Raw genomic sequence first — 50,673 nt, 5'->3', positions numbered from 1 at the left:
TAGGTTGGAGGTTCGAGCCCTCTTCGCGGAGCCATAAGACAGAAGTTATACTTCTGTCTTTTTTTGTATATAAAAATAAAGTATAATAGATTTTAGATATAATTAAAAGAAAGAGGAGGGCGATACAATGCTTTCAAAAGAAATAGCACAGCAAGTACTTGGTCGTTGTTTAGTAACTGGAGGAGACTTTGCAGAAATTTTTGAAGAAGATACAATAGATAATTCCATAAGTATTTTAAATGGGAAAGTTGAAAATTCCATAGGAGGAAGAGCTTATGGAATAGGAATAAGAATATTTAAAGGGCTAAAAAGCGTTTATGCTTATACCAATAATAATAGCCTTCATTCATTATTACAAACTGCCGAAAAAGCAGCATTAGCATTGGGAGAATTAAAAGAAGATATAAGCATAACTCTATATGAAAAAGAAACTATAAACATACATCCCACAATTTATTTACCATCTGTTGTAGAAGCAGATAAAAAAATAGGTATAATGAAGATAGCTTATGATGCAGCAAAGAATTATCATAGTGAAATTTCACAAGTAAGTGTTGGTTATGGTGATAAGGAACAAAACATATTAATAGCAAATACAGAGGGATTATACACAGAAGATAAGAGAGTAAGAACAAGATTATTTATTAATGCAGTAGCATCTGCTAATGGTGAAAATCAAACAGGAATTGAAGGCCCAGGTAGAAGAGCTGGAATAGAAATGTTCAAATATATAGATCCTGAATATTATGGAAGACAAGCTGCAAAAACAGCACATACTATGCTTCATGCTAAGAATTGCCCTGCAGGAAAGATGACAGTAGCTATTGATAATGGGTTTGGTGGTGTTATATTCCATGAAGCATGCGGACATTCATTAGAAGCTACATCTGTTGCTAAAGGAAATTCTGTATTTACAGGTAAATTAGGAGAACAAATAGCATCTTCTAAGATTACGGCTATTGATGATGGAACAATTCCCAATGCGTGGGGTTCACTAAATATAGACGATGAAGGTACTCCAACACAAAAGAATATCTTAATTGAAAATGGTATTTTAAAATCTTATATGATAGATAAATTAAATGCTAGAAGAATGGGCATGGAAGTTACAGGAAGCGGAAGAAGACAAAGTTATAAATATGCTCCAACTTCAAGAATGACTAATACGTATATAGCTAATGGAGATAATACACCAGAAGAAATCATAGCATCAATAAGTGATGGATTATATGCTAAAAAAATGGGTGGAGGTTCTGTGAATCCTGTTACAGGTGAGTTTAACTTTGCTGTATCAGAAGGATATTTAGTAAAGAATGGAGAAATCCAAGAACCAGTTAGAGGTGCAAGTTTAATAGGAAAAGGTAGCGAAATATTAATGAATATTGATATGCTAGGAAATAATATGACTCAAGGACAAGGAATGTGTGGATCATCTTCAGGAAGCATACCAACTAACGTAGGTCAACCTATGATAAGAGTAAGTGAAATTACTGTAGGTGGAAGATAGGAGGTAATGTAATGGAATTAAAGATATTTGTAAATCAATTATTTAAGGAAGCTAAAGATGTAGGGTTTGCTGAGTGTGAAGTATACTATGTTGATAGAGAAAGCCTTAGTATAAATGTATATAAGGAAGAAGTAGAGAAATATAACTTAAATACTTCTTATGGGCTATCATTTAGAGGAAAGATGGGTGATAGGATAGGATACTCTTATACAGAAATACTAGATGAAGAAGCAATTCATATGCTTGTTAATAAGGCTAAGGAAAATGTATTAGCTATAGAAAGTGAGGATGTTCAATTTATTTATGGTGGAGACAAGGAGTATAAAGAGATATCTACTTATTCAGAAGCTCTTGAAAATATATCACCAGATAAGCTTATACAAATAGCATTAGATATGGAAAAGGAGGCTAAAGCTTTAAATAGCAAAGTAGAAAGTTTTGCAGGGTGTGCTGTAGCTTATAGTTCTGGTAAGTATGGCATAATAAATAGCAAGGGATTAAACTTACACAATAAATCTAATTTATTATCAGCATATGTATGTCCAATAATAAAGGAAGATGAAAAGATGTATGATGGCTTTGGATATGCAATAGCTAAATCTCTTGAAGAAGTTAATCCTAAAAAAATAGCAGAAGATGCTGTAAATGACGCTTTATCTAAAATAGGTGGAAAAGCTATTCCTTCAGGTAATTATCCTATAGTTATAAAAAATGAAGCAATGGTTTCAATGTTATCTACTTTTGCTGGAATATTCAGTTCAGATGCAGCTCAAAAAGGGTTAAGTCTTTTAAAGGGAAAAGAAGGAGAAGAAATAGCATCATCAGTAATTAACTTAGTGGATGATCCGCATTTAAAAGATGGTTTTGCATCAGTAGGATTTGATGATGAAGGAGTGGCAACAGAAAAAACTTATCTTATTAAGAATGGAAGATTAGAAACATTATTATACAACTTAAAGACTGCTAATAAGGCTGGTGTTAAATCAACAGGTAATGGATTTAAGAATTCATATGCATCATCAATATCAGTATCACCTACTAATTTCTACATTGAAAAAGGAAACAAGAATTTTGATGAGTTATTGGCAAATATAGAGAAGGGTCTTATTATAACTGATTTTGCAGGGCTTCATTCAGGAGCAAATGCTATTACAGGAGAGTTTTCTTTAGCAGTTAATGGATTCTATATTGAAAATGGTAGAAAGACATTCCCAGTTGAACAAGTAACTGCTTCAGGTAACTTCTTTAATTTACTTAAGGATATAGAAGAAGTGGGAAATGACTTAAAATTCCCTATGAGTAGTGTAGGAAGCCCATCTATAAAGGTTAAATCACTTGCCATAGCAGGAGAATAGACAGAATTAAAAATTAAGAATTAAGAATGAAAAATTAAGTAGTAATTTAAAACCATAAGTGAATTAACATGAAGGAAGTACTAAACATAAAATTTTTAACTGAGTAATACTATTCTATCTGAAACTAGTTATATTTTTTATAACTAGTTTCAGATATTATGATATTGTATATTTAAATTAAATCAGTTTACTAATTTTTTATTTTACATTTTTAATTAATTGAAGGGGTGTTTTTGTGGAAAAGTATGATTTAGTTGTCATTGGTTCTGGAGCTTCAGGATTGGTTTCTGCTATTATGGCCATGCGAGAAGGGGTAAAGGATGTTCTTATCATAGAAAAGGAAGAAGATTTAGGAGGAAATTTAAATTTATTTATCCATGATGGTTTTGGTAGCTTTTATTTAGGTAAAAAAGTAACTGGTCCTGAGTTTGCAAGTATAATGATAAATGATTATAAGGAGTTAGGTGGAAAATATTTAACTAGTAGTAAAGTTTTAGAGATAGATTCTGATAAAAAAATAACTGTTATTAATCCAGATAAAGGTGTTTATAATATTGAAGCTGGAGCAATAATATTTGCCACAGGATGTAAGGAGAAGTTTACAGGTAATATAATGATTCCAGTGGATAGATATTCAGGCATTTTTACTATAGCATCAGCTCATAGATTGATTAATTTCTATGGATATTTACCAGGAAAAGAAGTTGTAATACAAGAAAGCGGTAAGTGGTCAGCACTTTTAGCTAGGAGACTATTAATAGAAGGAGCTGAAATAAGAGCTTTAGTAACAGCTAAAAAATCATTAGATAAAGAGCAGTTAGATCTGTTTGAAGGTTTTAATATTCCTGTAATATATAATGCCAGAGTTTCAGAAATTGGAGGAGCAGAAAGGGTGGAGTGGGCTGCTGTAATGATTGATGAAAAGGAAGAAGAATTAATAGAGTGTGATTCTTTAATATTATCAGTGGGGTATTATCCAGAAATAGATTTATTAAGAGGCTTAAATGTAGATATAAAAACCATAAATACTGTTGAAGATGGATTTTTTGCTTGTGGCACAGTAAAGCATGGAATTGAAGGCGTATTTTCTAGTGGAGAAGATGGTTATATAATTGGGCATTTAGCTTCACAATATATAAAGAAGTATTTATACTAAATTGGTATAAATACTTCTTTTGCTTTATTGAATAATATATTCTGTTCTTTAGGATTAAAGTGAATATCAGCTCATAAAAATATAAAATCTATCATTATTGAGTGTCCTTAAAATAATTTTGTAAAACATTTTTTACAGATTAAAGTTTTACCACCATCAGCTTTTATGGAAGATGATTTATCAATTATTCCATTACAGATTGAACACTTTTCCACGGATGTAGTAGAACTTTCTTTTACTTTTGTAGTAGGAATGACCTTTTTTAATGATGAATAAATTCTCTTTTCTGAAGGAGTAGCTTTTTCCTTAATTGTATATGTGACTTCAAAGGAACTTTCACCATAAAACTCTAATTCAAAACGAGGATTTTCTTTATCATAATATTCTTCAGTTATTATTCGACGAATCTGTGCATCATTAACTATAAGACCGCTTTTTTCAATACCATCAAAAATACTTTTTGTTATATTGGCAGTATCAGGATGACGTTTTTCACTTTTGTAGTAAACTTTTAAGATGGCAATTAAAGATTCCTCTAATATGATAGTAGGATTTTGGCTTCTAGCATAATAGGCTATTTCTTCTTCATATAAGGCATATTTGTCATGAGCTTTTCCAGTATTATATGGAAGTATCGCTCTACCTTCCTTATTATGTAATTTAAAATTAGATTTGGAAATAGGGGAACCTGGTACCACTACCTTGGCATATGGTTTCATAATCAATTCTCCTTAAAATTCTATAAATTGAAATAAATATTTAATGAATATGTAAGATTTAATTTATATAATTAAAATATCTACTATATTTAGAATATACAATAGACAGAAAAAATTAACAAGGTTTGTTTGATTATAGGGTTTTATTAAGATATAATACTCATTAGATATAAACAGTAATAAGAAGAGGTATAGATAGATATGGAAAAAAAATATATATTAGCTATAGAGTCAAGTTGTGATGAAACTTCAGCAGCTGTTGTTGTTAATGGAAGAGAAGTTTTATCAAATATAATAGCTTCTCAAATAGATACACATAAAAAGTTTGGTGGAGTAGTTCCAGAAGTAGCTTCAAGAATGCATATTGAAGTTGTCAGCGGAGTAGTTCAGGAAGCATTAGAAGAGGCAGGAGTAACTTTACAAGATATTGATGCCATAGGGGTTACCTATGGACCAGGGCTAGTAGGAGCATTATTGGTAGGATTACAATTTGCTAAGGGATTAGCATTTTCAACTAAAAAGCCATTGGTAGGAGTTAATCACATAGAAGGACATATATGTGCAAATTACATACAACATAAAGATTTAAAACCTCCATTTGTTTCATTAGTAGTTTCAGGAGGACATACTTTCATAGTACATGTTAAAGATTATGGTGTATATGAAGTTATAGGACAGACAAGAGATGATGCAGCAGGAGAAGCATATGATAAGGTTGCTAGAGCATTAGGCCTTGGATATCCAGGTGGACCAAAGATAGATAAGTTAGCAAGGGAAGGAAATCCAGATTCTATTGCTTTTCCAAAAGCTAATTTTCATGATAAATCTTTAGACTTTTCGTTTAGTGGTGTTAAATCAGCAGTATTAAATTACTTAAATAAAGCAAAGATGCAAAATGTTGAAGTTAATAAGGCAGATGTGGCGGCTTCTTTCCAAAAAGCTGTAATAGAAGTATTAAAAGATAATGTAATGGAAACATGTAAAAGTAGAAATGTTAAGAAGATAGCCATTGCTGGAGGAGTTGCATCTAACTCAGCCTTAAGAGAAACGATTATGAATGCTGCATCAAAGAAAGGAATAGAAGTATTATTCCCAGCACCAGTATTATGTACAGATAATGCAGCTATGATTGGAAGTGCAGCATATTTTAATTTAGTAAATGGTAAAATAAGTGATTTAAACTTAAATGCAAAACCTAATTTAAAGCTATAATAATATAAAAGGAGATTGAAAAAATGAACTTATTGCCACATTCAAATGGAGTAAGAAGAGTTAATATGAAGAGGCAAAGAACTACTAAAGAAAAATTAAAGTATATAGCTAAGGTTTTATTAGGTATAATAATAGCAGGCTTTATTGTGCAACAAATTACAAACTTTATAGCAGGAGAAACTTTAATAGAAAGAGTAGATTACATTACAGTGGATGATAAAAGAATGGATTTTAGATTAAGTGGAAGTGGAAATTACACTGTAGTATTTGATGGAGTGCTTGGGGGAAATCTAGAAGTTTGGAATACAATTGCCAGTGAGCTGGAGGAAAATGATAATGTAGCAACTTTCTTATATAATAGAAGAGGATATGGCTTTAGTGCATCTGGGTCAGCTAGAACAATTGAAGAGCAGGCTCAGGACTTAAAGATACTATTAAGAAAATCTGGAGCTTTAGAACCATATATATTAGTGGGAGAAGAGTATGGTTCATTAGTATTAACTAGCTTTGCAGAGCAGTTTCCAGATTCAGTTGCCGGAATTGTTTCAGTTAATCCGTTAGTGGAAGAAGATATTAAAAATTCACGAAATAGTTTAAAGAATGTGGCTTTAAGAATAAGAAGAAAAATAGAACAATTAGGCTCATATATTGGATTAACAATGCTTTTGGATAAATTAAATTTAGATGTTAATATTAATGACTTAGAAGATAATTTAGAAGGCGAGGCTTTAGAGGAATTTTCAAGTCATAGAACTAAAGCAAGTTATACCAGTGCAGTGAGCAATGAATTAAGAAATTTATCAAAATATAATTTAGATATTCAGCAAGATGGGGTATTTACAGGAAAGCCTTATTGTTTAATAACTAAAAATGAAGATGATAGGTTAAAGAGCTTAGGAGATGAAGGTTTAACTACATCTATTGTCAGCAATACTGATTCTTGCGTATTATCATTAAGTAAAGCTATTGATATACTTGCAGGAATAAGAGGAGTAATCAAGCAGTGTAATGATCTTAAAAAATAGAAAGTTATTTTATAGCTTTCTATTTTTTATATATAAAAGTAGTAAAAAGTTTATTGTGAAATTAGTATGAATTATAGATTTAAAACCTATTTGTCATATATTTGACACATAAGGTGGTTATATTATAAGTATAGAATAGTTAACGGAAAGGGAGAGTTAGTCATGGATGATAAGAATATTTATGATGTAGTATACAGTAGTGGAGATGATAATAATACTTATAATTTTCAAGAGCCACCTGTTAAAGTTAAAAAGAAAAGAGGATTTAATAAGACAATAGCAGCAGTTATTGTTTGTACATTATGTAGTGGATTCATAGGAAGTGGAGTAACATATTTGGCATTAAAGGATAATTTAAAAGAAACAAAGACAATTAATGTAAATCCATCAAAATTTGATACTAAAAGTGAAGCTTTAAGTGCTACGGAAGCATATAATAAAGTTGCGCCAGCCGCTGTTGTAGTTTCAACTAAATCAGTAACTCAGGGATATTTCATGCAAACTCAGGAAGTTGAAGGAATTGGATCAGGATTTATAATAAATGAAGAAGGTTATATCCTTACAAATTATCATGTTGTAAAGGGAGCACAAGAAATATCAGTTACATTAAGTAATGATGTAACAACTACAGCTCAGATAGTTAATTATGATGAAAATCAAGATGTAGCAATGATTAAGATAACAGATGAAAGTGTTAAAATACCAGCAACAGTAGAACTTGGAGATTCAGATTCATTACAGCCAGGTGAAGAGGTAATAGCAATAGGTACTCCATTATCAACAGAATTATCAAGTACTGTTACTAAAGGAATAATCAGTGCTACTAGTAGAAGTGTTGCTGTTGAATCAGGAGTAACAATGAACTTAATTCAAACAGATGCTGCAATAAATGCTGGTAATAGTGGTGGACCATTAGTAAACACTAAAGGAGAAGTAGTTGGTATAAATTCAAGTAAGATTAGTGGTGAAGCAGTAGAAGGTATTGGATTCTCAATTCCAATAAATGATATAAAGGATAAGATAGAATCATTATCAAAGCCAATATTAAATTTAGGGATTTCAGTTAGAACTATTGATGAAGCACTATCTAAGCAATTAAATATGGAACAAGGATTATATGTAGTTGAAGTAACAGAATTTTCTTCAGCTGAAAAGGCTGGGTTAAAGGCTGGAGATATAATTGTTAAAGCTGATGGAAATAGAATAACAACATTTGATGAATTTAAAGCAGTAAAGAATGGTAAAGAAGAGGGAGATGAAATATCTCTTGAAGTAATAAGAAATGGTGAAAGTAAAACAATAAATGTAAAATTAACAGCTAGTTAATATTTAGGTTAAATAAAAAGGGTTTAGTTATTATGGTAACTAAGCCCTTTTATTTTATATGTCAATTAGTTTTCCCTTAGTATATCAATGTAAGCTGATAGAGTAAGTTTAGCGGTATTACTCCAAGTAAATTTAAGACTGTTTTTATAACCTTTTTCACCATACTCAGCAAGAAGACTTGGTGAATTTAGTACTCTCAACATTGCTTCACTTAAAGCAGATTTATCAAAAGGATCAATAAGAATAGCTGAATTATTAGCCACTTCAGGCATAGAGCTAGTGTTAGATGTTATGACAGGAGTTTGGCAGCTCATTGCTTCTAAAATAGGTAATCCAAATCCTTCATAAGAAGATGGATAGACGAAAAGGTCAGAAGCATTATGGAAGTATGGCAAATCATAATCTACTACAAAATCTGTAAAAATTACTTTATCATCTATAAGAAGCTCTTTAGTAATTTCCTTTAGACGAAGGCCTTCATCTTTAAGGGAGCCACATATTACAAGAGAGTAATTTTTATTTAATGAGGATAGTATATTTTTAAAGGATAAAATAAGTTCATAAACATTTTTACGTTTACTAAAGCCACCTAGATACAAAATAAAAGGAGTAGTGATTTTATACTTTTTATTAAGGTAATCTTTGCAGTTATCTTTAGGAAGAGGTTTATATAAAGTGTTAGCAGCTAATGGAGTAACATATATCTTATCTTCTGGACAGTTAGGAAAAAATCTTAATATATCCTTTTTAGAATAATTAGAAACAGTTAATATACCATGACAGTTTTTTATTATAAAGGGCATATCAGTGAGGAATCTTTCTAAATAACCTTTGCCAACGGTTTCAGGCATAATATAGGGAATTAAATCATGAATAGTGACGATGGAAGGAGTGTTATAGGTGTTTGATAAACCCATACCATTTTGTGGTATATGGTGTAAGTTAATATTATATTCTTGTAGTATGCTAGGATAGTAATAATTTTCAAAGAATAAATTATGTTTTTTAGAAGTTAATATGACCTTGGAGTTTTTACGTTTATATTTTTGAAAATTATCACCAGCCCAAAATATTGTATAGTTATTTTTTTTATCTATATTAAGGAGTTCTAATGTTAAATTTTCAATATAAGTACCTATTCCAGAGCCTTTATATAAATTAATACCACGAGCATCAATAGAAAAGTTCAAAAATAAGCGCCTCCTAAAAAAACCTTATACAATAAAATATTATCATTTTAAATTAATGTGATAGAAACACAATAAAATATGCATATTCATATAATACAGATGAGAGAATGTTTAGGAGACATTAATGGATATAAATGAAATAAAAGATATAGTGGAAGAAAACTATAGTATTAATATTAGGTCAATATTAAAGGTTAAAAATTCATATAATGTGAAAGCTGATGAGGGAGAATATTGTATAAAGAATATAAAGTATGACTTTCCTCATTTTAATTTTATTATAAGTGCCATAGAGCATTTACAAAAAAGACAGTTTAAAACTATACCAGAAATACTGCCTAATAAGCTAGGAAATAAGTATATAAAAATAGATGAAGATTATGCTTATATCACTAAGTGGATACCTTCAAGAGTGAGTAATTTCAATAATCCTGTTGAGCTTCAAGCTATAGCAATAAAACTAGCAGAACTGCATAAATGTAGTAAAGGGTTTAATTTGAATAGGGAAATGAGACCAAGAATTGGATGGTATTCATGGGTTAATGTTTTTAACACAAGATGTAATGAAATATTAGATTTTAGAAAAAGAATATATCAAAAGGCATACAAAAGTGATTTTGATAGGATTTATTTAGAGCATATAGATAATGAAATTGATAGAGGGCAAAGGGCAGTAAAGGGTCTTGAGAGAAATGGATATTTTGTTCTTATGGATAGAGAAGTAAAGAAAAGAGGTTTTTGCCATCATGATTTTGCTCATCATAATATCTTAATTGATAAAGATTATCAGATAAATATAATAGATTTCGATTATTGTATATTAGATACTCATATACATGATTTATCATCCTTGCTTATAAGAGTTATGAAGGATGGTAAATGGAATAATAAAACTGGAGATTTAATTATTAATAATTATCGGGAAGTACTAGAGGTAACAGATGATGAACTAAAGATTATGAAGTATTTTATTATGTTTCCCCAGAGCTTCTGGCAGATAGGGCTTCAATATTATTGGGAGCAGCAGCCATGGAATGAAGAGGTATTTATAAATAAGATAATTAGGTATTTAGAAGATGTTGAATACCGGGAAATATTTTTAGATGAATACTTTAAATAGGAGGATAGTTTCATGGATATTTACGAGTATTTAAGCAGCAGAAGCATTATCATAAGTGATGAAAAATTTAAAGACAATGCTGAAGTAAGTGTTAGTGATCAAATTCAGTTAATATCAGATGCACATAAGAGGCTTCTAGATGGCAAAGAAGCTATTATACCAAGAATTCAAAGTGTAATTGGCAGGGAGTTTGAGGGATATAAAGTTGATATAAAAAAGAATAAAAATTATATAAATAAAATTATTAATAATAAAAGTACTAATTATATTGAAGATTATTTAATAGATGAAGGCTCTCGTATTATAAAAAAGGCTCAAGAAACTCTTAGCTTATTAGATTTGGAAATCTATTTTTCAATAATTAAAAGAAGCATGAAAAGATATGAAATATGTTTAGGGAGAGTTGATGAAAGTAGTTTAAAGAGAGATAAGAATGAAATAATTTATATAAGAAGCAATAAATATATTGTTTATGATTTATTGGAAAGCGATTGTTATAATTATATAAAAAAAATCAAAAGAAGAAAAAAAGGATATGGTATAAACAATATAATAGATGAGTTTGTTAATAAATCAGCATTAGATCAGGGGAGTATTAAGTATTTAAGAATTTTATCAATATATCCTAATGAATCTATGAAAATCTTAAATAAATGTAGAAATGGTAGGATTGATATTACAAATGAGGATGTAGTGAGTAAGTTTAGAAATGCAAAAGAATGTGATGGTATTAAACTTTTATGAGAGGTAATAAAATGAATAAAAATAGATATGTTGAACGAAAGGTTTTATGTGATTATGACTTATGTGAAGGATTATTTGATAAGCTTAATTTAAATGTTCAAGATATGATTCCACTTAGAAAGGTATTCTTATTAGTTACTGATAAGGGAAAGAAAATATTAAAAAGATGTGATATGAAATTTGAAGATGTACAGTTTATTGATGAAGCTTTAAATTATATATATTTATTAGATAAAGATGTAATTAGGTATTGTAGGAATAAAGATAATGAAGTTATAACAACATGGAATGAAAAGAACTATATTCTCCTTGATATGATTGAAGGAAGAGAAGCAGCATTTACTAATCCAGTGGAGATATCATGGTGTACTAAAGCAATAGAAAAGCTTCATATTTCATCAAAGGGAATAGAAAAATACTTAAAGGAGTTAAATATAAAATGCAAATATGGCAGTAATATAATTAATGATTATATTGATGATTTAAAGGATATAGAACAAATGAAGCTTTTGGTGAAAAAGTACAAATATAAAAATGAGTTCGATAGCTTATTTTTAAAGAATGTAGAAGTTATGGAAAAGCAAATGAACAAAGCTATAGAATTATTAATGAAGACTAGCTACGAAAAGATGAAGAAAGATAATAGATACTTTTATTTATGTCATAATGATTTAGCGCATCATAACTTTATAATAGATAATGATAATGTTAATATAATAGATTTTGACTATTGCAATATTGATTTACGAATTAAAGATATATATATATTTATCAATAAGGTTATTAAGAATCTTGTTTATGAAAAAGAGGCTATAGATAGTATTTTAGAAGCTTATGAAAAGCCAAATGATAAAATAGATAGCCAAGAAAGAGAAATATTAAATGCTCTTATATGTTATCCATATGATTTTGTAGAAATTATTAAGTTATATTATTATAAGCAAAAATCATGGGAGCAAGAAGTATTTATAGGTAGGCTTAAAAATAAAATAGAATTAGATGATTTTAGAATTGCATTAGTAAAGAGGATTCTGAAATAAAAAAATGAGCTGCAATAAAAGTTATAATTTTATGCAGCTCATTTTTATTAATTTATTTAGAATTAATAATTTTTTCATAAGCAGAGATAGTGTTTTTAGCAGTTTTTTGCCAGGTATAGTTAGAGCTTGTTATAAGACCCTTTTGAACCATAGTCAGTTTAAGAAGGCTATCACATAATACTTTCTCCATGGCGTAGCTTAGGGCATATACATCATAAGGATTTACCAATAAAGCAGAATTATAGAATAATTCTGGTAGGGAAGTGATATTTGATGTAATAACAGGAGTACCACAAGCCATTGCTTCTAAAGGAGGAAGTCCAAAACCTTCATAAAATGATGGATAAGTTAATAACTCACATGCATTATAAAAAATAGGTAGATCTTCTAAAGGAATAAAATCAGTAAAAATTACTGAAGATGAAATATTAAGCTCTTCAGTTCTTAATTTATATCTATCATATGAAATACCTTTTCTACCAGTTATAACTACTTTAAGATTTTTTCTTAGAGTAGGATTTAAAAGGGAATAACTTTCTAATATGCCTAATATATTTTTACGAGGGCTATATCCACCTACATATAAAATAAAGTCATCACTTATTCCGTATTTTTCTTTAATGATTTTTTTACATGAATTCTTACTTAGAGGGCGATAAATTTCTTCTGCAGCAAGATGTGTAACATAAATTTTTTCTTTAGGAAAGTTAAATTCCTTGGCTATATCTTCCTTTGAAAAGTCAGATACAGTTATTATGCCATCGCAATCTGGTATTATTTTAGGAAGTTCCTCATTAAATATTTTTAAATATCTATCACTGACTGTTTCAGGCAATTTCAATGGGATTATATCATGCAAGGTAATGGCTTTAAGACAATTAATATTTTTTGAAAGTCCTACTCCGTTTTGAGGAACATGATATAAATCCATCTTATTATTTTTTAAGATATTAGGAGTTTTAACATCATCCCAAAAATGATTGTTTGAAGACTCCTTAAGACATTCTATGGTAAAGTTATCTTTTAAAACTAAATCAGTGTTTTGTGGCAAGAGTATCAAGTATTGATTACTTGAATCTACTATACTTAAGTTATTAATTAGCTGATAAGTATAAGTGCCAATGCCTGTTCCTCTATACCATTTAGCAGCTCTTCCATCAATGCCGATCTTCATGATTTAATCCTTTCATAGTTGTTTTAATTTATTATATTAAAGCAAGCAAAAAAATGTTAATAAAAGAAAATAGATATACATATAAATATATAGGGGGTGATAAAAATGATGAGAGAGTTTGAAATAGAGAGGCAGTTTCAAATAAAAATTGATATTATAAAGGCTAATAAAGGTGTATATTACTTAAAAACTAATAAAGGCGAAAGATGTCTAAAGAAAATTAATTATGGACCTCAAAAACTCTTATTTGTTTATGGAGCAAAAGAGCATCTCATAAAGAATGGGTTTGAATCTGTAGATAGATATTTCTTAAATAATGAAGGTGAGCCTTATGCTTTAGTAAATGAGGATTTATACACCCTATCTGAATGGCTAGATGGAAGAGAATGTGACTTTCATAATTTAGAAGAGGTGAAATTAGCAGCTGAAACTTTAGCCAGATTACATGAAGCTTCTAAGGGGTATGATCCTCCAGAGAATTCTAAGCTAAAAACAGATTTAGGTAGATGGACTAGCCTCATGGAAAAGAGAATAAAATCATTAGATAAAATGAGAGATATGATAAGAAAGAGAAATAATAAGACTAATTTCGATATGTTATATCTTAAATCTATGGATTTTTATAAGGAAATTGGTAAAAATGCCTTGATGACATTAAAGGAATCAAATTATATAGAACTTTGTGAAATTGCAGAAAGGAATAAAGGATTCTGCCATCATGACTATACTTATCATAATATAATACTTACTGATGATAATAAGGTAAATATAATTGATTTTGATTATTGCAAGAGGGAAATAAGAGCTTATGATATTTCAAATTTTATGATTAAGGTGCTTAAGAGATGTAACTGGAACTTAGAGTATGCTAAGGAGATAATCAATGCATATAATAGTGTATCTCCTTTAAGAGATGATGAATATAAAGTGCTTTATGCATATCTTCAATTCCCACAGAGATACTGGAGGTTAGCGAATAGATATTATTATAATGAGGTTAATTGGGGACAAAATACTTTTTCTAATAAAATTGAAAGTATAATAAATGAACAAGAGAAGTTTACTAAGTTTTTAGATGATTTTAAAAAGGAATATTCCCTTTAAAAAATAGGGCTGTTTAAAGAAACAGCTCTATTTTTTATCTTGCTAAATAAAAGTAAATATTTCATTAAACAAAGAGTCGATTATTCTCATATTATAAAATAGTAATATGAAATATGGAGATGCATATGAAAATAGGCGATATTGTTGTGAGAAAGTCATATGATAAGGACATAATATTTAGAATTATAGATATAAAGGAAGTAAGGGGAAAAGTATATTGTATTTTGAAGGGATTAAGCATAAGAATAATAGCAGATTCACCTAAAGATGATTTAGAAGTTGTAGATTATGTATATGTGGAAGAAAAGGAAAAGATATTAAATAATAGAGTAAATGAAGCAATGAAAAAAGCAAAAAGCATGCAGAAAAGAATTGGTATGAGAGAACAGATAAATTGTCGTATTAATAAAAATACAAAGGCACAAGCTGTAAATAATGATATGTTCTTTGGTAGACCAGGGAAAATACTTCATATAGATGGTGATGAAGAATACTTAGAAACATGTTTAAAGGTTTATAAGCAACTATCTTTAGATGCAGTAGGAAAAGCAATAGCAGAAAAGGAGCAATGGACTAAAGTAATAGATCTTGTCAAAGAAGTAAAGCCTGATATTGTAGTTCTTACAGGACATGATAGTGTGATAAAGAGTACAGATGATTATTTAGATCTTGAAAATTATAGAAATACTAAATATTATATTGAAGCAGTCAAGGCATTGAGAGATTATAATTCCAGCTATGATGAGCTAGTGATATTTGCAGGAGCTTGCCAATCATGTTATGAATGCCTTTTAGATGCAGGAGCTAATTTTGCTAGTTCACCAAGCAGAGTTCTTATACATTGTCTAGATCCTGTTTTTGTTTGTGAAAAAATAGCCTATACCAAAATAGATGAAGTTGTTTCTATAACAGATTTAGTTGAAGGTACTATTACTGGGATTAAGGGCATTGGTGGATTGCAGACTAGAGGGAAATACCGTGAAGGATATCCAAGGTCAAATTATATATAGTTAGTATATAGCTGAGCTGTATTGAATGATATAGTTCAGCTATATAAGATATAAAAATTAATAAAATTTTAGAGTTACTGTATAAAATTTATAAAATTTGAAACAATAATTAATGGATTGATAATATTATCTAAAAAGTAAAAGTTTACATTGACAAGTGTATATAAAGATGATAAAATATTTTGTTTTATTTGACAAATGGAAAAAAAAGGAGTAAAATTTATATTAGAAAGAGGGTGTTTTCATGGAAAGAAACAGGACTTTAGCAACAATTAGGAATGATATTGAAAGGCATGTAGGTGAAAAAGTAACCTTAAAAGCCAATGGAGGCAGAAAAAAAATTCTAGTCAATGATGGAATAATTGAAAGCGTTCATCCAAGTATTTTCGTTGTTAGATTAGACAATGACACCCAAAGGACCGTGACATATAGCTATTCAGATGTTTTGACAAAAACAGTTATGTTGTATTATGCTGTATAATTAAAGGCTTCGAATAAATATCGAAGTCTTTTTTTATATATAAAAAAAGAAAGATGGCGGGTATCCATCTTTCAACTATGGTATAAAAGGGTATTGAGAATTTATGAGAGGTTATATGGTCAATAACCATATTTATAATACGACATATTTTTAATGTTGTCAACAATATATTAAAAAAATATAAAAAAAACTTAAATTACGTCTTTGATTCGACATGATGTTTATAAAATTATATCTTTCATAAAAGTTTTCTTAGAAAATTATAAAAAGCTATTTGAAAGTGTTAACAAATATCATTTATTAGAATAAATATATAGTTAGGGAAATATATATTATAGTAGTTAAGCTATAGGAGGGATACTATGTCACAAATAGATGTCATTAAAGAAAATGTTCAATATGAACAGCTTTTAAGAGAAAGTACTGGAAGCAATATTTTGAAAGGGGAATACTTAATTAAGGATTCACATCCAGATGTACATGAAATCTTAGGAGTTGATGCAAAGGCTACAGTGACCAATAAAGAAGTTTTAGCTGATAAAGTTATGCTTGAAGGTGTTGTAACCTATACTGTTTTATACTTATCTATTGATGAAAGTGATATAGAGAGAATAAATTCTGTAAATCTATCAGAAAAGTTTGCAGATTATCTAGAACTCACTGGTATAGAACATAAAGTCCTTTGTGATGTTGAATGTGTAGTAGAACATATACAAGCTAATATTATGAATGAGAGAAAAATAGCCATAGAAGGAGTTAGGACTACAAAGTGGCATATTTATGAGATTGATGAATTTGAATTTATTAAGGATTTGGAAGGAAGTTCAGATATTCAAGTTCAAAAGGAAACTGAAGAGATAAATAAGGTAATTGGTGATAAAGAAATAGAACTTATGGGAAAATCAATTTTAAAAGCTACTATGGATAAGCCAGAAATAGAAGATATATTACAATGTTCATTAAATCTTCATAAGAAGGAAACTAAGCTAGGAGAAGATAAGATATATTTTGGCTGTTATTGTAAAGTAGAAGTTTTATATAAGGGAAAAGATACTGATGATATCGTACTTTTAAATGATGATGTATATTTATCTAAAGAGCAAGAGCTTATTGGATGTAATGCTGATATGATGGCGTATAATGAAGTGGATATAGTAAATAGTGACTATATAGTAACTTTAGATGATTTAGGGGAAAATAGAATTATCAATGTTGAGTTCTTAGCTAAAGGCGTAGTTAAAGTCCTATCTAAGGAGAAGATTGATTTAATAAATGATGCATATTGTCCATCACAACCAATAGACTTAATAAAGAATAATCATGATATTGGCTTAATACATGGTATGGTAAATACAGAGGTAATTTTGAAAGATAATATATCTTTAGATGATGATAAAGAAAAGATAGGGTCAATTATAATGACGTCAGGATGCCCTGTTATTACAGATAAAAGCGTTGAAAATGATAAAATAAAATTAGAAGGAGTAGTAAAGGTTTCAGCACTATATAGAACTGCTGATGAGATAAGCAGGATAAATATGTGTACAGGAGAAGTTCCTTTCACTACAGCAATAGACTTGAAGGGTACTAATAAAGATATGGATGTAGTTAGTAAGGTACAAATGGAAACAATAGACTCAATTATTGAAGCTAATACTATAGGAGTAAGAATTACTTTAAGTGTATGGGCTAAGGTTTCTTATAAGGTCAATAAAGAATGGATAGTTGATGTTGTGGAAAGTGAAAATGGACGAGCAGAAAGTGAAGCATCTGTCATAATCTATTCTGTAGATAAAGGAGATACCTTATGGAAGCTTGCTAAAAAATATAATACAACCATTGAAGAATTGGTAAAGATTAATGATATTGAAAATCCAGAAATAATAATCATTGGTCAAAAGCTTATAATACCAGGAAGAGCTATTTTTTAATTAACTTTTTAACCCCAAAAAAGGTAATCGCATTTGCGATTACCTTTTTTTGAATAATGAGTTGATATTATGGATAAAATAACAAACGTACGATTTGAGGTGAGATGATGAGTGAAAAAGTTGTCGGCAATTTAATTATCATTGGAGGGGCAGAAGATAAAGTTGGCGATAAGGAAATATTAAAGAAAGTAGTAAGTTGTATTAATAGGGAAAAGGATATGATTTTAATTGCAACTATAGCTACAGAATATCCAGAAAAAAGCTTTAAAAATTATGAAAAGGCCTTTAAATCCTTAGGTGTAAAGAATATTGAAAAATTAGATATAAAATGTCGAACTGATGCTTATGTAACTGAAAATATAAATTTAGTAAAGAAGTGTAGTGTTTTATTTTTTACAGGTGGAGATCAACTTAGGATAACTAGTATATTAGGGGGGACTCCAATTAATGAAGCTATAAAAAGCTTATGTAAGAGTAAAGCATCTATTGTGGGAACTTCGGCAGGAGCTTCAGTTATGAGTGATACGATGATAATAGAAGGAAAAGATGATGAATCACCAAGAAAATGCACTTTGAAAATGTCACCAGGATTAGGATTGGTAAAAAATATTATGATAGATCAGCATTTTGCACAAAGGGGAAGATTAGGAAGGCTTTTGACAGGAATAGCACAAAATCCAGAAGTGTTAGGGATTGGCATAGATGAAGATACAGCAATAATTGTCAGTGATGAAGGTATAGCTGAAGTTGTTGGATCAGGAGCAGTATATTTTGTTGATGGCAGTAGCATACGATATAGCAATGTTTCTGAGCAGTATAGTAATGAAGTGCTAAGCATGTTTAATGTTAAATTACATGTACTAAAAGAAGGAAATAAATTTAATTTACTTAAAAAGGCGCCTTTAGAGGAGGATATGAATTTTTATGAAAATGATAAGCAGCACAGTTTATAAAGGGAGAAATATATATTCACATAAAAAGTGTATAAAGCTAGAAGTAGATTTGGAAGGATATTCGGAAATTGCCAGCAAAGATATTGAATCTTTTAATGAAAGACTTTTAGAATTAGTTCCAGAATTATATACCCATAGATGTGGCATTGATGAAGAAGGCGGTTTTGTTAAAAGATTAAAGGAAGGCACATATCTAGCACATATATGTGAGCATATTATTATTGCTTTGCAAAATAGTGTAGGTATTAATTTAGCGTATGGAAAGGCAAGAGAAAAAAACGGGGATATCTACATCATAGTATTTCAATATAAATATGAAAAGGCAGCAATGGAAATTGTTAAGTTGGCTATTGAAATAATAAATAGCCTAATTAAGGGAAGTAATATAGATATTAATATGAAATTAAGCATAATAAGAGAAATAATTAATGAAGAGGCTATAGGCCCAAGCACGGCAGAAATTATAAAAGGAGCAGAAAAGTTTAATATGCCAGTGATAGATATTGGCAATGGAGATTTCTATCAGATAGGATATGGCAAGCAAGGAAGATGCATTGAAGCGGCTATAACCAGTGAAACAAGGTGTGTAGCAGTGGATATTTCCTGTGATAAGCTTATTACAAAAAAACTTTTAGATATTCAAAATTTGCCAGTGGCAAGAGGGCAGAAAGTTAGCAATGTACTTGATTTATTAAGAGCTGCCGATGAAATAGGTTATCCGGTGGTGCTAAAGCCACAATTTGGTAGTAAGGGCAAGGGAGTTTTTGTAGATATAAGAAGTAAAAAGGAATTAGTAAAGACCTATGATTATTTAAAGAATCAATTTAAAGATATAATCATAGAAAAGTATCATGAAGGCGATGACTTTAGAGTTTGTATTGTAAATAATGAAGTGGTAGCTGTATCAAAAAGAATTCCTCCTTTTATAATAGGTGATGGATTAAAAAATATAGAGCAGTTAGTAGAAGATATTAATTCCACTGAAAATAGAGGAAGAAATCATGAAAAGCCACTTACTAAAATAGATATTGATTTTATTTATTTAAACGAACAAGGTTATCATTTATCCACTGTACTGGAAAAAGGGAAAAAGGTATTTTTAAGGCAAAATGCTAATTTATCTACAGGTGGAATAGCTGTTGATTATACCGATGCAATAAGCGATGAGAATAAAGAAATATGTGTAAGAGCCGCAAAAGCTATTGGGTTAGACGTTTGTGGAATTGATATTTGTACTAAAGATATTACAAAATCAATTAAGGGTAATGGAGTGATATTAGAGGTTAATTCAGCACCAGGACTAAGGATGCATGTATATCCTTCTTACGGTAAATCACGTAATATAGGTGAAAAGGTTATCAATATGCTTTACAATAATAGTGTGCAAAATATCCCTGTTATATCAGTGACAGGAACAAATGGGAAAACAACAACAACTAGAATTATTAGCAGTATATTAATGAAAATGGGATATTGTGTGGGTATGACATGCACTGATGGCATATATATAGATGGCAATTGTATTGATAATGGAGATGATACAGGAGCAGATAGTGCTACTTGTGTACTTTTAAATAGAGATGTTGATGTGGCTGTATTAGAAACTGCTAGAGGTGGAATCATCAGAAAAGGCTTAGCATATGATTTGGCAGATGTAGCTGTAATCACTAATGTTACAGAAGATCATTTAGGTTGTGATGGTATAGAAGATATGGAAGATTTATGCATGGTAAAGTCTTTAGTGGCAGAAGCTGTAAAAGAAGATGGATTTGTAGTTGTAAATGCTGATGATAAATATAGTTTGGATATTATTCCGCGGATAAAGGCGCAAATAATATATTTTTCAAAGGATTGCAATAATGATTATATTTTAGAAGCAATTAATAAGGATAATATATGTGTTTATTTAAGAGAAGGATATATATGTGTTTATAACTACGGTAGAGAATACAGAGTAATAAAGGTTGAAGATGTACCAATAACTTTAAATGGTGTATTGGAATTTAACATTGAAAATGTTATGGCAGCTTGTGCAAGTTTAATAGCAATGCAAGTAGATTATAGCATGATAAAAATAGGGCTTAGCAAATTTGAATTAAATGAAAAAGATAATTCAGGTAGATTTAATATCTATGACTGCAATGGGGTAAAAGCAATTTTAGATTATGGTCATAATATTGATGGATATAGAAAGGTTTTATCATCTCTTAAAGAATTGGCAAAGGGTAATATTATTGGTGTTATAGGGATACCAGGAGATAGAAGTAATAATGATGCTGTAAGAATAGGTAAGCTTAGTGGGAAGAATTTAAATAAGATAATAATTAAAGAAGATAAAGATAGAAGAGGGCGAAGATGTGGTGAGATAGCAGAACTAATCAAGAATGGAGTTCTTCAAGTAAATAAAGATTCAGATTTAAAAGTAATTTTAGATGAGGTTGAAGCGTTTAGAACAGCACTTATGGAAGCAAAGAGAGGAGATACGGTAATTGTATTCTTTGAAAAGAGAAAGCCTCTATTAGAAGTTATTGAGTACTTTAGAAAAGAGCAAGAGGAAAATGGATATAAAAAAATTAATTGAATAAGTGATAAATATTGGGTAACATTTAATTTCTTAATTTGCTTATAAGAAGTTTTATGTTACCCACTTTTTCAAAAATTTTATGTAATAAAAGATATATTTACTACAGATAAAATACTATATATAATAATAGTTATAAAGTTTAGATATATTTGAGTTTGAAGAATTAAATATATGATTATGACAGATTAAGTAAAAGGCTTTCGTCGAAAGGATTTGAATATATGAAAATTAAAGCATACGGTAAGGTAAATATATCTTTAGATGTGGTTGGAAAAAGAGAAGATGGTTATCATCTATTAAGTATGATAATGCAGAATATAGATTTATATGATGAAATTGAAGTTGAGAAGCAGAAATATGGAATAACTTTAGAATGCAATAAAAGTTATGTTCCTGTGGATAATAGAAATTTAGCATATAAAGCAGCTGAAATTTTTAAAGAAAGATATGATATTGTTGATGGAGTTAAAATAAATATAGAAAAGAATATTCCAGTTTCAGCAGGACTTGCAGGTGGAAGTACAGATGCAGCAGCTGTATTAAAAGTAATGAATGAATTATTTAATGTTAATGCAACTGAGGTAGAATTAATGGAGCTAGGTTTAAGATTAGGTGCAGATATTCCTTATTGCATTCATGGAGGCACAGCATTATGTGAAGGAATTGGTGAGATAATAACTCCTATCAAGTCATTTAAAGATAAAATAATAGTATTAGTTAAGCCAGCATTTGGAGTTTCTACTAAAGAGGTATATAAGAATTTCAATTTAGAAAAAGTTAAACAACATCCAAAGACAGCAGAGATAATCAATGCTATAGAAAATGATAACTTAAATTTTGTAGCAAGTAATATGAAAAATTTATTAGAAAATGTTACATTAAGAAAACATAAGATATTAATAAAAATAAAAGAAGAAATGAATGCTTGTGGAGCGATAAATTCAATGATGAGCGGAAGCGGGCCAACAGTCTTTGCGTTTTTTGATGATATGCTAAAGGCACAAAAATGTTTTGAAAAGATGAAAAAGAAATATAGTGATGTATTTATTACAAGAACAATATAAAAATAAAAAATAGATAAATATGAATAATCCCCTAAAGTATGTCAATACTTAACTCATATAGGGGGTTATAAGTATGAAAAAGATTTTTAGTATATTTTTAGTTTTTATAATTTGCATAGGTATTTTAGTAGGCTCAACTAATGAGGGATGCTTGGAGGCACAACTAGTGAGCTTAAATTATGATGAAATTAAAGACAAGCTTATTAGATTTCATGTTATTGCAAATAGCGATTCTGATGAAGATCAAGCTGTTAAGTTATTAGTAAGAGATAAAGTTATTGATTATATTAATATTCAGTTAAAGGATGCTACAGAAGTAGATGAAGCAAGAAATATATTAATGGATAATATAGAAGAGGTAAATAATATAGCAATAAATGTACTTTGGGAAAATGGTTTTGATTATGAAGCTAAGACAATGATATCAAGAGAAAACTTTCCAGATAAGGTTTATGGAGATTATTTATTTCCACAAGGGAATTATGAAGCATTTAGAATTATCATCGGAAATGGTGAAGGTCATAACTGGTGGTGTGTGATGTTTCCACCATTATGTTTTGTAGATGAGACAAAAGGTGATGTTGATTCAAGTAACTTGAAAGAAGTTCTTGTTGATGATAATGATGAAGAAAACAATAATATAAAATGCAAATTTAAAATAGTAGAACTAATAAAAGATATTTTAAAAAATAATTAGGGGAATAAATATGACTAGAGTATAATAGAGTAAAGGAAATGAATGTATCTCCAATGAAATATAAAAAGTTAGAAAAATATTTAATTAACGTAAAATAGGAGGAAATATGGAAAAGAGTGCAATAATATCTGTAAGAAGTTTTTCAGATTTAAATAAAGATGAAGTAATAGAAGTAGTTACGCCAGGAAAGTTTCATTTAGGAGAAAGTGAATTTAAGGCTGTGTATGAAGAGTCGGAAATATCAGGCATGGATGGAACAACTACTACTTTAGTTATAAAAGATGAGGCATTAATTTTAGAAAGAGAAGGTTCTACTACTACAAGAATGGAATTCAAAAAAGGAGAAGAAGTAGTTTCTTTATATAATACTCCGTATGGAATGATGAATATAAATATATATACAAAGGAATTAGATATAGATATGGATGATGATGGTGGAGTGGTATATACTAAATATATATTAGGATTAGAAGGGCAGTCAGGAATAACTATAGAGCTTAAAGTTAAGATTAGAGCTAATTAAGATAAAATCACAAGGTAATTATTAATTATCTTGTGATTTTTTTAAAATAAATATAAGTAATTAATATTGGTATATTCTAAATAACTGCATAGTTATATATTTATATGGAAATAATTATATAAAAAGGGGAAAGGAGTGAATATATATAGAAAAGTATCTAGTAATTATACAAATTATTGCTCAATTTTATGGAATTGATGATGAAGAAATATGCGTAATTATGAAAAGAAGAGAATGTAAATACTTACTACTTTTATTAATGAGAAAATTTAATTGCTTAGATAAAGGGCTCATAAAGGATCAGCTTCAGCTGAAATCTGATAAGACAATCAAGAATAATATAGTAAAAGCTGAAGAAAAATTACTGATGAATAAGGAATTTAGAGATAATTTCTTTTACTTAGAGGAAAAGATAGAGAAAAATTTTTAAAAAAGACAAAAAACACTAGATAAAATATAACTAATGTGATATGATTTTATTTATGAATTAAGGATTACCCCGCTTGTGTAATTAGTGGGGTAATTTATATTATATCAAAGATAAAATCAAGTGTCAACATTAAAAATATAAATTAGGAGGAAAAATAATGGCTACTAAATATGTTTTTGTAACTGGTGGTGTTGCATCAGCTTTAGGAAAGGGAATAACAGCAGCATCATTAGGGAGATTATTAAAAAATAGGGGATTAAAGGTATCAATTCAAAAGTTTGATCCGTATTTAAATGTGGATCCAGGTACAATGAGTCCATATCAACATGGAGAAGTTTTTGTTACAGATGATGGTGCAGAGACAGATTTAGATTTAGGACATTATGAAAGATTCATTGATGAAAGCTTAAGCAAAAACAATAATGTTACAACAGGGAAAATATATGGAGATGTAATTGCTAAGGAAAGAAGAGGTGAATACCTTGGAGGAACAGTTCAAGTAATACCTCATATAACTAATGAAATAAAGGATAGAATTTATGCAGTTAGTAAAGAAACAGATGTTGATGTAGTTATAACTGAAATAGGTGGAACAGTAGGAGATATTGAATCGCTTCCATTTTTAGAATCAATTAGACAAGTACAATATGAAGTAGGAAGAGATAATGTATGCTTTATTCATGTTACTTTAGTTCCTTACTTAGGAAAGGCTGGAGAGTTAAAGACTAAGCCAACACAACATTCAGTGAAGGAATTAAGAAGCATTGGCATTCAACCAGACATAATAGTATGTAGATCAGAAAAGCCATTAAATGAAAGTTTAAGAAGTAAGATAGGTTTATTCTGTAATCTAGAAGCTAAAAATGTTATACAGAACTTAGATGCCAATAGCTTATATGAAGTTCCATTAATGTTACATAGAGAAGGATTAGATAGGCTAGTTGTTGAAAAATTACAATTAGGATGCATAGATATCAACAATAACGAATGGATTGATATGGTTGATAGAATGAAAAATCTTAAGAAGGAAGTTACTATTGCTTTAGTAGGTAAATATGTAGAATTACATGATGCATATATTTCGGTAGTAGAAGCTTTAAACCATGGTGGACTTGCTAATGAAGCGAATGTTAAGATACAGTGGATAAATGCTGTAGATGTTACTGCTGAAAATGCTAAGAACATATTCAATAATGTTGATGGTATTTTAGTTCCGGGTGGATTTGGTGATAGAGGAGTAGAAGGAAAGATTGAAGCTATCAAATATGCAAGAGAAAATAATATACCTTTCTTAGGAATATGCTTAGGAATGCAGACAGCAGTAATTGAATTTGCTAGAAATGTTTTAGGATATGAAGGAGCTAATAGTTCAGAAATAGATTCAGAAACAAAGTATCCAGTAATAGATTTAATGAATGATCAAAAGGATGTACAAGATTTAGGCGGTACTATGAGATTAGGAGCTTATCCATGTATATTAAATAAAGAATCCAAGTCCTTTGAAGTATATGGTGAAGAAAATATATCAGAAAGACATAGACATAGATATGAATTTAATAATAAATTTAGACAACAAATAAGTGAAGCAGGAATGAAAATAGTAGGAACAAGTCCAGATGAAAGATTAGTTGAAATTGTAGAAATTCCAAATCATAAGTGGTTTGTGGCAGCACAATTCCATCCAGAGTTAAAATCTAGACCAAACAGACCGCATCCTCTATTCACAGGATTAATAAAGGCTGCTTTAGAAAAATAATTAATAAGAAGTTCTGCAATAAAAAATTGCAGTACTTTTTTTTAGGTGTGCCCAGTATTGGCAACAATTTGACGGCAAATAGTCCAATAATGGAAACAATATTAACTTTATGAATGTTATTATGATTATACTTGGTATAATAAATTATAAAAAAGGATAATCTTATAGTATAACTTTTTATTGAAATATGTATATTATTGATGGATAATTATATATGCAAATACTAAGGTTTTATTTCAATTCATTTTTTCAAGTCTAAAAGTGCAATCTTAAATGAATCCCAAAAAAATATAAAATATTATGGAGGTATAAATTTGGAAACAGAAAACTATAATGAAATGACTTTAGCTACCTTAAAAGAAATAGCTAAGGAAAAAGGTATAAAAAATATTAGTAAATTAAAGAAAAGTGAATTAATTGAAGAGTTAGTGAAAATAACTCCTAATAAAATAGAAAAGAATGGGGTAATTTTAACAGAAAAAATTGCACCTAAGAATAGAAACATAGAAGCTAGTATACATATAGATGAAAATGTAAATAGTGAAGCTTATGCAAGCGATTCAAGAGATAGATATAATGTAACAGAAGAAGAAAAGGAAGAGAAGAAGGAAAGATTAAAGGTTATGATTAATGAATCTAATTCTTCTAAAGGGGTTTTAGAAATTCAAGAAAACAATAGCTTTGGTTTTTTAAGATGTAGTAATTATCTTACTGGAGAAAACGATATATATGTTTCACCGTCACAAATAAGAAGGTTTAACTTAAGAACAGGTGATGAAGTAGAAGGAAAAGTAAGAGAAGCAAAAGATGGTGAAAAGTTTAAAGCACTATTATTTGTGGAAAAGGTAAATGGTGAATCACCAGATAAGGCTATAGGAAGAAAGAATTTTGAAAATTTGACTCCTATATATCCTAATGAAAGATTACATTTAGAAACTGATAACGGTAGGGATTTATCTTCAAGACTTATGGATTTTATGTGTCCAATAGGAAAGGGACAAAGAGGGATAATAGTTGCACCACCTAAAGCAGGTAAAACTACATTATTAAAAAGAATAGCACAAAATATTTCAAAGAATTATCCTGATATAAAGCTTATAGTATTATTAATAGATGAGAGACCAGAGGAAGTTACAGATATGAAGAGATCTATTAAAGGAGATGTAATTTACTCTACTTTTGATGAAGAACCACAAAATCATGCTAAAGTATCACAAATGGTTCTTGAAAGAGCAAAGAGAATGGTTGAACAAGGTAAAGATGTGGTTATTCTTATGGATAGTATTACAAGACTTTCAAGAGCATATAACTTAACTATAACACCAACAGGAAGAACTTTATCAGGTGGGCTTGATCCAGGAGCTTTATTAATGCCAAAGAAATTCTTTGGAGCTGCAAGAAATATAGAAGAAGGAGGAAGTTTAACAATATTAGCTACGGCATTAGTAGAAACAGGTTCAAGAATGGATGATATGATTTTTGAAGAATTTAAAGGAACAGGAAATATGGAAGTTCATTTAGATAGAAGGCTACAAGAAAGAAGAATATTCCCAGCTATAGATATTTATAAGTCAGGTACTAGAAAAGAAGACTTATTATTATCAGATGAAGAAAAAGAAGTTGCTTTTGCTATAAGAAAAAATATGAATAGAGATGGAAATATAGAAAGTATTACTGAAACATTAATAAATATGCTATCAAAAACTAAGAATAATAAAGAATTTATGGAGTTATTCATAAAAAATGAAGTTATGAAGAAATAAAAAAACGGGAAAGATATCTTTCCCGTTTTTTTAAAAACAATCTTATTTGTTAAGACCGAATTTCTTGTTAAATTTATCAACTCTACCGCCGATATCAACGATTTTTTGCTTACCAGTGAAGAATGGGTGGCATTTTGAACATATATCAATCTTTAATTCTGGTTTAACTGAACCTGTTGTAAAAGTATTTCCACATGCACACTTAACCACTGCATCGTGATGGTATTCTGGATGTATGCCTTCTCTCATATTTTTCACCTCTTTCAATAAAAATATATCATTAAAGTAAAATCTCCAATGACTTTAAAAAGTATAACACACAATTTAATAAGCAGTCAATAAAATTGCATCAATAAAACATTATCAGGAATAAGTGAATTATAGGAAATAAAAACATCTTTATTAAATAACAGTTAAAATGATATAATCTGAGTAGATATTACAGAAGAGGGAGAGATATGATGAGTAAATTATATTTTAGATACGGAGCAATGAATTCAGGAAAGTCTACTCATTTGATGCAGGTGGCACATAATTATGAAGAAAGAGGAATGAAGGTTATCTTAATAAAACCTGCAACTGATAAAAAGGGTGGAGATAAATTAGTTTCAAGATTAGGTGTAGAAAGAAAAGTTGATATACTTTGTCTAGAAAAAATGAATATCTATGAAGAAATACAAAAATGGCAAGAAGTTAAATTTAAGGTAAATTGTATATTAGTTGATGAAGTTCAATTTATGACTAAGGAACAAGTAGACCAGTTATTTAAAATAGCAGTGGTTCTTGATATTCCAGTTATATGCTATGGTTTAAGAACTGATTTTATGATGGAAGGTTTTGAAGGAAGTACAAGACTTTTATTATTAGCTCACAGCATAGAAGAGATGAAGACCATTTGTAAATGTGGCAGAAAGGCTATCTTAAATGGTAGAAAGATAAATGGGGAATTTGTTTTTGAAGGTGAGCAGGTAGCTATAGATAATATTGATAATGTGCAGTATGAATCTTTATGTGGACATTGTTACTTTAGACATAAAAATAATAAATAATGAAAGTGTGATGATATGAGAAAGTGTGATGTAGGGGGGCAAGCTGTAATTGAAGGTGTTATGATGCGTGGCTCCAAAGGTATGGCTACAGCAATAAGAACACCAAAGGGTAAAATAAAGGTTAGTGTAAAAAAAACAGTTTCATTAACTAAAAAATATAAAATTTTATCATTGCCATTTATAAGAGGAATAACGGCCTTGCTAGATTCATTAATTATTGGCATAAAGACATTAAACTATTCAGCATCATTTTTTGAAGAGGAAGAAGAGGAAAGCGCATTTGAAAAATTGATAAAAGATGTATTTGGTGAAAAATTAGCTGGTGATTTAATTATTACATTAACTATGATGCTATCATTTGTAGTTTCTATTGGAATATTTATTGGTATTCCAACTTCTATAGCTTCTATATTTAAAACCTTTGGCTTTTCTAGCATTATTTTAAATTTAATAGAAGCATCCATCAGAATTGCTATACTTATATTATATATGTTTCTTATAAGTAATATGGAGGATATTTACAGAGTATTTCAATATCATGGTGCAGAACATAAAACAATTTTTTGCTATGAAAATGAGCAGAGGCTTACTATTGAAAATGTAAAAAAACAAAGCAGGTTACATCCTAGATGTGGAACTAATTTTATATTTCTTACTATGTTTGTAAGTATATTATTATATACTTTTACAGGCTGGGGCAATTTTATAGAACGTATAATAATTAGGATAGTATTATTACCAGTAGTAGCTGGAATAAGCTATGAAATAATTAAATGGCTAGGAAGGTCAGAAAGTAAGCTTAGCAAGATAATTGCTTATCCAGGGCTGATGCTACAAAAACTAACAACAAAAGAGCCAGATGACATGCAAATAGAAGTTGCAATCAAGTCATTGATGGCTGCAGAGGGGATAAAAGATATGAAGACTATTGGAGAACTTCTCATATATGGTAACCAGCAGTTAAAGGAAGCAGAAATAGATACTTATATATTAGACTGCCAGTTATTATTAACAAAGGTGTTAAATAAAGATAAAATATATTTAATATTAAATAAAGATGAGGAAGTAAGTAATCTTAATGAAAATAAGTTTAAACAACTTATTAAAAAGAGAAAAGAGAAAATGCCTATGGCATATATATTAAAAGATGTTGAATTTATGGGATTAGATTTTTATGTGGAAGAAGGAGTTTTGATTCCAAGGGGAGATACAGAAGTTTTAGTTGAAGAAGTGCTAAAATATATAGGTGAAGAAGAGGCTATAAGTATATGTGATTTGTGTTGTGGAAGTGGAGCTATCGGCATATCATTAGCAGCTTTAAGAAATAATATAAAGGTAGATTTAGTTGATTTTTATCCTATACCTGAAAAAGTAACTAAAAAAAATATAGTTAAACATAATTTAGAAGAAAGAACAGAATTCATTAAAAGTGATTTATTGAATAAAGTTATAGAAGATGGCAAGAAATATGATATATTAGTATCTAATCCTCCATATATAGCTGATGAAGTAATTGATGATTTAATGGAAGATGTGAAAGATTATGAACCACATACAGCTCTAGCTGGTGGAGAAGATGGAATGGATTTCTATAATATAATAGTTTCTGAGAGCCGTAAGGTGTTAAATGAAAATGGTATACTTGCATTTGAAATAGGATATGATCAAGGTGAGAAGGTAAAAGTTCTGATGGAAGAAAATGGGTTTAAAAATATTAAAGTTATTCAAGATTTAGCAGGATTAGACAGGGTAGTAATAGGAAATTTCTAAAATCTTGATATAATTAGATTAAATATGATATAATATTTCAATATGAAAAAAAACAGTATGGAGTGATACTATGTTATTAGATAAATTAGCATTTACAGAAAATAAATATGAAGAGCTTTCAGTAAAAATATCAGATCCTTCTATAATGGCTAACCAAAAAGAATGGAGAAAGCTTTGTAAGGAACATGCTGACTTAGAGATAATCGTTACAGCATATAGAGAATATAAAAAGGTTTTAGAAGACCTTGAAGCAAATAAGGAAATGTTAGAAGAAGAATCAGATAAAGAAATGAGAGAAATGTTATCTGAAGAAATTTCTATGTTAAAAGAACAAGAAATAGAATTAGAAAATAAGATACAAATATTATTATTACCAAAAGATCCAAATGATGATAAGAACGTATTTGTTGAAATCAGAGGTGGAGCTGGTGGAGATGAAGCAGCTCTATTTGCAGCTAACCTATTTAGAATGTACACAAGATATGCCGAAAATAATAGATGGTCAGTAGAACTTATGAGTTCAAATGAAAATGACCTTGGTGGATTCAAAGAAGTTGTTTTTATGATAAAAGGTGCTGGTGCATATTCTAAGTTAAAATATGAAAGTGGAGTTCATAGAGTTCAAAGAGTTCCTGATACAGAAAGTTCAGGAAGAATTCATACATCAACAGCTACAGTAGCAGTACTTCCAGAAGTTGATGATGTTGATATAGAAATCCATGAAAAAGACTTAAGAATTGACGTTTATAGATCATCTGGTAATGGTGGACAATGTGTTAATACTACAGATTCAGCAGTAAGAATTACTCACTTACCTACAGGAACAGTAGTTGCTTGCCAAGATGAAAAGTCACAGCTTAAGAATAAAGAAAAGGCTATGAAAGTTTTAAGAGCTAGATTATATGAAGTTGCAGAAGCAGAAAGATTAGCTGGAATAGCTGAAGATAGAAAGAGCCAGGTAGGAACAGGGGATAGAAGTGAAAGAATAAGAACTTACAACTATCCACAAGGAAGAGTAACAGATCACAGAATTGGATTAACATTATATAAATTAGATTCATTCTTAAATGGAGATATAGATGAAGTAATCAATGCTTTAATTACTGCAGATCAAGCAGAAAAAATGAAAGCAATGGGAAATACTGATTCAATGTAATTAAAAAGCCTTGCATTAATTTGTAAGGCTTTTTCAATAAGTAAAAAGTAGTATGGAAATAAATAGAGCATTAAAAAGAATAAGAAAAAAAGAAAATATATTTTTTATTATAATGGGTATCTTGTCTGTGTTAATACCAACTTTGGCTTATTTAGCAAACTTAAAAAATACATTTGTTTATGTATATATAGCAATTATTGAATTTTTAATTTTAATAGCAATACTGGCAAGGATAAATATATGTACTTTGAAATTTAAATATTATAATAGCAGGTTTAAAATAAGGCAGGGATTATTTTTAAGAGAAAGCATAATACTATGTGATAATGTGGCTATTGTGCATACCAATAAAGATAGAGAAGAACTTGAGATAATAATTGTAACATCAAGTAAGTTTAGAAATAAGAAGGCTAGACCTATAGTAAAGGGATTTTTAAAAAGATATCCTGAAGTTGAGCGTGAATATAATAGATTAAAAAAAATCAATGAAGAACAAACTTATTATTTTCAGATAATAAGAAATGGAAGTTTAAGAAAATATATTTTTTTAGAAAATATATATACTACCTGTGTTAAATCAGCATATACTCCAGCCGCCATAGAAAGTATAAAGATAGCTAGAGGGCAAATTAATTTTAATGAAAGAGGGTAAAAGGCTAATGAAAACAAAAGTAGCCATAATAAGAAATTTAAATGAAGATAAAGATTTTATTAATGAAGCAGGAAACATAATAAAATTAGGTGGAACAGTAGCTTTTCCAACAGAAACAGTTTATGGGCTAGGAGCTGACGCATTAAATGGAGAAGCTGTAAAGAAAATATTTTTAGCTAAGGGTAGACCACAGGATAATCCTCTTATTATCCATGTATGCTCTAAAAGTATTGAAAAGTTTGTTAAGGATATACCTAAAGTGGCAGAAAAGCTAATAGATAAGTTCTGGCCAGGTCCAATGACTATAATATTAAATAAGAAAGATATAGTACCAGATGAGACAAGTGCAGGGCTTTCTACTATAGGGGTAAGAATGCCAAATTCAGAAATAGCACTAAAGCTTATAGAAGCAGCAGGAGTACCTATAGCAGCACCATCAGCTAATATATCTGGTAGACCTAGTCCTACAGATATGGAAAGATGTGTAGAAGACTTAGATGGAAAGATTGATTATATTTTAGGTGGAGAAAGAAGTAATATTGGGGTAGAATCTACCATAGTTGATTGCACAGTAAACCCTCCAATGGTACTTAGACCAGGTGGAATTACCTTAGAAATGCTGAGAACTGTAGATGAAAATATAGTTATAGATGAAGCATTAAAGGAAAAACCATCAGAAGATTTAAAGCCAAAGGCACCAGGGATGAAGTACAGGCATTATGCACCAAAAGCTAAATTGAAAATTATTAGTGGAAAAAATGAAAAAACAGTTGAAATAATGTGCAAAATGTTAGAAAATTATATTGAAAATAATAATAAAGTAGCAATTATAACTACAGATGAAAATATAGATAGATTTAAAAATTGCGAAGTTTTATCACTGGGAAGAAAAGATAATTTAAATGAAATAGCAAAAAATCTTTTTGAAACTTTAAGAAAATGTGATGATTTAGGTGTAGAATATATTTTATGCCAAGGGTTTGAAGAAGATGGAGTTGGTCTGGCAATTATGAATAGACTTAATAAAGCTGCAGGCTATGACATTATCAAAGTATGATAAGGGGAGGGTGGGTTACCATTCTCCTTTTTTATAAAAAAAATTAACTTGAGAATTTATTTATTAAAGGAGGAGTAGAGTATGAAGATAGCTTTAGGCTGTGACCATGGCGGTTTAAATTTAAAAAATGAAATTTTAAATTATTTAAAAGAAGAAGGTATGGAAGTTAAAGATTTTGGAACTTATACAGAAGAATCGTGTGATTATGCAGATATTTCGTTACCAGTTGCTGAAGCAGTAGCTGCCAAAGAATTTGATTTTGGTATACTAATATGTGGGACAGGAATTGGTATAGGAATAGCGGCAAACAAAGTTCCAGGAGTAAGGGCAGCTTTATGTTCTGATACTTTTAGTGCACATGCCACTAGAGAACATAATGATGCAAATATACTTACTATGGGAGAAAGAGTGGTAGGAAAAGGTCTTGCTATAGATATAGTAAAGACATTCCTTAGTGCAGAATTCCAAGGTGGGAGACATACTACAAGAATTGCCAAAATAACAGACATAGAAAAAAAATATAGTAAATAATAATTATTAAGATTATTTTTTTATTTGGAGGTAACATATGAGTAAAGTAACACAAATTAATCATCCTTTAATATTACACAAATTAGCATTTATTAGAAGTAAAAATACAGGTTCTAAGTATTTTAGAGAATTAGTAGAAGAAGTATCTATGTTAATGGCTTACGAAGCAACTAGAGATTTAAGTACAGAGGAAGTTGAAATTGAAACACCTATTTGTACAACAAAATGTCAGATGTTATCAGGTAAGAAATTAGCTGTAGTACCTATATTAAGAGCTGGTCTTGGAATGGTTGATGGTATATTAAACCTAGTGCCAGCAGCAAAAGTAGGTCACATAGGATTATATAGAGATGAAGAAACTCTTCAACCAGTAGAATATTTCTGTAAGCTTCCACAAGATATAGCAGAAAGAGATATTTTTGTAGTTGACCCAATGTTAGCTACAGGGGGGTCAGCAGCAGATGCCATAACTTTATTAAAGAAAAGGGGAGCAAAGAAAATTAGATTAATGTGCTTAATATCTTCTCCAAATGGAATTGAATTAGTGCAAGAGCAACACCCAGATGTAGATATCTATGTTGCTGCTATAGATGAAAAATTAAATGAAAAAGGATATATTGTACCAGGTCTTGGAGATGCTGGAGACAGACTATTTGGAACTAAATAATATAAAAAGCGAAGCTTAGGCTTCGTTTTTTTATATACAAGCATATAAAGATTTAACATTGTTACTTAAGTTGTAAAGAAAAAGAGTAAATAAAATTATTATGATTAATACTTAGTATAGAAAAAAATAATGTGCAGTAGTATAATTTAAAAAACAAAGGAGGATATAAGATGAAAAGACAAGAATATCTATCGTGGGATGACTATTTCATGGCTGTTGCACTTTTATCAGGAAAAAGAAGTAAAGATCCAAGTACTCAAGTTGGTGCATGCATAGTAAATGAAAATAATATAATAGAAAGTATAGGATATAATGGATTTCCTAAGGGATGTTCTGATGATGAATTTCCTTGGGAAAGAGAAGGCGATACGTTAAATACAAAATATGCATATGTAGTTCATGGTGAATTAAATGCAATATTAAACTGTAAAGGCAAAGATTTAACTGGATGTAGAATATATGTAGGATTATTTCCCTGTAATGAATGTGCAAAGGCAATAATACAATCAGGGATAAAGGAAGTAGTATATTTAAGTGATAAATATGCTGAAACAGATATAGTAAAGGCATCAAAAAGAATGTTAAATGCTGCAGGAGTTAAATTAACTCAATTAGAACCAGAACATTTTAAAATTGAATTATCATTAGATAAATCATTAATATAATTATATTTATGAATAATAGTATTATTTGAATTTGTAAAATAAATAGATTAAATTGATAGTTAAAATTTAGTCTATGTTATTTCAAAGGTTAAGTAGTACTATTTTTTTATATGTAGAAAAAGATGAAAGAATATCCTTCGAAATATAGAATTTTTAAAAAGCAACTATAAATATTATAAAATGCAAAAAGGTTAAAATATTTTTAAAATTGGTTGAATATGGAAAAAGAGAGATGTATAATTAAATTGTTAATTGTTTAACATTTATTACATTAAATTGTAAATTTTGGAGGGTAATTTTATGAGAGAAGTTGTAATAGCAAGTGCTGTAAGGACAGCTATAGGAACTTTTGGAGGATCACTAAAAGATATTCCAGCTGTAGACTTAGGAGCACTAGTAATTAAAGAAGCAGTAAATAGAGCTGGTATAAAGCCAGAGTTAGTTAATGAAGTTGTAATGGGGAATGTTATACAAGCAGGTTTAGGACAAAATGTTGCAAGACAATCTGCTGTAAAGGCTGGTCTTCCAATAGAAATTCCAGCAATGACTATAAATATGGTATGCGGATCAGGGCTTAGAAGTGTTGCTCTAGCAGCTCAAATGATTAAAGCTGGTGACTGTGATGTAGTAGTAGCAGGTGGTATGGAAAATATGTCCAGGGCACCATATGCATTAGAAACTACTAGATGGGGTCAAAGAATGGGAGATGGAAAAATCGTTGACACTATGATAAAAGATGCTTTAAGTGATGCATTTAACAATTATCACATGGGTGTAACTGCTGAGAATATAGTAAAGGAATGGGGATTAACTAGAGAAGAATTAGATGAATTCTCACTTAATTCACAATTAAAGGCTGAAAAGGCTATTAAAGAAGGAAAGTTTAAAGATGAAATAGTTCCAGTTATGGTCCCACAAAGAAAAGGAGAACCAAAAGTTTTTGATACAGATGAAGGACCAAGATTTGGCTCAACAATAGAAGGATTAGCTAGATTAAAACCATGTTTTATTAAGGATGGAAAGGTTACTGCAGGTAATTCATCAGGGATTAATGATGGCGCAGCTGCATTTGTAGTGATGAGTGCAGAAAAGGCAGAAGAACTTGGTGTTACTCCTTTAGCAACAATAGTATCTTACGGACATAAAGGACTAGATCCTGCAATAATGGGATATGGACCATTCCATGCAACGAAGGCAGTAATGCAAAGTGCAAATTTAACTGTAGAAGATATGGATCTTATTGAAGCAAATGAAGCTTTTGCAGCACAAAGTATTGCTGTTGCAAAAGATTTACACTTTGATATGTCAAAAGTAAATGTAAATGGAGGAGCTGTGGCATTAGGACATCCAGTTGGAGCATCTGGTGCAAGAATATTAGTAACTTTATTACACGAAATGCAAAGAAGAGATGCTAAGAAGGGATTGGCAACACTTTGTATAGGTGGTGGAATGGGAACTGCCATGATAGTTGAAAGAAGATAACACTCATAATTAATTATGTTTAGTAAAAAAATGAGAAGTATTCATAAGTGAATGCTTCTTGTTTTTTTGCTGAAACCAAGAAAAATAGAAGTATATAAGAAATATGTTGTGAGCAAAAGAAATTTTTATATAAATAAATTGTGAAATAAAATGAATAATTTCAATTTAAATTATTCATTTTATTTCTGCAATATAATATAAAATACCTTATAGAAATCCTTAAATAGCAGTAAATGATAAAAAAATACTTAAAAAATTAATAAAATACAAATATGAAAATGATATCATAATTAATATATTAAAATTAAAAGAGAGAAAATTCTGACAATTGCATAGGTGGGAATTTTCTTTCAAGTTTTATATAAAAAACGCTGAAAAATGTAGCTTGAGTAAGAAAAAAGAACTAAATTACTGATTTTTTTTATGTAAAATGAATAAATCATAAGAAATTGAAAAATATGAGGTTTTAATTAATTATTTAACGGGAATATAATACAAGAGTTACTGGAGGAGATTTATATGACTATAGAAATGAAGGCTCTTTTAAAGCTTGTTATAAAAGAGGACATATTATTTGGGTCAATTATTGCATTAATTATTTTCTTTATAAATCCTAAAGGTGCACTTATATTTTTATTAGGAATAATAATAGCTATGCTAAACTTTGTGATTAGAGGTATTATTCTTGACAAAAGTCTAAATGCAGGAAAAGGAAATGTATTTTCCGTAGTAAGTACATTTATTAGAATTTCAACAGTAATAATAATTGCATTAATTTTTGCAAATAATAAATATCATCTTCTTTTATATTTAGCAGGGTTTATAACACATTTTCCAATTATAATTTTTGGTTGGATTAAGAGCCAGAAAGGAAGTGATTAAATGGATGTTAGCGAAGCCATTTATACCTTTTACATCGGAGGTCTTGCTTTAGATATAAAACCAGAAGCAATAATTCAGTTAATAGTAATATTATTAGTTGGAGTATTAGCTTGGTGGTCAACAAAAGATTTAAAACGAAGACCAGAAGGTAAAAAACAAATTGTTGTAGAATATATTTACACATCATTAATGAATTTGGTAGATGCTAATATGGGAGAAAAATATAGGGATGTAATTCCTTTTATAGGAACTATAGCAGCATTTATCTTACCTATGAACCTTTTAGGACTTATAGGTATAGCTCCAACAACAAAGAATTATAGTGTAGCTCTTACTTTAGGATTAATTTCATTCTTTGCAATACAAGGATATGCAATTAAGAAAGTAGGACTAGGACATTATTTTTTAGGTTACGGAGAGCCAATGTTATTCATGTTGCCACTTAATATAATTGAGAGAATAATGCTTCCAGTTTCATTGTCTTTAAGATTATTTGGTAACATACTAGCAGCGTCATTTATCGTTGAGCTAGTGTATGAATCACTTGAAAAAGTTGCATGGATAGCTCAGATAGGGCTTCCAGTACCATTACATGCATATTTTGATGTATTTGATGGAACAATTCAAATGGTTATCTTTGTTATGTTAACAATGATAAATATGAAAGTCGTAGCAGAACATTAATTTTTAGGAGGTATTTAGTAATGAGCGATTTAGGAGTAAAAGCAATAGCAGCAGCAATAGCGGTATTAGTAGGTATAGGAGCAGGTATCGGAATAGGTATAGCAACAGGGAAAGCAGTTGAAGGTATAGCAAGACAGCCTGAAGCAAGTGGTAAAATTACAACAACTTTACTTATAGGTGCTGGGTTTGCAGAAGCAACAGCTATTTATGGATTATTAATTTCAATCTTATTAATTTTCGTATTCTAATAAAAACATAATTAGGTATTTAATAAATACTCCCAAAAAAGGAGGCGAATTTTTGTTATGGAAATAAACCTAGGGCTTATATTAGCAAGTTTGATTAACTTCTTTATTCTATTTGCAATACTTAAGCATTTCTTCTTTGGAAAAGTAAAGGCAATTATTGACGAAAGAGAAGAATACATAAATGAGCAGATGGATGATGCAGAAGAAGCTACTAACAAGGCTAGACTTCTTGCTATTGAAAATGAAAGAATATTAAAGCAAGCTAGAGAAGAAGGTAAAAAGATAACAGAAGAAAAGAAAAGAAAAGCAGAAGAGATTTATGATGAAATTGTGTTAGAAGCTAAAAATGAGGCTAATACAATCATCGAAAGAGCTAAAGTTGAAATCAATAGAGAAAGAGAAAAGGTTGAATATCAATTAAAGAAAGAAGCTATTGATTTAGCTTTAGAGTTATCTACTAAGGTTATTGAAAAAAATATTGATAAAGAAAAAAATAAAGAGCTTATTGATGAGTTTATTACTGAGGTAGGAAATTAAATATGTTTGAGTATTTAGACCGAAGATATGCCCTTGCCCTTTATGAAGTTGCAGAAGAAAAGGGAAAGGTGCAAGAGTATTTAAATGATTTAAGAGAAATTTGTGACCTTATAGATAATAATAAAGATTTTTACGAGGTAGTTAAGCATCCTCAAATAAGTACAAAGCAAAAAAAGAAAACTTTTATAAATATTTTTAAAGGTAATATTGATGAAGAGCTTTTATCATTTTTATTAATATTAATAGAAAAGGATAGAATACTATTCTTAAGAGAAAAGCTTAATGAAATGGAAAAAATCGACCTTGAAAGAAAGAATACTTATAGAGGAATAGTAAAGACTACAGAACCTTTAAGTGAAGAGCAGTATAATAATTTAATTACAAAGCTTGAAAAGAAATATAATAAGAAAATTATTTTACAACAAGTTATTGATTCAAGCATTCTAGGTGGAATATATGTAAGAGTTAATAATGAAGTAATGGATGGCACTGTAAAATTAAGATTAGAAGAATTAAAGAAATTAATGGTTAGTGCAGAATAGAGGTGATGGTATGAATATTAAACCAGAAGAAATTACATCAATTATAAAAAAAGAAATTCAAAGATATGGTGCACAGATTCAAACCATAGACTCTGGTACAATAATTCAGATCGGTGATGGTATAGCAAGAGTATACGGTTTGGATGATTGTATGCAAGGTGAACTTTTAGAGTTCCCTAATGGCGTATTTGGTATGGCATTAAATCTTGAACAAGATAATGTAGGATGTGTACTTCTTGGATCAGAAGAAGGAATAAAAGAAGGGGATATAGTAAAAAGAACTAATAAAATAGTTGAAGTCCCTGTTGGTGAAGGAATGCTTGGAAGAGTAGTTAATTCATTAGGTGAAGAAATAGATGGTAAAGGACCAATAATAACTAATGAAACTAGACCAATAGAAGTTCCAGCACCAAGTATAATCGATAGACAATCTGTTAAAGAACCATTACAAACAGGTATTAAGGCTATTGATTCAATGATTCCAATTGGAAAAGGTCAAAGAGAGTTAATAATAGGTGATAGACAGACTGGTAAGACAGCAATTGCTATCGATACTATATTAAATCAAAAGGGAAAAGATGTTATTTGCATATATGTTGCTATAGGGCAAAAACAATCAACAGTTGCTCATATTGTTAACACATTAGAAACTATGGGAGCTTTAGATTATTCAATAGTAGTAGCAGCCACTGCTTCTGAAAGTGCGCCACTACAATATTTAGCACCATATGCTGGATGTAGTATTGGAGAATACTTTATGCATCAAGGGAAAGATGTTCTTATAATATATGATGATTTATCTAAGCATGCAGTAGCATATAGAACAATGTCACTATTACTTAGAAGACCACCAGGAAGAGAAGCATATCCAGGAGATGTTTTCTATATTCATTCAAGATTATTAGAAAGAGCTGCAAGGCTTTCAGATGAATTAGGTGGAGGTTCATTAACTGCACTTCCAATAATAGAAACATTAGCTGGAGATGTTACAGCATATATTCCAACAAATGTTATTTCTATAACTGATGGACAGATATTCCTTGAAACTGGATTATTCTTAGCAGGTCAAAGACCAGCTGTTAATGCAGGTATTTCAGTATCAAGAGTTGGTGGTAATGCTCAAATAAAAGCAATGAAACAAGTTTCAGGTACTTTAAGATTAGAGCTTGCACAGTTTAGAGAATTAGAAGCTTTTACTCAATTTGGATCAGATTTAGATTCTGACTCAAAGAGAAGACTTGAAAAAGGTAAGAGAATTGTAGAAGTATTAAAACAAGATCAATACAATCCAATGGATGTAGAAAAAGAAATACTTATTCTTTATGCAGTAGTTAATGATTTCTTATCTGATATAGATGTTTCAGATATAAGAAAGTTTGAAGCTGAATTCTTAGAATATGCTGATACTCATTATAGAGATTTATTAAAAGAAATAGTAGAAGTGGGAGCATTGACTGATGAAATAAAAGTCAAAATTGAAAACTCTATTTTAGAATTTAAAAAAATATTTTTACAAAATGCATAGCTTTAAATAGCTATGCAATTCTTTAGGAGGTAGAACTGTGGGAGCAGCGGGACTTATAGAAATAAAAAGAAGATTAAAGTCTGTTGAAAGTACTAGAAAAATTACCAAAGCTATGGGACTTGTTGCCACTTCTAAACTAAGAAAAGTAAGAAATGAGCTTGCAAATAATGAAAAATACAACGAGCTATGCAAAGATATAGTTGATGTTGTAGTTTCAAATCTTCCAGAAGGATATGAATCAATATATTGCACAGAAAGAAAAGGCGATAAATTGTATATTGTATTAACTTCAGATACAGGGCTATGTGGAGGATATAATAATAATGTTATAGCATATCTTAAGGAAGTTTTAGATAATGAAAGTGGAACTGAAAAAATAGTACTAGTTGGAAGTAAAGGTTTATCATATATGAGCAAATATAGCTTGAATACTTTTAATGAATATGTATCTATTCCAGATATTCCAACTATATCAGAGATTAATAAAATATATAATGAAGCAATATATCTATATAAGCAAGGTGAGGTATCTGAGGTTAATATAGTATATACAAAATTTATATCGACAATGAAACAAGAACCTATATTAATTAAGATGTTGCCTTTTGAAGTTAATAGTAGTAAAAAGGAAGACTACTTAATAGAACCAGATTTTGAAGAGGTTTTAAATAATTCAATTGATACTTATTTAAAGAGTCAATTACAAAATTGTATGCTTCATGCTAAAGCCAGTGAACAAAGTTCTAGAATGACAGCTATGGATGGAGCTACAGAAAATGCTAGTGATATAATCAATAATTTAAATATAAAATATAACAGAATAAGGCAATCAGTTATTACACAAGAAATTAGTGAAATAGTTGGTGGGGCTGAAGCTCAAAAGTAACAGGGAGGTAGACAAATGGCTGAAGAAAAAATAGGAAAAGTTGTTCAGGTTATAGGACCTGTAGTAGATATAAAATTTGATTCAGATTCATTGCCTAATATATATAATGAAATAAAAATAGATATGGGTGATCATGTTTTAGCTGTTGAAGTTGAACAGCATATGGGAGATGACATAGTTAGAACTATAGCCATGGAATCTACAGATGGATTAAAGAGAGGGGTTAAAGCTGTTGATACAGGTAAACCAATTTCTGTACCAGTAGGGAAAAATGTATTAGGAAGATTATTTAATGTATTAGGAAATCCAATTGATAATTGCGGTCCAGTAGAAAGTCAAGAGTATTATCCAATACATAGACCAGCTCCAAGTTTTAAGGAACAATCTTTAGAGCCAGAAATGTTCGAAACAGGTATCAAAGTTATAGATTTAATTGCTCCATATCAAAAAGGTGGAAAAATAGGGCTGTTTGGAGGAGCTGGTGTTGGTAAGACAGTATTAATCCAAGAGCTTATTAACAATATAGCCAAAGAACATGGTGGATTATCTGTATTCACTGGTGTTGGAGAAAGATCTAGAGAAGGTAATGATTTATATCATGAAATGATGGATTCAGGAGTTATCAATAAGACTGCTCTTGTATTTGGGCAAATGAATGAATCTCCAGGGGCTAGAATGAGAGTTTCTTTAACAGGACTTACAATGGCAGAATATTTTAGAGATCAAGGTCAAGACGTATTATTATTTATAGATAACATATTTAGATTTACACAAGCAGGTTCAGAAGTTTCTGCGCTTCTTGGAAGAATTCCATCAGCTGTTGGTTATCAACCAACATTAGCAACTGAAATGGGAGCACTTGAAGAAAGAATTACTTCAACTAAGGATGGATCAATTACATCTGTTCAAGCAGTATATGTACCGGCAGATGACTTAACAGACCCAGCTCCAGCTACAACATTTACTCACTTAGATGCTACTACAGTATTATCAAGATCTATATCTGAACTTGGTATATATCCAGCAGTTGATCCTCTTGAATCTTCTTCAAGAATATTAGATCCAAGAATTGTTGGAAAAGAGCATTATGAAGTAGCTATACAAGTAAAACATATCTTAGAAAGATATAAGGAACTTCAAGATATAATTGCTATATTAGGTATTGATGAATTATCTGATGAAGATAAGGCAATTGTTAATAGAGCAAGAAAAGTTCAAAGATTTTTATCACAACCATTTACAGTTGGTGAACAATTTACAGGTATGCCTGGTAAATATGTGTCTATAAAAGAAACTATAAGAGGATTTAAAGAAATATTAGAAGGAAAGCACGACGACTTACCTGAATCAGCATTCTTATTTGCAGGAACCATCGAAGATGTTATACAAAAAGCTAATAAGATGAAGTAGGAGATATAACTATGAGTAATACAATTAAATTAAATATTATAGCTCCAGGAAGAAGTCCAATTACTGAGGAAATTATTTCTTTAATTACAGAAAATTCATCAGGGCAAATAGAATTTATGAGAGGGCATGCACCTATTATAAGTAGTACTATACCTACCATTAGTAGAATTAAAACTGCTGATGGTGCAGAAAAGAAAATATTTACTGCTACAGGGATAGTAAGAGTTAAAGATAATATAATTGATTTTTGTGTTGATTCAATGAATTATAAAGAAGAAATAGATTTAAGACGAGCTGAAGAATCGAAAGAAAGAGCGGAAAAACGACTTAAACAAAAAGAAAATATTGATATCTTGAGAGCTGAAAAATCTTTAGCAAGAGCTATTGCAAGAATAACATTAGCCCAAGGTTAATAAAAAAGACTACCTAAAATATAAAATAGGTAGTCTTTTTTATTATTAAATCCTTGCTTTTTGTAGAATAGTAACAATTTTAGAGATTTTTTAATATATTATAATATATTAAATTTGTATAAAAAAATAATATATGGACAATAATTTTAGAGGAAGGGTGGGAGATAATATATGAAAAAAATCCTTATTATATTTCTTGGAATCTTTTCTCTATTAATTATTAATGGAAGATATTGTTTAGCAAAACAAGATGTAGATAGTTTTGCTGCCATTGAAAATGCAATGTCGCAAGAGTTTGACATAGTAGAAAATGGGGTAAAGTTTCAGTATTGTACTAATTTATCAGAAAATCAGGAAAACGAAAGAATAGAAAATTGCATAATGAATAAATATGGAGTAGATATAGTAGATAAGGGAAATAATATTAAAGCTGAGATTAAAAATGTTGAGATAGACATAAGTATATACAGTATAGATAATAAAACAAAGGTAGAAATAGTATTAATAAATAAGGATAGTTCTGTGAAAACAGAAAGTTTATTAGATATTGCAAAAGAAATAAGAAGCAATGAGTATATTGGCACAAGAATTTTTCAATTTATAAAATACAGAACAAAATATAGTGCTGAAAGTATTCCTAAAAGTATAATTGAAAATAGTAAACAAGATACCATAAGATCCTTAGAAATTAATAATGGAAGAGTAAGTAACATTGTTATGAATGATGATAAAAGTATTAATGTTGCACAAGTTAATTATAATTCAGGATCATATTTAATTATTGGTACTCCAACAATTTTCATAACATACTAACAATAAATATGGAGGATAATATGGAAAAGATTATAGTTAAAGGTGGGAAGAGGCTTCAAGGGGAAGTTGATATAAGCGTTGCTAAAAATTCAGTTTTACCTATAATAGTAGCAACAATACTAAATCCAACTCCAATAGTAATAAAAAATGTACCAATATTAGAAGATGTAACTGTATTAATAAATTTATTAAGAGAATTGGAATGTGAAGTAAATTTTTCACAGATAACAGGTGATTTAATTATAGATACATCTAATTTGAAAGAAGTGGATGCTAATAGTGAGCTTATAAGAAAAATGAGAGCATCCTTTTTAATTATGGGTCCAATGCTTTCAAGATTTGGCAGGTGTAAAATATCTATGCCAGGTGGATGTAATATAGGAAGTCGTCCAATAGATCTTCATCTAAAGGGATTTAAGTGCTTAGGAATAGATTCAGAGATTGGATATGGCTATGTAGAATCAAAAGTTAAAAAAATAGTAGGAAACAGAGTTTACTTAGATTTTCCGTCTGTAGGAGCTACAGAAAATATAATGATGAGTGCTGTTTTGGCAGAAGGAAAAACAATAATAGAAAATGCAGCAGAGGAACCAGAAATATGGGATTTAGCACGGTTTTTAAATAGCATGGGAGCTAGAATAACTGGTGCTGGATTTGGAAGAATTACAATAGAAGGTGTTAAAAGTTTAAGGAAGCCTGAACCGTTCACTCCTATTTTTGATAGAATTGAAGCAGGTACTTTTATGGTTGCTGCCGCTATAACTAATAGTAAGCTTACTATTAATGGAGTTAATGAACAGCATTTAATGCCTAATATAGAAAAGTTAAAAGAGTGTGGAGTGCATTGTATTGTGGAAGGAAATAGAATGATTGTTGATGGAACTGGTGAGAAAAAGCCTGTAGATATAAAGACAATGCCTTATCCAGGATTTCCTACAGATATGCAACCACAAATGATGGTTTTATTATCTATGACTCCAGGAGTAAGTGTTATTACTGAGACTGTATTTGAAAATAGGTTTATGCACGTTAGTGAATTGGGAAGAATGGGAGCAAATATCAAAATAGATGGTAAAGTTGCTATAGTTGAAGGTGTCAGCCAACTTACTGGATGTAATGTAAAAGCTACAGATTTAAGGGCTGGAGCAGCCATGATTTTGGCTGGACTTGTGGCTAATGGTCAGACGGAAATTGGCGAAGTTTATCATATAGATAGAGGATATACTAATATAGAAGAAAAATTCATTAAGCTTGGTGCTAACATTGAAAGAGTGACAATTCAATAATGGCTTTCTTAAACTAGGATTTATATCAAAATTAACAGTATTTAAGTTTGATATAAATCCTAGTTTATTTTTGCTGTAAATTAATAGGTAGTTATAGTACGTCTAGTATTTTCAACTACTTTAAAAAAGTATTATTTTTAATTTTTAATACATATATTTATTTAGAGTAGGAGGAATAAGGAGGGCAAACAAAACTTTTATGGCAAAACAATTGAAAGGTATATTATTTACTACTTTAGCTATTATAGTATTTATGATTGCTATGCCAATTTTTATTATGAAGCCTAAGGTAAGTGCTAAGATAAGTACCAATGATGTAGAAAAAATAACTGATACAAATGAAGTAGTGGAGGCTAGCGCAAAACAAAATAATAATATAATAATGAAAGGTAATGAAACCATTAGGGTATATATAACTGAAACAGGAGAAATTGAAGAAGTTAACTTAGAGGATTATATATGTGGTGTCGTTTCTAATGAGATGCCAGCTAATTTTGAAAAAGAAGCATTAAAAGCACAAGCTGTTACTGCTAGGACATATCTGGCCAGTAAAAAACTTAATAGATGTACCCTTCATGAAGGGATAGATATTTGCGATTCAACCCATTGTCAAGTATACACATCAAAAGAAAAGCGGTTGGAAAAATGGGATGCAGATTATGCAAATGAGTATTGGAATAAAATAAAGGAAGCAGTAGACGAGACAAGTGGACAAGTTTTAAGTTATGAAGGGGAACTTGTATTATATCCACAGTTCTTTTCCACAAGTTCAGGGCAAACTGAAAACTCAGAAGATGTATATTTAGGAGAAATACCATATTTAAGGTCTGTTGCAAGTACAGGAGAGGAATCAGCACCTAAATATACCAGTGATAAGACCTTGAAGATAAGTGATTTTGTCTATTTATTAAATTCAAATTTCACTAATTTAAATGTAACAGTAGAAAATATTAAAAATAATTTTAACATAAAGTCAAGCAGTGCAGCAGGCGGAGTAATAAAGCTAAATATCAATAATGTAGAAATAAGAGGTGTAGATTTTAGAAAAGCTTTGTCATTAAACTCAACTAATTTCACTTACGAATTCAATGGTGATTATATAACCTTTCATTGTAAAGGGTATGGGCACGGAGTAGGTATGAGTCAATGGGGAGCAAATGCAATGGCTAAGAATGGAAGCAATTATGAGGAAATACTTAAGCATTATTATACTGGTGTTGAAATAACAAACTTAGAATTAACAGAATAGTGATAATGTATAAAAGGGTCTTTTGAGATATTTCAAAGGACCCTTTTGTCATATTAAAGGGAAATTTGTTATACGGAAATGTTGTCTAAATTGAATTAATTCAATGAAAACGGTAAGACTACAAAAAGGAGGTGTTGATATGAACAGTAACAACAGTGATAAAGTTAAAAACTTTTTTAGAAAGGAGGGTTTTTACTTTGTTTTATTTATTTGCTTGTGTGTTATAGCAACTGTTGCTGTATTTACCATAAATAGAAATAGTACAGCAAATAAGAATAATAGTGCTGAAAAGAATTTAAGTTTAAATGTTGAGGAGAATACTTCATTAGAACCATCAGAAAGTGCAAATAATGAAAAGATTCAAAATGCAGAGAGAGCTGAAAGCAATTCAAGCAATGTTACTAATAATGAAGTAGCAGAGTCTGTAAATGAAGAAGAGACTTCAACTGTTTCAGAAGCTGATAGTGAAGTTGCAGATATAGCTGAATCAGGAGATGCGGCAGTGATGTCTGGAAGTGAAAATGGAATTGTTTTTTCATTACCCTTAGAAGCAACTGTAAGTAGAACTTTTGGTGAAATGATTGAAGTGAAAAAGACTGATGAAGAACAAATAATAATGACTAGAAGAGGTGTAGATTTACAAGCACCTATTGGAAGTGTTGTTAAGTGTGCTGCAGAAGGTCAAGTTAAAGAAGTGGGAAGCAATAGTGAAGATGGTAATTATATAGTTGTTGCACATGCAAATGGATTAAAAACAAAATATGCTAACTTGGATCCTGAAGTATATGTCTCAGAAGGAGATATGGTAACTGAAGGACAAGAACTTGGAATAATAGGAAATAGTTCTTTAGTATTCACATCTGATATATGCGGTGATGTTTTAAATCTTCAAGTTGAAGATTCTAACGGAAAGTCAGTAGATCCATCAAGTTATTTTAATTTTTAAATGTAAATTTTCATAAATCTTCACTGGCCATTAGTTTGGCTAGTGAAGGTATGATTGTTTTATTAAAAAAGGAGGTAGTAATTTGAAAGATTATATAGAAGAAAGAGTATTAGAAGTAGCTAAGTATATATTAGATTCAAAGGCTACAATTAGAAAGACCGCAAAGGTGTTTGGAGTAAGCAAGAGTACAATTCATAAGGATATGACAGAGAGACTTCCTAAGATTAATCCAGCTATAGCAGAACAGACACATTCTGTATTGGAACTTAATAAATCAGAACGACACATAAGAGGTGGAAAAGCTACCAAAATGAAGTATAAAGCTATTGAATGATAACTTTATTATATATATAATGGTGTATAAAGGTAATTTTTGTTGAAAAATGATTATTTTTAAATTGTTATGTATATAATAGGAGTGAAATTTAATGTGGTTTTGGAGAAAAAGTGCAGACTTAGGAATTGATTTAGGTACTGCAACGGTATTGGTTTATGTGAAAGGTAAGGGTGTAATATTAAAAGAACCTTCAGTGGTTGCTATTAATAAAGTTAATAATAAGATTTTAGCAGTAGGTGAAGAAGCTCGTAATATGATAGGAAGAACACCAGGAAATATTGTAGCGGTAAGACCTTTAAAAGATGGTGTTATATCTGATTATGACATAACTGAAAAAATGCTAAAGGAATTCATAAAAAAAGCATGTGGGGGTAAGAAAATTATAGCTCCTAAAGTAATGGTATGTATACCTTCACAAGCTACAGAAGTTGAAAAGAGAGCAGTAATTGATGCTACTAAAAATTCAGGTGCTAAGGAAGTGCATTTAATAGAAGAACCATTATCTGCAGCTATTGGAGCTGGCATAGATATAACCAAGCCTGATGGTAATATGATAGTAGATATAGGTGGTGGAACTACCGATATAGCTGTTATTTCTCTAGGTGGAGTTGTAATAAGAAAATCAATTAAATCAGCTGGTGATAGATTTGATGAGGCTATAGTAAAATATGTTAGATTAAAGCATAGAATCATGATAGGTGAAAAAACTGCTGAAGATCTAAAGATTAATATAGGTTGTGCATATAAAGATGCAAGAGAAAGTTCTTATATAATGAAGGGAAGAAACCTAGTAACTGGATTGCCTGATCAAGTGGAAATTACATCTGAAGAAATAAGAGAAGCACTTGAAGAACCTGTTGGCCTAATAGTGGACGGGGTTAAATCTATATTAGAAAAAACTCCACCAGAATTAGCGTCAGATATAATTGAAAAAGGAATAATAATGACTGGCGGAGGTTCATTATTATATGGATTAGATAAACTTATCGAAGTTAACACTGGATTAAATGTAAAAATAGCTGAAAATTCAGTGGAAGCAGTAGTAGAAGGAACAGGTCAAGTTTTAAATTATATTAATAAATTACAATTTGATGATAGTGGAAATGAAATATCTTTAATTGAGTAGTACAAAAGCTAGGCTAAACCTAGCTTTTCTTTTGATATATAGTAAATATTTATTTGGAATAAGATTGGATTAATCCATTTGATATTACTTTAGCCATTTCAAATATTAAGTTTAAACGTATACTCCTGGAAGTGAAAAATTCTGAATTATCACTAGAATCTATAATTCCAATAATGGATACATCGCCAACATCAGGTAACATTTTGCCAACACCTTTTCCAGGGTGAATGGGAAAGTCACGCACATGAATTTCTCCAATGGAATTAGCATCACCTAAACAAGCATCTATACCAATAATTGTTGAATAGGGATATATTCTTTTAATTTCATAGATGCTTTTCTCAAGATTAAGTGCGTGTATAGGATCGGCTAAAGTACCATATATAGGAATAGGAAAACTATTTTCCTTAAGTAATGTGCCAACAAGAGGGCCAAGACAATCTCCAATACATTTATCGGTACCAATACAAACAATAATGGTTTGTGGTTTAATATATTTTTTTAAAAATTCAGCAATTTTCATGGAGGCTGAATTTGAATTATAATTTATTTTAAGTTTTTGCAAAAGAATCCCCCCTCTCACAATAAATATATATGAATATTTTTTACTTAATATAATTCAATAACATAAATAACTTTTTAGCATTATCTGATAATTAAAATAAAAATAGATATAGAAGTTTAGGGAGTAAAAATGAGTAAAAAAGAGAAAAATAGAATAAAAACTTCGATAAATAGCTATAAATTACTTAAATGACGAAATATGAAGTTGCAATATGTAATAAAAACATATATACTAATCATTGTCAGTTTAGCAAGTAGTTGCCGAAAGACAAAGTGTTAATAAAGAAATTTATTAAATGGGGGAGTTCCCGAGAGGCCAAAGGGGGCAGACT

Annotated in this window: 50 protein-coding genes; 45 read left to right on the top strand and 5 right to left on the bottom strand. The window is 29.8% G+C overall.

Annotated elements, in window-relative coordinates:
* Window positions 1–127: 127 nt before the first annotated feature.
* The 3 genes from Q5O29_RS01985 to Q5O29_RS01975 all read left to right on the top strand — a co-directional run bounded on the left by Q5O29_RS01985 (window position 128) and on the right by Q5O29_RS01975 (window position 4,018).
* Window positions 128–1,507, top strand: coding sequence for a TldD/PmbA family protein (locus tag Q5O29_RS01985; RefSeq protein ID WP_022211347.1), 1,380 nt, complete (start codon window positions 128–130; stop codon window positions 1,505–1,507).
* 11 nt (window positions 1,508–1,518) lie between these two features.
* A complete protein-coding gene (locus Q5O29_RS01980; RefSeq protein WP_022211346.1) occupies window positions 1,519–2,862 on the top strand; it encodes a TldD/PmbA family protein in 1,344 nt (447 codons plus the stop codon).
* Between the two features lie 235 nt (window positions 2,863–3,097).
* Window positions 3,098–4,018, top strand: coding sequence for an NAD(P)/FAD-dependent oxidoreductase (locus Q5O29_RS01975; protein ID WP_022211345.1), 921 nt, complete (start codon window positions 3,098–3,100; stop codon window positions 4,016–4,018).
* A 107-nt stretch (window positions 4,019–4,125) separates the two neighbouring features.
* Here Q5O29_RS01975 and Q5O29_RS01970 read toward each other — a convergent pair whose 3' ends face one another.
* Window positions 4,126–4,737 carry a RusA family crossover junction endodeoxyribonuclease gene (locus tag Q5O29_RS01970; RefSeq protein WP_022211344.1) on the bottom strand — a complete coding sequence of 204 codons (612 nt, stop codon included), beginning with the start codon at window positions 4,735–4,737 and terminating at the stop codon, window positions 4,126–4,128.
* Window positions 4,738–4,938: 201 nt separating this feature from the next.
* Here Q5O29_RS01970 and tsaD point away from each other — a divergent pair, with 201 nt between their 5' ends.
* From tsaD to Q5O29_RS01955, 3 genes are all read left to right on the top strand, one after another.
* Complete coding sequence (gene tsaD, locus Q5O29_RS01965) at window positions 4,939–5,949, top strand: tRNA (adenosine(37)-N6)-threonylcarbamoyltransferase complex transferase subunit TsaD (protein WP_022211343.1); 1,011 nt, start codon at window positions 4,939–4,941, stop codon at window positions 5,947–5,949.
* 23 nt (window positions 5,950–5,972) lie between these two features.
* Complete coding sequence (locus Q5O29_RS01960) at window positions 5,973–6,974, top strand: alpha/beta fold hydrolase (RefSeq protein ID WP_022211342.1); 1,002 nt, start codon at window positions 5,973–5,975, stop codon at window positions 6,972–6,974.
* 162 nt (window positions 6,975–7,136) lie between these two features.
* Window positions 7,137–8,300: a S1C family serine protease gene (locus Q5O29_RS01955; RefSeq protein WP_022211341.1), complete on the top strand. Its 1,164-nt coding sequence runs from the start codon at window positions 7,137–7,139 to the stop codon at window positions 8,298–8,300.
* A 65-nt stretch (window positions 8,301–8,365) separates the two neighbouring features.
* Here the strand turns inward: Q5O29_RS01955 and Q5O29_RS01950 are convergent, their stop codons facing one another.
* Window positions 8,366–9,490, bottom strand: coding sequence for a glycosyltransferase family 1 protein (locus tag Q5O29_RS01950; RefSeq protein WP_022211340.1), 1,125 nt, complete (start codon window positions 9,488–9,490; stop codon window positions 8,366–8,368).
* A 124-nt stretch (window positions 9,491–9,614) separates the two neighbouring features.
* Here Q5O29_RS01950 and Q5O29_RS01945 point away from each other — a divergent pair, with 124 nt between their 5' ends.
* Genes Q5O29_RS01945 through Q5O29_RS01935 form a run of 3 tightly spaced genes read left to right on the top strand, consistent with a single transcriptional unit; the run spans window position 9,615 to window position 12,394 of the window.
* Complete coding sequence (locus Q5O29_RS01945) at window positions 9,615–10,610, top strand: CotS family spore coat protein (RefSeq protein WP_022211339.1); 996 nt, start codon at window positions 9,615–9,617, stop codon at window positions 10,608–10,610.
* A gap of 12 nt (window positions 10,611–10,622) precedes the next feature.
* Window positions 10,623–11,354 (top strand): hypothetical protein, encoded by a 732-nt coding sequence (locus Q5O29_RS01940; protein ID WP_022211338.1) that lies wholly within the window; start codon window positions 10,623–10,625, stop codon window positions 11,352–11,354.
* Window positions 11,355–11,365: 11 nt separating this feature from the next.
* Window positions 11,366–12,394: a CotS family spore coat protein gene (locus Q5O29_RS01935; protein ID WP_022211337.1), complete on the top strand. Its 1,029-nt coding sequence runs from the start codon at window positions 11,366–11,368 to the stop codon at window positions 12,392–12,394.
* Window positions 12,395–12,446: 52 nt separating this feature from the next.
* Here Q5O29_RS01935 and Q5O29_RS01930 read toward each other — a convergent pair whose 3' ends face one another.
* Window positions 12,447–13,568: a glycosyltransferase family 1 protein gene (locus Q5O29_RS01930; protein WP_022211336.1), complete on the bottom strand. Its 1,122-nt coding sequence runs from the start codon at window positions 13,566–13,568 to the stop codon at window positions 12,447–12,449.
* A 105-nt stretch (window positions 13,569–13,673) separates the two neighbouring features.
* On the opposite strand from Q5O29_RS01930, the gene Q5O29_RS01925 reads away from it, so the two are divergent.
* From Q5O29_RS01925 to rho, 12 genes are all read left to right on the top strand, one after another.
* Window positions 13,674–14,672, top strand: coding sequence for a CotS family spore coat protein (locus Q5O29_RS01925; protein ID WP_022211335.1), 999 nt, complete (start codon window positions 13,674–13,676; stop codon window positions 14,670–14,672).
* A gap of 125 nt (window positions 14,673–14,797) precedes the next feature.
* Window positions 14,798–15,682 carry a sporulation peptidase YabG gene (gene yabG / locus Q5O29_RS01920; RefSeq protein ID WP_022211334.1) on the top strand — a complete coding sequence of 295 codons (885 nt, stop codon included), beginning with the start codon at window positions 14,798–14,800 and terminating at the stop codon, window positions 15,680–15,682.
* A 244-nt stretch (window positions 15,683–15,926) separates the two neighbouring features.
* Window positions 15,927–16,163, top strand: coding sequence for a Veg family protein (locus Q5O29_RS01915; protein WP_022166413.1), 237 nt, complete (start codon window positions 15,927–15,929; stop codon window positions 16,161–16,163).
* Between the two features lie 362 nt (window positions 16,164–16,525).
* Complete coding sequence (locus Q5O29_RS01910) at window positions 16,526–18,094, top strand: SPOCS domain-containing protein (protein ID WP_022211333.1); 1,569 nt, start codon at window positions 16,526–16,528, stop codon at window positions 18,092–18,094.
* 107 nt (window positions 18,095–18,201) lie between these two features.
* Window positions 18,202–19,047 (top strand): cyanophycinase, encoded by an 846-nt coding sequence (locus Q5O29_RS01905; RefSeq protein WP_022211332.1) that lies wholly within the window; start codon window positions 18,202–18,204, stop codon window positions 19,045–19,047.
* Entirely contained in the window at window positions 19,019–21,628 is a 2,610-nt protein-coding gene (gene cphA / locus Q5O29_RS01900; protein ID WP_022211331.1) for a cyanophycin synthetase, read from the top strand. Before Q5O29_RS01905 ends, cphA begins: the two co-directional genes overlap by 29 nt.
* A 224-nt stretch (window positions 21,629–21,852) precedes the next feature.
* Complete coding sequence (ispE, locus tag Q5O29_RS01895; protein WP_022211330.1) at window positions 21,853–22,695, top strand: 4-(cytidine 5'-diphospho)-2-C-methyl-D-erythritol kinase; 843 nt, start codon at window positions 21,853–21,855, stop codon at window positions 22,693–22,695.
* 73 nt (window positions 22,696–22,768) lie between these two features.
* The gene (gene spoIIR, locus Q5O29_RS01890) at window positions 22,769–23,392 is read left to right on the top strand and encodes a stage II sporulation protein R (RefSeq protein WP_022211329.1); all 624 of its coding nucleotides are present in this window, start codon (window positions 22,769–22,771) and stop codon (window positions 23,390–23,392) included.
* A 106-nt stretch (window positions 23,393–23,498) separates the two neighbouring features.
* On the top strand, window positions 23,499–23,915 hold the full coding sequence (locus Q5O29_RS01885) for a DUF1934 domain-containing protein (RefSeq protein WP_022211328.1): 417 nt from the start codon (window positions 23,499–23,501) through the stop codon (window positions 23,913–23,915).
* Window positions 23,916–24,135: 220 nt separating this feature from the next.
* Window positions 24,136–24,345 carry a hypothetical protein gene (locus Q5O29_RS01880; RefSeq protein WP_186835129.1) on the top strand — a complete coding sequence of 70 codons (210 nt, stop codon included), beginning with the start codon at window positions 24,136–24,138 and terminating at the stop codon, window positions 24,343–24,345.
* 157 nt (window positions 24,346–24,502) lie between these two features.
* Window positions 24,503–26,101, top strand: coding sequence for a CTP synthase (locus tag Q5O29_RS01875; RefSeq protein ID WP_022211327.1), 1,599 nt, complete (start codon window positions 24,503–24,505; stop codon window positions 26,099–26,101).
* A 338-nt stretch (window positions 26,102–26,439) separates the two neighbouring features.
* Complete coding sequence (gene rho, locus Q5O29_RS01870; RefSeq protein WP_243166634.1) at window positions 26,440–27,864, top strand: transcription termination factor Rho; 1,425 nt, start codon at window positions 26,440–26,442, stop codon at window positions 27,862–27,864.
* A gap of 42 nt (window positions 27,865–27,906) precedes the next feature.
* Here rho and rpmE read toward each other — a convergent pair whose 3' ends face one another.
* The gene (gene rpmE / locus Q5O29_RS01865; protein ID WP_022211325.1) at window positions 27,907–28,113 is read right to left on the bottom strand and encodes a 50S ribosomal protein L31; all 207 of its coding nucleotides are present in this window, start codon (window positions 28,111–28,113) and stop codon (window positions 27,907–27,909) included.
* 212 nt (window positions 28,114–28,325) lie between these two features.
* Between rpmE and Q5O29_RS01860 the strand changes: the two genes are divergently transcribed.
* The 24 genes from Q5O29_RS01860 (at window position 28,326) to mreB (ending at window position 49,777) form a co-directional block, all read left to right on the top strand.
* Entirely contained in the window at window positions 28,326–28,913 is a 588-nt protein-coding gene (locus tag Q5O29_RS01860) for a thymidine kinase (protein ID WP_186835149.1), read from the top strand.
* A 15-nt stretch (window positions 28,914–28,928) separates the two neighbouring features.
* Window positions 28,929–30,683: a peptide chain release factor N(5)-glutamine methyltransferase gene (gene prmC / locus Q5O29_RS01855; RefSeq protein ID WP_022211323.1), complete on the top strand. Its 1,755-nt coding sequence runs from the start codon at window positions 28,929–28,931 to the stop codon at window positions 30,681–30,683.
* 70 nt (window positions 30,684–30,753) lie between these two features.
* A complete protein-coding gene (gene prfA, locus Q5O29_RS01850; RefSeq protein WP_022211322.1) occupies window positions 30,754–31,839 on the top strand; it encodes a peptide chain release factor 1 in 1,086 nt (361 codons plus the stop codon).
* A 52-nt stretch (window positions 31,840–31,891) separates the two neighbouring features.
* On the top strand, window positions 31,892–32,491 hold the full coding sequence (locus Q5O29_RS01845; RefSeq protein WP_022211321.1) for a hypothetical protein: 600 nt from the start codon (window positions 31,892–31,894) through the stop codon (window positions 32,489–32,491).
* Between the two features lie 7 nt (window positions 32,492–32,498).
* Window positions 32,499–33,548, top strand: a complete 1,050-nt coding sequence (locus Q5O29_RS01840) for an L-threonylcarbamoyladenylate synthase (protein WP_022211320.1) — start codon at window positions 32,499–32,501, stop codon at window positions 33,546–33,548.
* Between the two features lie 81 nt (window positions 33,549–33,629).
* Window positions 33,630–34,079 (top strand): ribose 5-phosphate isomerase B, encoded by a 450-nt coding sequence (gene rpiB, locus Q5O29_RS01835; RefSeq protein ID WP_022211319.1) that lies wholly within the window; start codon window positions 33,630–33,632, stop codon window positions 34,077–34,079.
* A gap of 37 nt (window positions 34,080–34,116) precedes the next feature.
* Window positions 34,117–34,746: a uracil phosphoribosyltransferase gene (gene upp / locus Q5O29_RS01830; RefSeq protein ID WP_022211318.1), complete on the top strand. Its 630-nt coding sequence runs from the start codon at window positions 34,117–34,119 to the stop codon at window positions 34,744–34,746.
* Window positions 34,747–34,916: 170 nt separating this feature from the next.
* Window positions 34,917–35,411, top strand: coding sequence for a dCMP deaminase family protein (locus tag Q5O29_RS01825; protein WP_022211317.1), 495 nt, complete (start codon window positions 34,917–34,919; stop codon window positions 35,409–35,411).
* A 300-nt stretch (window positions 35,412–35,711) separates the two neighbouring features.
* On the top strand, window positions 35,712–36,893 hold the full coding sequence (locus tag Q5O29_RS01820; protein WP_022211316.1) for an acetyl-CoA C-acetyltransferase: 1,182 nt from the start codon (window positions 35,712–35,714) through the stop codon (window positions 36,891–36,893).
* A 519-nt stretch (window positions 36,894–37,412) separates the two neighbouring features.
* Window positions 37,413–37,775, top strand: a complete 363-nt coding sequence (locus Q5O29_RS01815; RefSeq protein ID WP_022167330.1) for an ATP synthase subunit I — start codon at window positions 37,413–37,415, stop codon at window positions 37,773–37,775.
* Window positions 37,776–38,459 carry a F0F1 ATP synthase subunit A gene (locus tag Q5O29_RS01810; RefSeq protein ID WP_022167331.1) on the top strand — a complete coding sequence of 228 codons (684 nt, stop codon included), beginning with the start codon at window positions 37,776–37,778 and terminating at the stop codon, window positions 38,457–38,459.
* Window positions 38,460–38,479: 20 nt separating this feature from the next.
* Window positions 38,480–38,707: an ATP synthase F0 subunit C gene (gene atpE / locus Q5O29_RS01805; protein ID WP_022167332.1), complete on the top strand. Its 228-nt coding sequence runs from the start codon at window positions 38,480–38,482 to the stop codon at window positions 38,705–38,707.
* A gap of 57 nt (window positions 38,708–38,764) precedes the next feature.
* Window positions 38,765–39,244, top strand: a complete 480-nt coding sequence (locus tag Q5O29_RS01800) for a F0F1 ATP synthase subunit B (RefSeq protein ID WP_022167333.1) — start codon at window positions 38,765–38,767, stop codon at window positions 39,242–39,244.
* Between the two features lie 2 nt (window positions 39,245–39,246).
* Complete coding sequence (locus tag Q5O29_RS01795; protein WP_022167334.1) at window positions 39,247–39,786, top strand: F0F1 ATP synthase subunit delta; 540 nt, start codon at window positions 39,247–39,249, stop codon at window positions 39,784–39,786.
* A 10-nt stretch (window positions 39,787–39,796) separates the two neighbouring features.
* The gene (gene atpA, locus Q5O29_RS01790; RefSeq protein WP_022211315.1) at window positions 39,797–41,311 is read left to right on the top strand and encodes a F0F1 ATP synthase subunit alpha; all 1,515 of its coding nucleotides are present in this window, start codon (window positions 39,797–39,799) and stop codon (window positions 41,309–41,311) included.
* Between the two features lie 37 nt (window positions 41,312–41,348).
* Window positions 41,349–42,197, top strand: a complete 849-nt coding sequence (atpG, locus tag Q5O29_RS01785) for an ATP synthase F1 subunit gamma (protein ID WP_022211314.1) — start codon at window positions 41,349–41,351, stop codon at window positions 42,195–42,197.
* A gap of 15 nt (window positions 42,198–42,212) precedes the next feature.
* The gene (atpD, locus tag Q5O29_RS01780; protein ID WP_022211313.1) at window positions 42,213–43,607 is read left to right on the top strand and encodes a F0F1 ATP synthase subunit beta; all 1,395 of its coding nucleotides are present in this window, start codon (window positions 42,213–42,215) and stop codon (window positions 43,605–43,607) included.
* 11 nt (window positions 43,608–43,618) lie between these two features.
* Entirely contained in the window at window positions 43,619–44,020 is a 402-nt protein-coding gene (locus tag Q5O29_RS01775) for an ATP synthase delta/epsilon chain alpha-helix domain-containing protein (protein ID WP_022211312.1), read from the top strand.
* 171 nt (window positions 44,021–44,191) lie between these two features.
* Window positions 44,192–44,833, top strand: coding sequence for a hypothetical protein (locus Q5O29_RS01770; RefSeq protein WP_022211311.1), 642 nt, complete (start codon window positions 44,192–44,194; stop codon window positions 44,831–44,833).
* 20 nt (window positions 44,834–44,853) lie between these two features.
* Entirely contained in the window at window positions 44,854–46,119 is a 1,266-nt protein-coding gene (gene murA / locus Q5O29_RS01765) for a UDP-N-acetylglucosamine 1-carboxyvinyltransferase (protein WP_022211310.1), read from the top strand.
* Window positions 46,120–46,318: 199 nt separating this feature from the next.
* Complete coding sequence (spoIID, locus tag Q5O29_RS01760; protein WP_022211309.1) at window positions 46,319–47,368, top strand: stage II sporulation protein D; 1,050 nt, start codon at window positions 46,319–46,321, stop codon at window positions 47,366–47,368.
* A 139-nt stretch (window positions 47,369–47,507) separates the two neighbouring features.
* Entirely contained in the window at window positions 47,508–48,314 is an 807-nt protein-coding gene (locus Q5O29_RS01755; protein WP_022211308.1) for a M23 family metallopeptidase, read from the top strand.
* Window positions 48,315–48,396: 82 nt separating this feature from the next.
* Window positions 48,397–48,648 carry a sporulation transcriptional regulator SpoIIID gene (spoIIID, locus tag Q5O29_RS01750; protein ID WP_022167343.1) on the top strand — a complete coding sequence of 84 codons (252 nt, stop codon included), beginning with the start codon at window positions 48,397–48,399 and terminating at the stop codon, window positions 48,646–48,648.
* A 94-nt stretch (window positions 48,649–48,742) separates the two neighbouring features.
* On the top strand, window positions 48,743–49,777 hold the full coding sequence (gene mreB / locus Q5O29_RS01745) for a rod shape-determining protein MreB (protein WP_022211307.1): 1,035 nt from the start codon (window positions 48,743–48,745) through the stop codon (window positions 49,775–49,777).
* A gap of 49 nt (window positions 49,778–49,826) precedes the next feature.
* On the opposite strand, the gene yyaC is transcribed toward mreB, so the two are convergent.
* On the bottom strand, window positions 49,827–50,342 hold the full coding sequence (yyaC, locus tag Q5O29_RS01740; protein ID WP_022211306.1) for a spore protease YyaC: 516 nt from the start codon (window positions 50,340–50,342) through the stop codon (window positions 49,827–49,829).
* Window positions 50,343–50,673 lie beyond the last annotated feature (331 nt).

Source organism: Clostridium sp. CAG:265, assembly GCF_000436575.1.
Lineage (GTDB): Bacteria > Bacillota > Clostridia > Clostridiales > Clostridiaceae > Clostridium > Clostridium lentum.
The sequence above is the reverse complement of the archived record's forward strand: the minus strand, read 5'-3'. Positions and strand labels throughout refer to the sequence as shown.

Excerpts from the sequence above, each read along its gene's own strand:
- Q5O29_RS01985 (WP_022211347.1), top strand. The coding sequence starts at position 128 with ATGCTTTCAAAAGAAATAGCACAGCAAGTACTTGGTCGTTGTTTAGTA.
- Q5O29_RS01980 (WP_022211346.1), top strand. The coding sequence starts at position 1,519 with ATGGAATTAAAGATATTTGTAAATCAATTATTTAAGGAAGCTAAAGAT.
- Q5O29_RS01970 (WP_022211344.1), bottom strand. The coding sequence starts at position 4,737 with ATGAAACCATATGCCAAGGTAGTGGTACCAGGTTCCCCTATTTCCAAA.
- tsaD (WP_022211343.1), top strand. The coding sequence starts at position 4,939 with ATGGAAAAAAAATATATATTAGCTATAGAGTCAAGTTGTGATGAAACT.
- Q5O29_RS01960 (WP_022211342.1), top strand. The coding sequence starts at position 5,973 with ATGAACTTATTGCCACATTCAAATGGAGTAAGAAGAGTTAATATGAAG.
- Q5O29_RS01955 (WP_022211341.1), top strand. The coding sequence starts at position 7,137 with ATGGATGATAAGAATATTTATGATGTAGTATACAGTAGTGGAGATGAT.
- Q5O29_RS01945 (WP_022211339.1), top strand. The coding sequence starts at position 9,615 with ATGGATATAAATGAAATAAAAGATATAGTGGAAGAAAACTATAGTATT.
- Q5O29_RS01940 (WP_022211338.1), top strand. The coding sequence starts at position 10,623 with ATGGATATTTACGAGTATTTAAGCAGCAGAAGCATTATCATAAGTGAT.
- Q5O29_RS01935 (WP_022211337.1), top strand. The coding sequence starts at position 11,366 with ATGAATAAAAATAGATATGTTGAACGAAAGGTTTTATGTGATTATGAC.
- Q5O29_RS01930 (WP_022211336.1), bottom strand. The coding sequence starts at position 13,568 with ATGAAGATCGGCATTGATGGAAGAGCTGCTAAATGGTATAGAGGAACA.
- Q5O29_RS01925 (WP_022211335.1), top strand. The coding sequence starts at position 13,674 with ATGATGAGAGAGTTTGAAATAGAGAGGCAGTTTCAAATAAAAATTGAT.
- yabG (WP_022211334.1), top strand. The coding sequence starts at position 14,798 with ATGAAAATAGGCGATATTGTTGTGAGAAAGTCATATGATAAGGACATA.
- Q5O29_RS01915 (WP_022166413.1), top strand. The coding sequence starts at position 15,927 with ATGGAAAGAAACAGGACTTTAGCAACAATTAGGAATGATATTGAAAGG.
- Q5O29_RS01910 (WP_022211333.1), top strand. The coding sequence starts at position 16,526 with ATGTCACAAATAGATGTCATTAAAGAAAATGTTCAATATGAACAGCTT.
- Q5O29_RS01905 (WP_022211332.1), top strand. The coding sequence starts at position 18,202 with ATGAGTGAAAAAGTTGTCGGCAATTTAATTATCATTGGAGGGGCAGAA.
- cphA (WP_022211331.1), top strand. The coding sequence starts at position 19,019 with ATGAAAATGATAAGCAGCACAGTTTATAAAGGGAGAAATATATATTCA.
- ispE (WP_022211330.1), top strand. The coding sequence starts at position 21,853 with ATGAAAATTAAAGCATACGGTAAGGTAAATATATCTTTAGATGTGGTT.
- spoIIR (WP_022211329.1), top strand. The coding sequence starts at position 22,769 with ATGAAAAAGATTTTTAGTATATTTTTAGTTTTTATAATTTGCATAGGT.
- Q5O29_RS01885 (WP_022211328.1), top strand. The coding sequence starts at position 23,499 with ATGGAAAAGAGTGCAATAATATCTGTAAGAAGTTTTTCAGATTTAAAT.
- Q5O29_RS01880 (WP_186835129.1), top strand. The coding sequence starts at position 24,136 with ATGAAAAGAAGAGAATGTAAATACTTACTACTTTTATTAATGAGAAAA.
- Q5O29_RS01875 (WP_022211327.1), top strand. The coding sequence starts at position 24,503 with ATGGCTACTAAATATGTTTTTGTAACTGGTGGTGTTGCATCAGCTTTA.
- rho (WP_243166634.1), top strand. The coding sequence starts at position 26,440 with ATGACTTTAGCTACCTTAAAAGAAATAGCTAAGGAAAAAGGTATAAAA.
- rpmE (WP_022211325.1), bottom strand. The coding sequence starts at position 28,113 with ATGAGAGAAGGCATACATCCAGAATACCATCACGATGCAGTGGTTAAG.
- Q5O29_RS01860 (WP_186835149.1), top strand. The coding sequence starts at position 28,326 with ATGAGTAAATTATATTTTAGATACGGAGCAATGAATTCAGGAAAGTCT.
- prmC (WP_022211323.1), top strand. The coding sequence starts at position 28,929 with ATGAGAAAGTGTGATGTAGGGGGGCAAGCTGTAATTGAAGGTGTTATG.
- prfA (WP_022211322.1), top strand. The coding sequence starts at position 30,754 with ATGTTATTAGATAAATTAGCATTTACAGAAAATAAATATGAAGAGCTT.
- Q5O29_RS01845 (WP_022211321.1), top strand. The coding sequence starts at position 31,892 with ATGGAAATAAATAGAGCATTAAAAAGAATAAGAAAAAAAGAAAATATA.
- Q5O29_RS01840 (WP_022211320.1), top strand. The coding sequence starts at position 32,499 with ATGAAAACAAAAGTAGCCATAATAAGAAATTTAAATGAAGATAAAGAT.
- rpiB (WP_022211319.1), top strand. The coding sequence starts at position 33,630 with ATGAAGATAGCTTTAGGCTGTGACCATGGCGGTTTAAATTTAAAAAAT.
- upp (WP_022211318.1), top strand. The coding sequence starts at position 34,117 with ATGAGTAAAGTAACACAAATTAATCATCCTTTAATATTACACAAATTA.
- Q5O29_RS01825 (WP_022211317.1), top strand. The coding sequence starts at position 34,917 with ATGAAAAGACAAGAATATCTATCGTGGGATGACTATTTCATGGCTGTT.
- Q5O29_RS01820 (WP_022211316.1), top strand. The coding sequence starts at position 35,712 with ATGAGAGAAGTTGTAATAGCAAGTGCTGTAAGGACAGCTATAGGAACT.
- Q5O29_RS01815 (WP_022167330.1), top strand. The coding sequence starts at position 37,413 with ATGACTATAGAAATGAAGGCTCTTTTAAAGCTTGTTATAAAAGAGGAC.
- Q5O29_RS01810 (WP_022167331.1), top strand. The coding sequence starts at position 37,776 with ATGGATGTTAGCGAAGCCATTTATACCTTTTACATCGGAGGTCTTGCT.
- atpE (WP_022167332.1), top strand. The coding sequence starts at position 38,480 with ATGAGCGATTTAGGAGTAAAAGCAATAGCAGCAGCAATAGCGGTATTA.
- Q5O29_RS01800 (WP_022167333.1), top strand. The coding sequence starts at position 38,765 with ATGGAAATAAACCTAGGGCTTATATTAGCAAGTTTGATTAACTTCTTT.
- Q5O29_RS01795 (WP_022167334.1), top strand. The coding sequence starts at position 39,247 with ATGTTTGAGTATTTAGACCGAAGATATGCCCTTGCCCTTTATGAAGTT.
- atpA (WP_022211315.1), top strand. The coding sequence starts at position 39,797 with ATGAATATTAAACCAGAAGAAATTACATCAATTATAAAAAAAGAAATT.
- atpD (WP_022211313.1), top strand. The coding sequence starts at position 42,213 with ATGGCTGAAGAAAAAATAGGAAAAGTTGTTCAGGTTATAGGACCTGTA.
- Q5O29_RS01775 (WP_022211312.1), top strand. The coding sequence starts at position 43,619 with ATGAGTAATACAATTAAATTAAATATTATAGCTCCAGGAAGAAGTCCA.
- Q5O29_RS01770 (WP_022211311.1), top strand. The coding sequence starts at position 44,192 with ATGAAAAAAATCCTTATTATATTTCTTGGAATCTTTTCTCTATTAATT.
- murA (WP_022211310.1), top strand. The coding sequence starts at position 44,854 with ATGGAAAAGATTATAGTTAAAGGTGGGAAGAGGCTTCAAGGGGAAGTT.
- spoIID (WP_022211309.1), top strand. The coding sequence starts at position 46,319 with ATGGCAAAACAATTGAAAGGTATATTATTTACTACTTTAGCTATTATA.
- Q5O29_RS01755 (WP_022211308.1), top strand. The coding sequence starts at position 47,508 with ATGAACAGTAACAACAGTGATAAAGTTAAAAACTTTTTTAGAAAGGAG.
- mreB (WP_022211307.1), top strand. The coding sequence starts at position 48,743 with ATGTGGTTTTGGAGAAAAAGTGCAGACTTAGGAATTGATTTAGGTACT.